The sequence below is a fragment of the Acidovorax sp. Leaf73 genome, from assembly GCF_916855635.1.
Lineage (GTDB): Bacteria > Pseudomonadota > Gammaproteobacteria > Burkholderiales > Burkholderiaceae_C > Acidovorax > Acidovorax facilis.
This window is the reverse complement of the sequence record NZ_CAKASI010000002.1, coordinates 570,838-626,915: the sequence shown is the minus strand read 5'-3', so window position 1 is coordinate 626,915 and position 56,078 is coordinate 570,838. Positions and strand designations below refer to the sequence as shown.

At 63.6% G+C, this 56,078-nt stretch carries 55 protein-coding genes and 1 tRNA gene (2 of these 56 only partly in view); 25 read left to right on the top strand and 31 right to left on the bottom strand.

From position 1 onward, the window contains the following. The 3 genes from LPA35_RS09240 to LPA35_RS09230 form a co-directional block, all read left to right on the top strand. A protein-coding gene (locus tag LPA35_RS09240; protein ID WP_228896621.1) for a di-heme oxidoredictase family protein crosses the window boundary here: on the top strand, positions 1-948 show its 3' portion. 555 nt of this gene lie to the left of the window's left edge; 948 of the gene's 1,503 nt are visible here — the last part of the coding sequence; its start codon lies off the left edge, out of view; the stop codon is at positions 946-948. A gap of 163 nt (positions 949-1,111) precedes the next feature. Continuing rightward, positions 1,112-2,218 (top strand): imelysin family protein, encoded by a 1,107-nt coding sequence (locus LPA35_RS09235; protein ID WP_228896619.1) that lies wholly within the window; start codon positions 1,112-1,114, stop codon positions 2,216-2,218. A gap of 91 nt (positions 2,219-2,309) precedes the next feature. Beyond that, a complete protein-coding gene (locus tag LPA35_RS09230; RefSeq protein WP_370641397.1) occupies positions 2,310-3,461 on the top strand; it encodes a DUF1513 domain-containing protein in 1,152 nt (383 codons plus the stop codon). A gap of 81 nt (positions 3,462-3,542) precedes the next feature. Here the strand turns inward: LPA35_RS09230 and LPA35_RS09225 are convergent, their stop codons facing one another. Continuing rightward, positions 3,543-4,457, bottom strand: a complete 915-nt coding sequence (locus LPA35_RS09225) for an AraC family transcriptional regulator (RefSeq protein WP_228896617.1) — start codon at positions 4,455-4,457, stop codon at positions 3,543-3,545. A 116-nt stretch (positions 4,458-4,573) separates the two neighbouring features. Here LPA35_RS09225 and LPA35_RS09220 point away from each other — a divergent pair, with 116 nt between their 5' ends. Then, a complete protein-coding gene (locus LPA35_RS09220) occupies positions 4,574-5,338 on the top strand; it encodes an SDR family oxidoreductase (protein ID WP_228896616.1) in 765 nt (254 codons plus the stop codon). On the opposite strand, the gene LPA35_RS09215 is transcribed toward LPA35_RS09220, so the two are convergent. Further along, positions 5,258-5,878, bottom strand: a complete 621-nt coding sequence (locus tag LPA35_RS09215; protein ID WP_228896614.1) for a hypothetical protein — start codon at positions 5,876-5,878, stop codon at positions 5,258-5,260. The genes LPA35_RS09220 and LPA35_RS09215 overlap by 81 nt on opposite strands. Positions 5,879-5,915: 37 nt before the next feature. Next, positions 5,916-8,378: a UvrD-helicase domain-containing protein gene (locus LPA35_RS09210; RefSeq protein WP_228896612.1), complete on the bottom strand. Its 2,463-nt coding sequence runs from the start codon at positions 8,376-8,378 to the stop codon at positions 5,916-5,918. A 44-nt stretch (positions 8,379-8,422) separates the two neighbouring features. Here LPA35_RS09210 and LPA35_RS09205 point away from each other — a divergent pair, with 44 nt between their 5' ends. Both LPA35_RS09205 and LPA35_RS09200 read left to right on the top strand, forming a co-directional pair. Further along, complete coding sequence (locus tag LPA35_RS09205) at positions 8,423-9,130, top strand: hypothetical protein (protein WP_228896610.1); 708 nt, start codon at positions 8,423-8,425, stop codon at positions 9,128-9,130. A gap of 225 nt (positions 9,131-9,355) precedes the next feature. Beyond that, positions 9,356-10,333, top strand: a complete 978-nt coding sequence (locus LPA35_RS09200) for a GMP reductase (protein ID WP_228896607.1) — start codon at positions 9,356-9,358, stop codon at positions 10,331-10,333. A gap of 30 nt (positions 10,334-10,363) precedes the next feature. Here the strand turns inward: LPA35_RS09200 and LPA35_RS09195 are convergent, their stop codons facing one another. Further along, a complete protein-coding gene (locus LPA35_RS09195) occupies positions 10,364-11,245 on the bottom strand; it encodes an alpha/beta hydrolase (protein ID WP_228896605.1) in 882 nt (293 codons plus the stop codon). 129 nt (positions 11,246-11,374) lie between these two features. On the opposite strand from LPA35_RS09195, the gene LPA35_RS09190 reads away from it, so the two are divergent. The 4 genes from LPA35_RS09190 to LPA35_RS09175 all read left to right on the top strand — a co-directional run bounded on the left by LPA35_RS09190 (position 11,375) and on the right by LPA35_RS09175 (position 15,136). Next, entirely contained in the window at positions 11,375-12,259 is an 885-nt protein-coding gene (locus tag LPA35_RS09190; protein WP_228896603.1) for an NAD(P)-dependent oxidoreductase, read from the top strand. An 84-nt stretch (positions 12,260-12,343) separates the two neighbouring features. Beyond that, a tRNA-Lys gene (locus LPA35_RS09185) sits at positions 12,344-12,419 on the top strand. A gap of 289 nt (positions 12,420-12,708) precedes the next feature. Further along, positions 12,709-13,821 (top strand): cellulose synthase complex periplasmic endoglucanase BcsZ, encoded by a 1,113-nt coding sequence (bcsZ, locus tag LPA35_RS09180; RefSeq protein ID WP_228896601.1) that lies wholly within the window; start codon positions 12,709-12,711, stop codon positions 13,819-13,821. 82 nt (positions 13,822-13,903) lie between these two features. Beyond that, positions 13,904-15,136: a multidrug effflux MFS transporter gene (locus LPA35_RS09175; RefSeq protein WP_228896826.1), complete on the top strand. Its 1,233-nt coding sequence runs from the start codon at positions 13,904-13,906 to the stop codon at positions 15,134-15,136. A 383-nt stretch (positions 15,137-15,519) separates the two neighbouring features. Here LPA35_RS09175 and LPA35_RS09170 read toward each other — a convergent pair whose 3' ends face one another. The 3 genes from LPA35_RS09170 to orn form a co-directional block, all read right to left on the bottom strand. After that, on the bottom strand, positions 15,520-16,947 hold the full coding sequence (locus LPA35_RS09170) for a diguanylate cyclase domain-containing protein (protein ID WP_228896824.1): 1,428 nt from the start codon (positions 16,945-16,947) through the stop codon (positions 15,520-15,522). 182 nt (positions 16,948-17,129) lie between these two features. Next, a complete protein-coding gene (locus tag LPA35_RS09165) occupies positions 17,130-19,013 on the bottom strand; it encodes a DEAD/DEAH box helicase (RefSeq protein WP_228896598.1) in 1,884 nt (627 codons plus the stop codon). A 310-nt stretch (positions 19,014-19,323) separates the two neighbouring features. Further along, complete coding sequence (gene orn / locus LPA35_RS09160) at positions 19,324-19,902, bottom strand: oligoribonuclease (protein WP_008904975.1); 579 nt, start codon at positions 19,900-19,902, stop codon at positions 19,324-19,326. 37 nt (positions 19,903-19,939) lie between these two features. On the opposite strand from orn, the gene LPA35_RS09155 reads away from it, so the two are divergent. The 3 genes from LPA35_RS09155 to rsgA are packed head-to-tail and all read left to right on the top strand — an operon-like array spanning position 19,940 to position 22,553. Next, positions 19,940-21,247, top strand: a complete 1,308-nt coding sequence (locus tag LPA35_RS09155) for a M48 family metallopeptidase (protein ID WP_228896597.1) — start codon at positions 19,940-19,942, stop codon at positions 21,245-21,247. After that, complete coding sequence (locus LPA35_RS09150; protein ID WP_121505674.1) at positions 21,244-21,579, top strand: 4a-hydroxytetrahydrobiopterin dehydratase; 336 nt, start codon at positions 21,244-21,246, stop codon at positions 21,577-21,579. Before LPA35_RS09155 ends, LPA35_RS09150 begins: the two co-directional genes overlap by 4 nt. Positions 21,580-21,608: 29 nt before the next feature. Then, positions 21,609-22,553, top strand: a complete 945-nt coding sequence (rsgA, locus tag LPA35_RS09145) for a ribosome small subunit-dependent GTPase A (RefSeq protein ID WP_121420850.1) — start codon at positions 21,609-21,611, stop codon at positions 22,551-22,553. A 121-nt stretch (positions 22,554-22,674) separates the two neighbouring features. Here rsgA and LPA35_RS09140 read toward each other — a convergent pair whose 3' ends face one another. The 6 genes from LPA35_RS09140 to rpsP form a co-directional block, all read right to left on the bottom strand. Continuing rightward, on the bottom strand, positions 22,675-23,661 hold the full coding sequence (locus tag LPA35_RS09140) for a CobD/CbiB family protein (RefSeq protein ID WP_055403047.1): 987 nt from the start codon (positions 23,659-23,661) through the stop codon (positions 22,675-22,677). A gap of 57 nt (positions 23,662-23,718) precedes the next feature. After that, entirely contained in the window at positions 23,719-24,438 is a 720-nt protein-coding gene (locus tag LPA35_RS09135) for a CoA pyrophosphatase (RefSeq protein WP_055403048.1), read from the bottom strand. An 83-nt stretch (positions 24,439-24,521) separates the two neighbouring features. Further along, entirely contained in the window at positions 24,522-24,911 is a 390-nt protein-coding gene (gene rplS / locus LPA35_RS09130) for a 50S ribosomal protein L19 (protein ID WP_055403050.1), read from the bottom strand. Between the two features lie 128 nt (positions 24,912-25,039). Beyond that, on the bottom strand, positions 25,040-25,798 hold the full coding sequence (gene trmD / locus LPA35_RS09125; RefSeq protein WP_228896596.1) for a tRNA (guanosine(37)-N1)-methyltransferase TrmD: 759 nt from the start codon (positions 25,796-25,798) through the stop codon (positions 25,040-25,042). Between the two features lie 29 nt (positions 25,799-25,827). Further along, the gene (gene rimM / locus LPA35_RS09120; protein WP_055403096.1) at positions 25,828-26,397 is read right to left on the bottom strand and encodes a ribosome maturation factor RimM; all 570 of its coding nucleotides are present in this window, start codon (positions 26,395-26,397) and stop codon (positions 25,828-25,830) included. Positions 26,398-26,472: 75 nt separating this feature from the next. Continuing rightward, positions 26,473-26,724 carry a 30S ribosomal protein S16 gene (gene rpsP / locus LPA35_RS09115; RefSeq protein ID WP_008904984.1) on the bottom strand — a complete coding sequence of 84 codons (252 nt, stop codon included), beginning with the start codon at positions 26,722-26,724 and terminating at the stop codon, positions 26,473-26,475. Positions 26,725-26,871: 147 nt separating this feature from the next. Here rpsP and LPA35_RS09110 point away from each other — a divergent pair, with 147 nt between their 5' ends. Next, positions 26,872-27,393: a GNAT family N-acetyltransferase gene (locus tag LPA35_RS09110; RefSeq protein WP_228896595.1), complete on the top strand. Its 522-nt coding sequence runs from the start codon at positions 26,872-26,874 to the stop codon at positions 27,391-27,393. A gap of 106 nt (positions 27,394-27,499) precedes the next feature. Then, positions 27,500-27,946, top strand: coding sequence for a TM2 domain-containing protein (locus tag LPA35_RS09105; protein ID WP_055403056.1), 447 nt, complete (start codon positions 27,500-27,502; stop codon positions 27,944-27,946). A gap of 113 nt (positions 27,947-28,059) precedes the next feature. Here the strand turns inward: LPA35_RS09105 and LPA35_RS09100 are convergent, their stop codons facing one another. From LPA35_RS09100 to LPA35_RS09050, 11 genes are all read right to left on the bottom strand, one after another. Then, positions 28,060-29,070, bottom strand: coding sequence for an inorganic phosphate transporter (locus LPA35_RS09100; protein WP_055403058.1), 1,011 nt, complete (start codon positions 29,068-29,070; stop codon positions 28,060-28,062). An 18-nt stretch (positions 29,071-29,088) separates the two neighbouring features. Beyond that, positions 29,089-29,736: a DUF47 domain-containing protein gene (locus LPA35_RS09095; RefSeq protein WP_055403060.1), complete on the bottom strand. Its 648-nt coding sequence runs from the start codon at positions 29,734-29,736 to the stop codon at positions 29,089-29,091. Between the two features lie 148 nt (positions 29,737-29,884). Further along, positions 29,885-30,247 (bottom strand): DMT family protein, encoded by a 363-nt coding sequence (locus LPA35_RS09090; protein ID WP_055403097.1) that lies wholly within the window; start codon positions 30,245-30,247, stop codon positions 29,885-29,887. A gap of 220 nt (positions 30,248-30,467) precedes the next feature. Continuing rightward, entirely contained in the window at positions 30,468-31,196 is a 729-nt protein-coding gene (locus tag LPA35_RS09085) for an ABC transporter ATP-binding protein (RefSeq protein WP_055403062.1), read from the bottom strand. 2 nt (positions 31,197-31,198) lie between these two features. Further along, on the bottom strand, positions 31,199-31,993 hold the full coding sequence (locus LPA35_RS09080) for an ABC transporter ATP-binding protein (RefSeq protein ID WP_055403064.1): 795 nt from the start codon (positions 31,991-31,993) through the stop codon (positions 31,199-31,201). 20 nt (positions 31,994-32,013) lie between these two features. Next, complete coding sequence (locus LPA35_RS09075) at positions 32,014-33,090, bottom strand: ABC transporter ATP-binding protein (protein ID WP_121505670.1); 1,077 nt, start codon at positions 33,088-33,090, stop codon at positions 32,014-32,016. Positions 33,091-33,103: 13 nt separating this feature from the next. Continuing rightward, on the bottom strand, positions 33,104-34,033 hold the full coding sequence (locus LPA35_RS09070) for a branched-chain amino acid ABC transporter permease (protein ID WP_055403068.1): 930 nt from the start codon (positions 34,031-34,033) through the stop codon (positions 33,104-33,106). 313 nt (positions 34,034-34,346) lie between these two features. Next, positions 34,347-35,699, bottom strand: coding sequence for a replication-associated recombination protein A (locus LPA35_RS09065; protein WP_228896594.1), 1,353 nt, complete (start codon positions 35,697-35,699; stop codon positions 34,347-34,349). A gap of 94 nt (positions 35,700-35,793) precedes the next feature. After that, on the bottom strand, positions 35,794-36,426 hold the full coding sequence (gene lolA / locus LPA35_RS09060) for an outer membrane lipoprotein chaperone LolA (protein WP_228896592.1): 633 nt from the start codon (positions 36,424-36,426) through the stop codon (positions 35,794-35,796). A gap of 46 nt (positions 36,427-36,472) precedes the next feature. Beyond that, positions 36,473-38,809, bottom strand: coding sequence for a DNA translocase FtsK (locus tag LPA35_RS09055; protein ID WP_121420853.1), 2,337 nt, complete (start codon positions 38,807-38,809; stop codon positions 36,473-36,475). A 59-nt stretch (positions 38,810-38,868) separates the two neighbouring features. Then, complete coding sequence (locus LPA35_RS09050; RefSeq protein WP_121505666.1) at positions 38,869-39,546, bottom strand: Crp/Fnr family transcriptional regulator; 678 nt, start codon at positions 39,544-39,546, stop codon at positions 38,869-38,871. A 191-nt stretch (positions 39,547-39,737) separates the two neighbouring features. On the opposite strand from LPA35_RS09050, the gene trxB reads away from it, so the two are divergent. From trxB to rpmG, 3 genes are all read left to right on the top strand, one after another. Next, positions 39,738-40,691 (top strand): thioredoxin-disulfide reductase, encoded by a 954-nt coding sequence (gene trxB, locus LPA35_RS09045; RefSeq protein WP_055403077.1) that lies wholly within the window; start codon positions 39,738-39,740, stop codon positions 40,689-40,691. Positions 40,692-40,877: 186 nt separating this feature from the next. Then, positions 40,878-41,111, top strand: a complete 234-nt coding sequence (rpmB, locus tag LPA35_RS09040) for a 50S ribosomal protein L28 (RefSeq protein ID WP_007859763.1) — start codon at positions 40,878-40,880, stop codon at positions 41,109-41,111. Positions 41,112-41,122: 11 nt separating this feature from the next. Next, the gene (rpmG, locus tag LPA35_RS09035) at positions 41,123-41,293 is read left to right on the top strand and encodes a 50S ribosomal protein L33 (protein WP_008904999.1); all 171 of its coding nucleotides are present in this window, start codon (positions 41,123-41,125) and stop codon (positions 41,291-41,293) included. Between the two features lie 84 nt (positions 41,294-41,377). Here the strand turns inward: rpmG and LPA35_RS09030 are convergent, their stop codons facing one another. Beyond that, a complete protein-coding gene (locus tag LPA35_RS09030; protein ID WP_121505665.1) occupies positions 41,378-42,883 on the bottom strand; it encodes a PLP-dependent aminotransferase family protein in 1,506 nt (501 codons plus the stop codon). Positions 42,884-43,118: 235 nt separating this feature from the next. Between LPA35_RS09030 and LPA35_RS09025 the strand changes: the two genes are divergently transcribed. Further along, positions 43,119-43,532: a hypothetical protein gene (locus LPA35_RS09025; RefSeq protein WP_228896591.1), complete on the top strand. Its 414-nt coding sequence runs from the start codon at positions 43,119-43,121 to the stop codon at positions 43,530-43,532. Positions 43,533-43,594: 62 nt separating this feature from the next. On the opposite strand, the gene LPA35_RS09020 is transcribed toward LPA35_RS09025, so the two are convergent. From LPA35_RS09020 to LPA35_RS09010, 3 genes are all read right to left on the bottom strand, one after another. Then, the gene (locus LPA35_RS09020; protein WP_228896589.1) at positions 43,595-44,809 is read right to left on the bottom strand and encodes a fatty acid desaturase; all 1,215 of its coding nucleotides are present in this window, start codon (positions 44,807-44,809) and stop codon (positions 43,595-43,597) included. Positions 44,810-44,943: 134 nt separating this feature from the next. Further along, complete coding sequence (locus LPA35_RS09015; protein WP_121420858.1) at positions 44,944-46,218, bottom strand: RsmB/NOP family class I SAM-dependent RNA methyltransferase; 1,275 nt, start codon at positions 46,216-46,218, stop codon at positions 44,944-44,946. 81 nt (positions 46,219-46,299) lie between these two features. Then, positions 46,300-48,153: a M48 family metallopeptidase gene (locus LPA35_RS09010; RefSeq protein ID WP_228896587.1), complete on the bottom strand. Its 1,854-nt coding sequence runs from the start codon at positions 48,151-48,153 to the stop codon at positions 46,300-46,302. Positions 48,154-48,221: 68 nt separating this feature from the next. Between LPA35_RS09010 and LPA35_RS09005 the strand changes: the two genes are divergently transcribed. Continuing rightward, a complete protein-coding gene (locus tag LPA35_RS09005; RefSeq protein WP_228896585.1) occupies positions 48,222-48,476 on the top strand; it encodes a DUF1653 domain-containing protein in 255 nt (84 codons plus the stop codon). An 11-nt stretch (positions 48,477-48,487) separates the two neighbouring features. On the opposite strand, the gene LPA35_RS09000 is transcribed toward LPA35_RS09005, so the two are convergent. Further along, complete coding sequence (locus LPA35_RS09000; RefSeq protein ID WP_228896583.1) at positions 48,488-49,603, bottom strand: ATP-binding protein; 1,116 nt, start codon at positions 49,601-49,603, stop codon at positions 48,488-48,490. Beyond that, complete coding sequence (locus LPA35_RS08995) at positions 49,591-50,319, bottom strand: response regulator (protein WP_228896582.1); 729 nt, start codon at positions 50,317-50,319, stop codon at positions 49,591-49,593. The genes LPA35_RS09000 and LPA35_RS08995 overlap by 13 nt, the downstream gene beginning before the upstream one ends. Positions 50,320-50,556: 237 nt before the next feature. On the opposite strand from LPA35_RS08995, the gene xopAW reads away from it, so the two are divergent. Continuing rightward, positions 50,557-51,540, top strand: a complete 984-nt coding sequence (gene xopAW / locus LPA35_RS08990) for a XopAW family type III secretion system calcium-binding effector (RefSeq protein ID WP_228896580.1) — start codon at positions 50,557-50,559, stop codon at positions 51,538-51,540. 255 nt (positions 51,541-51,795) lie between these two features. Here xopAW and purN read toward each other — a convergent pair whose 3' ends face one another. Continuing rightward, positions 51,796-52,377 (bottom strand): phosphoribosylglycinamide formyltransferase, encoded by a 582-nt coding sequence (gene purN, locus LPA35_RS08985; protein WP_228896577.1) that lies wholly within the window; start codon positions 52,375-52,377, stop codon positions 51,796-51,798. A gap of 283 nt (positions 52,378-52,660) precedes the next feature. On the opposite strand from purN, the gene LPA35_RS08980 reads away from it, so the two are divergent. The 4 genes from LPA35_RS08980 to LPA35_RS08965 form a co-directional block, all read left to right on the top strand. Beyond that, a complete protein-coding gene (locus LPA35_RS08980) occupies positions 52,661-53,371 on the top strand; it encodes a YceH family protein (protein WP_218300467.1) in 711 nt (236 codons plus the stop codon). 45 nt (positions 53,372-53,416) lie between these two features. Continuing rightward, positions 53,417-54,598, top strand: a complete 1,182-nt coding sequence (locus tag LPA35_RS08975; protein WP_142147827.1) for an acyl-CoA dehydrogenase family protein — start codon at positions 53,417-53,419, stop codon at positions 54,596-54,598. A 12-nt stretch (positions 54,599-54,610) separates the two neighbouring features. After that, entirely contained in the window at positions 54,611-55,726 is a 1,116-nt protein-coding gene (locus tag LPA35_RS08970) for an acyl-CoA dehydrogenase family protein (RefSeq protein WP_228896576.1), read from the top strand. An 88-nt stretch (positions 55,727-55,814) separates the two neighbouring features. Then, on the top strand, positions 55,815-56,078 hold the 5' portion of the coding sequence (locus LPA35_RS08965) for an alpha/beta fold hydrolase (protein ID WP_228896573.1). It continues 1,131 nt past the right edge of the window; only the first 264 of its 1,395 coding nucleotides appear in the window; the start codon lies at positions 55,815-55,817; its stop codon lies beyond the right edge, outside the window.

The following is a 56,078-nucleotide window of genomic DNA, read 5'->3' as shown; positions in this document are numbered from 1 at the left end:
ATCAAAGGCCAGTTTGCCGACGGCACGCCCTACACGCTGCAAAAGCCCGTGTATGGCTTCGCCGACCTGGGCTACGGCCCCATGCACCCGGACGTGATGAGCAGCCCGCGCATTGCGCCGCAGATCATCGGCGTGGGCCTGCTCGAAGCGATTGCCGAGGCCGACATCCTGGCCAACGCAGCCGACCAGGCTGCGGCGCCTGGCCCCATCAAAGGCCAAGCCAACAAAGTGTGGGACGCGCCCTCGGGCAGCACGATGACAGGGCGATTTGGCTGGAAGGCCAATGTGGCCACCATCGCGCACCAGACGGGTGGCGCCTTCCTGGGCGACATGGGCATCACGTCCCGCCACTTCGCGCACGAGACCTGCACCCCCGCACAAAAGGACTGCCTGGCTGCACCCAGCGGCAAAAGTGGCAAGGAAGGCGCCAGCATGCAAGGCCAGCCGGCTGTGGAGATCGACGACAAGACCCTCGCCGACGTGATCTTCTACCAGGCCACGCTGGCACCGCCCGCGCGCCGTAACGTCAACGACGTGCAGGTACAACGCGGTCAGGCCTTGTTTGCCCAGGCCCAGTGCGCCACCTGCCACCGACCCAGCTACGTGACCAAAGAGGGCCCCTTCCCCACGCTGACCAGCAAAGCCCTGAACGGCCAGCGCATCTGGCCCTACACCGACCTGCTGCTGCACGACATGGGCGAACGCCTGGCCGACAACCGGCCCGACTTTGGCGCCAACGGCCGCCAGTGGAAGACGCCCGCATTGTGGGGCACCGGCCTGATCAAGGACGTGAACGGCCACACGCGCCTGCTGCACGACGGCCGCGCGCGCGGCGTGCTGGAGGCGGTGCTGTGGCACGGCGGCGAGGCCGAAGCAGCCAAGGACCAGGTGCTGAACATGAAGAAGGCCGACCGCGATGCGCTGGTGAAATTTGTGGAGTCGCTATGAGTATTGACCCCCACGCTCCGCCGCTTCGCGGGTCGCTGCCCCCCGAGGGGACCGCGTTTTCATCTTGGGGCGGCCCGGCGATGAAAACCAGCCCCCACGCTCCGCCGCTGCGCGGGTCGCTGCCCCCCGAGGGGGCGCGTTTTCATCTTGGGGCGGCCCGGCGATGAAAACATACCTCCTTGCTACCGCCCTGCTGTTGACCGCACTGCCCCCCATAGCGACGCCGGCCCAGACAGCGGCTACCGCCCCCGCCTGGCAGCGCGAGGCCGTGCCGTTCTACGACACCATACACGCGCTGCAGGGCATCTACGGGCATTGGGCCCTGCCCCGCGCCAAAGACTTTGACCAGAGCGCCCGCGCCCTGGCGCCCGCCGTGGCCGCACTGTGCCAGGCCCAGGCCAGTGACAGCAAGACGGCTCTGGCCGCCGCGCGCACAGCTTGGCAGGCCACAGCGCGCGCATGGGAGCAGCTGACCGCTGTGTCGATAGGCCCCGTCATCGCCCGCCGCAGCCAGCGCGCCATCGACTTCACACCCACCCGCCCCGCGTTGATAGAAAAAGCCATCGTCACCCAGCCCCAGGGCGCCAAGGCCTTCGAGCGCATCGGCACCCCCGCCAAGGGCCTGCCCGCGCTGGAATGGCTGCTGTGGACCCGCCCCGTGCAGCCCGGCAGCCCTGCCTGCAGCTACGCACACGAAGTGGCGCAGGACGTGGCCGGCGAATCCGCCGCCTTGCAAGCAGCCTTCACCACCGCCGCAGGCACCGACTGGGGCGCCGAGGACGAACAGGAGCAGTCCACCCAGGCCATCAGCGAGTTTGTGAACCAATGGGTGGGCGGCATCGAACGCCTGCGCTGGGCGCAGATGGAAAAGCCCTTGCGCGCCGCTGGATCGGGATCTGGCAGCCGCACCCCCGACTACCCCCGTTCTGCCAGCGGCGACACCCTGGCCGCCTGGGCCGCCACCTGGGCAGGCCTGCGCAGCGTGACCGCCCTGCCTGCGAACGCCGCCACACCCGCGCCCGGCGAGGCGCTGGTGCCGCTGGAGATGTATTTGCGCGGCAAGGGCCTGAACCCGCTGGCTGACAAACTGCACCAGGCCACCGGCAAGGTGGATGCATCGATGGCGCAGGTGCAAAAAGCGGGTGTGCAGAACAAGGCCGCCATCCAGCAGACCGCGAAGGATCTGGCCGCACTCAAGTTTCTGGCCGAATCCGAAGTGGCACCGGCGCTGCAGGTGAGCATTGGATTCTCGGACGCCGATGGTGACTAGCTTGGAAGCGCCCCCTGAGGCGCTGCGCGCCATCCCCCCAGGGGGACGCCACCCGCAGCCCGGCCAAGCCGGTTCTGCGGTGGCCCCCGCCTTGGGCCGCCCCCCCCGCTTCCCGCAGTTCCATCGCCGCCACACGCTGCTCACTCTAGCAAGCCTTGGCGCCTGGTCCATAGCGCCCAACACGGCATGGGCCAGTACCGAAGGCCTTCCCATCCACCTGGCCGCCGCGTGGGAGCGCGAGGGCAGCTTTCACATCGGGCTGCTGTCCACGCAACCGGGCGCCGGGCAGTCGTTGCAGATCCACGCATCGCTCGAGGTCCCCACCCGCGCCCACGGCCTTTTTGTGCTGCCCGATGGCTCGGTGCTGGCCACCGCCCGCCGCCCCGGCGACTGGCTGGTGCGGTGGTGGCCCGGCCAACGCACCGAGCCGCAATGGCTGTGGCAGGACGGTGAGCGCAGCTTCAACGGCCACGTTATCGCCAGCGCAGACGGGGCCCGTTTGTTCACCACCGAAACGGATGCAGAAACCGGCGCCAGCTGGGTCGGCGTGCGCGACACCCGCACCCTGCAAAAAATCGCCGAATGGCCCACCCACGGCATCGACGCCCATGAGCTGACCTGGGACACGCGCACCACCCACCACGGCGCGCCCACCCTCATCGTTGCCAACGGCGGCGTGCCCACCGCGCCCGAAACCGGCCGGGTGAAGCGCGACCTGCCAACCATGAATTCGTCCATCGTGCGGCTGGATGGCCACACCGGCCGTCTGCTGGGCAAATGGCACCTGCAAGACCAGCGCCTGAGCCTGCGCCATCTGGCCTGGAGCCCCGATGCTCGGACCCTGGGCATCGCCCTGCAGGCCGAACACGACGACACCGCCGCCAAAGACGCCGCCCCCGTGCTGGCCCTGTTCGACGGCACCGCTCTGCGGGTGGTGCCCACGCCCGAGCACATCGCGCAAAGCATCCACGGCTACGGCGGCAGCATGGCCGCCACACCTGCGGGTTGGGCCGTGAGCTGCCCGCGCGCCAACGGTATTGCCACGTACACGCCACAGGGCGAATGGCGGGGGCTTGTGCCGCTGCCCGACGTCTGCCCGCTGGCCGTGCACGGCGGCGCGCTGTGGGCGGGCGGTTTGGGCGCCAGCCTGCAGAACGCGCAGGCCGCAGCGCCTGTGAGCCACGCGCATGGCCGCAGCCTGCGAGGCGTGCGGCTGGACAACCACTGGGTGTTGGCAGCGTAGAAAATTGAAGCAAAAAATGCCTCTAGCGCTTGTTGGTAAATCGCTAGTAGCTATAAATAACTGAGCAATCCGCCTGCGCGCCTACGGCTGGCGCGCATAGCGCCCGGGCGCCAGCCCCACATGGCGGCTGAATGCGGTGCTGAAGGTGCTGGCCGAGCTGTAGCCCACGCGCGCGGCCACTTCGTCGATGCCTATGCGGCCGTCGCTGCCGCGCAGCAGCTTCTTGGCCAGCGCCATGCGCCAGGCCAGCAGGTATTCCATGGGCGGCACCCCCACGGCGCGCAAGAAGCGCTCAAAGAATGTGGATCGCGACAACGCCGCCTCGCGCGCCAATGCATCCACTGTCCACGACTGCTCTGGCGCGCTGTGCATCAGGCGCAGGCCCACCGCCACGCGGGCGTCTGCCAGGCCGCGCAGCAGCCCGGGGGGCGCACCCGCCTCGTCGCTCGACCGCAGGGCCTCGATCAGCAGCAACTCCACCAGACGGTCCAGCACCAGGTCTCGGCCGGGCAGCATGGCCAGGCATTCCTGCCGCACCAGTTGCACCAGGGTCGGCAGCCGCGCCACCCCGCGCACATGCAGCAGGTCCGGCAGCAGCGACACCAGCAACGCGGCGTCGGGCGAATCAAACTCAAAGTAGCCGCCCAGCATGCGCATGTCCGGCGGGCCGTCGGGCGTGCCATGGCGCAGCCCGTGCTCCCCATCGGGCGCGGGCAAACGGTGGGGGTCCATGAACACCGGCTGCGCCAGTGGCTGCTCCATGCCCGACAAGGTGAACCCCGGCGTCGCGGGCATCAGCACAAAGTCGCCCGCCTCCAGCGTCACCGGCTCTTGCCCCGCCACGGCCAGCACGCACTGGCCTTCCAGCATGGTGCAAAAGCTCGGACTGCCGAACTCCCCATAACGCACGGCCCAGGCGCCCGCGCCGCTGATCACCTTGGAGAACACGGCGCGCGGCCGCAGCAGCGCAATCACTTGGGCGAGGGGATCCACCACATCCGGACTCCTGCAAACAAAAATTAGACGTTTGATTGTAGTTAATCCAGCCTTGGCCCGATATCGTTGCACCACCTTCCATCTGTTCCCATCCACCATCCCCAAGGAGTTTCACCATGAAGACCATTCTCATTACCGGCTGCTCGTCTGGCTACGGGCTGGCCACCGCCCGCCACTTTCACGCCCAGGGCTGGAACGTGATCGCCACCATGCGCACCCCGCGCGCTGACGTGTTGCCCGCATCAGACCGCGTGCGCGTTCTACCGCTGGACGTCACAGCGCCCGACAGCATCGCCCAGGCTTTACAGGCCGCTGGCCCCATCGACGTACTGGTGAACAACGCGGGCCTGGGGCTGTTCGGCGCCTTTGAGGCCACGCCCATGACCACGGTGCGTGACATCTTCGACACCAACACCTTCGGCACCATGGCGATGACCCAGGCCGTGTTGCCGCAGATGCGCGAGCGCGGTGCAGGCCTGGTGGTCAACGTCACGTCCAGCGCCACGCTGGCCCCCATGCCGCTGGTGGCAGCCTATACCGCCAGCAAGACGGCCATCGAGGGGTTCACAGCGTCGCTGGCGTTCGAGCTGGCGGCATTTGGCGTCCGCGTGAAACTCGTCGAGCCCGGCTACGCGCCCACCACCCAGTTCACCGCCAACGGCGCGGAGCGCATGCAGGGGTTGATCCCGTCCGCCTACGCTCCCTACGCCCAGTCAATCTTTGCAGCCCTGGGGCAGCCAGCCGCCGTGACGACCGAACAGGATGTGGCCGAGGGTGTGTGGGCGGCGGTGAATGATGCGTCAGACCGCCTGCGGTATGCGGCGGGGGCAGATGCGGTGGCGCTGGCGGAAGCGACGGTGGGTGAGCTTACTGTGGCTTAAGAGCACCCAGCAAACCATTGCCACGCACCGGGCACCCGGCACCTTGGTCAAGTCACTCGTAATGGCTGACCGTGACGCTGTACAACACCCCTGGGGTACCGGCTGCACCGTCACAGCAACAACCCCATCCGCCACAGACGCGTATTCGGCATAACGCACAAAGTAGCCGTTGTGCGCTTGCACAGCCTCCAGTTCCGATGGCTCCAACGCACGCTCTTGCAGGCCGTTTTGCAGCAGGTAGGCGTTGACGGCAACCACAGCCCGGCCCATATCGTTGCGAGAAACTTCAAACGACACCTCCGAGCGTGGTTGCTTGTTGCCGTCACCCACTGTTCCAAAGTACTCCGGCTCCGTCGCAACCCCCACCGCAGGAGCGCCGCGCACCAGCGAGGAAATCCCGAGGTAATAGGTGAGCGTGCCCCGCTTAGGCGTGAAGTCCTCTTGGGAGATGAGAAAGAGCCATGCACTCACCCAGAGTGCCAACGACGCGCAAGCCACCACGGTCAAGGCGATGCCGAGCACGCGCGGACGAAAATGCAAGCGCATAAACCTGCCGACAAAAACGATCGCCTTAGCGTCAATCCACCACCGTCAACTTGGCCACGCTGAGCGCCAGCCACTTGGTGCCATGGCGCGGGAAATTGACCTGCGCACGCGCGTCGTCGCCCGTGCCCTCGATGGCCAGCACCTTGCCTTCGCCGAACTTGGTGTGGAACACGTTGATGCCTGCGCGCAGGCCGTGGGACGGCGCGGTCTTCTGCACGGGCACCGGTGGGCTGGCAAAGGTCTCGGATTTAAAGCCAAATTGACCTCTAGCGCTTGATGGATAAGCGCTACCAGCTCCTGAATTAGGAGCATACGATCCAAACCCTTGCTGCTTGGGCGTAATCCACTTGAGTGCGGCCTCAGGCAGCTCGTCAAAAAAGCGGCTCTTGATGTTGTAGCGCGTCTGCCCATGCAGCATGCGCGTTTGCGAGTGGCTCAGGTACAGGCGCTTGCGGGCGCGGGTGATGGCCACATACATCAGTCGGCGCTCTTCCTCCAGACCATCGCGCTCGCTGGCGGAGTTTTCGTGGGGGAACAGGCCCTCTTCCATGCCGCCGATGAACACACCGTCAAACTCCAGGCCCTTGCTGGCGTGCACGGTCATCAACTGCACGGCGTCTTGGCCAGCCTGGGCCTGGTTGTCGCCCGCTTCGAGCGCGGCGTGGGTCAGGAAGGCGGCCAGGGGTGAGAGGGTTTCGCCGGTGTCGGCGTCCACGATGCCCGGCACGGCGGGCTTCAGGGGTTCGTCCAGCACCGGTGCGTTGGGGTCCAGCCCCTGGCTGACCGGGCTTTGGGCGCTCTGGGTGAGCGGCGTGCCATGCTCGTCCAGTGGCAGGGCCACGGCGTCGCGGCCAAAACCTTCCTGCGTGACAAAACTCTCGGCAGCGTTGACCAGTTCCTGCAAGTTCTCGATGCGGTCGGCGCCTTCCTTCTCCGTGCGGAAGTGCTCCACCAAGCCCGTGGATTCGAGCATCTGCTCGATGATGCCGCGCAGGTTCAGGCCTTGGGTCTGCTCGCGCAGCACATCGACCATGGCGACGAACGCGCCCAGGTTAGCGCCCGCCTTGCCGGGCACGGCGCTCACCGCGTCGTGCAGCGAGCAACCTGCGGCGCGGGCTGCGTCCTGCAGCACTTCGATGCTGCGCGCGCCAATGCCACGCGGCGGAAAGTTGACGACGCGGGTGAAGCTAGTGTCGTCGTGTGGGTTCTCCAGCAGGCGCAAGTAAGCCAGCGCGTGCTTGATTTCGGCACGCTCAAAAAACCGCAGTCCACCGTACACGCGGTAGGGCACACTGGCATTGAACAGCGCCGATTCGATCACCCGGCTTTGCGCATTGCTGCGGTAGAGCACGGCGATTTCCTTGCGCTCAAAGCCGTCGTTGCGCACGAGTTGCTTGATCTCATCGACCATCCACTGCGCCTCCGCCAGGTCAGAGCTGGCTTCGTACACGCGCACGGGCTCGCCCGCGCCCTGCGTGGTGCGCAGGTTCTTGCCCAGGCGGCGGCTGTTGTGGCTGATGAGGGCGTTGGCCGAATCAAGAATGTTGCTGTAGCTGCGGTAGTTCTGCTCCAGCTTGATCTGGCGCTGCACGTCGAACTCGCGCACAAAGTCGGTCATGTTGCCCACGCGCGCACCGCGAAAGGCGTAGATGCTCTGGTCGTCGTCGCCCACGGCAATCACGCTGCCGCGCGCCTCAAAGCGCCCGCCCACCTCGTTGCCCGCCAGCTGCTTGAGCCAGGCGTACTGCAGCTTGTTGGTGTCCTGAAACTCGTCCACCAGGATGTGCTGAAACCGGCGCTGGTAGTGCTCGCGGATCGGGTCGTTGTCGCGCAGCAGCTCGTAGCTGCGCAGCATCAGCTCGCCAAAGTCCACCACGCCTTCGCGCTGGCATTGGTCTTCGTACAGCTGGTAAATCTCGACCTTCTTGCGCGAGTCGCTGTCGTGCGCCTCGACGTTGGCAGGGCGCAGGCCTTCTTCCTTGCAATTGGCAATGAAATACGCCAGCTGTTTGGGCGGAAAACGCTCGTCGTCCACGTTGTGCTGCTTGCACAGGCGCTTGATGGCCGAGAGTTGGTCTTGCGTGTCCAGAATTTGAAAGGACTGCGACAGGCCCGCCGCCCTGTGGTGCGCGCGCAAAAGGCGGTTGCACAGGCCGTGGAAGGTGCCGATCCACATGCCGCGCACGTTCACCGGCAGCATGGCGGACAAACGCGCCACCATCTCTTTGGCGGCCTTGTTCGTGAAAGTGACGGCCAGAATGCCACCGGGCGTGGCATAGCCGTTTTGCAGCAGCCAGGCAATGCGGGTGGTGAGCACACGCGTCTTGCCCGAGCCTGCGCCCGCCAGTATCAGTGCGTGGCCTGCGGGCAGCGTGACGGCCGCCAGTTGCTCGTCGTTCAGATTGGCCAGGAGGGGCGATGCAGCCGAGGCCGCAGCAGCGTGTGGGGGCACCAGGGCTTCGGGTGCACCCGGGAACGGGTCTTGTGGGAACATGCGGCCATTGTAGAAAGCGCCCCGGCGCCCTCCCCCACCCGACCATGAAAAACATTGCCCGCACCCTGGCCAGCGTCCTGGTCCTTACTTACACAGCCTCAGCGCTGGCCCAGGCCAGCTGCAGCAGTGACGGCATCCCACAGCCCGTGGCCATTTTCGAGCGCTTCATCAGTGCCGACTGCGAAGTCTGCTGGAGCGATGCGGCCACCCCCGCGCCCTCTGCCACGGCGGGCGTGGCGGTGCTGGACTGGATCGTGCCGGGCAAGGCCGGTGACGAAGCGCCCTTGTCGGCCGCCGCCACCAACGACGCCCTGGCCCGCCTGCAGACCCTGGGCCGCAAGCCCCCTGTCTCCACCGATGTCCACACTGCCGCCATCGAGGCCGCCACGCCCGCCCGCCTGCGCGTGGCCCACGGCATGCCGTTTAACGACTACCTGGGCGTGGCCATCGCGTTCACGCCCCTGCAGCGCAACGTCGCAACGCCCGGAGCCATGGACTTTTACCTGCTGCTTGTCGAATCCGTGCCTGCAGGCACCGAAGGCACGAAAGTGGCACGAAATATGGTTCGAAACATGCTCCACGGCACGTGGGAAAAGCGCGAAAAGCTATCAAAAAAAGAGCAAATGAAATGGATGGAAACCCGGTCCATGCGCATCCCGGAAGGCGCACAGGCCGAGCGGCTGCGTTTGGTGGGCTGGGTGCAGGACGCCCAGGGCAGCGTCCTGGCGGCTGCGCAGTCCACCTGCCGATGACATCGGTGATAACGGTCATACCCGCACGGTTATAGGGTCTGCCAGGCAGGCGGGTAGAATCAATCACCGGGCCCAAGTTTCTTGACGCCCGGTTTTTTGTGCCCGCGCAATCTGCGGGGTTCGGAGCTGGCCACCACGCCAGTGCCCACAAAGCCGGTCCCAAGCCAAGCGCCCACGCCCGCGAAATCCTTCGCAGGCGACCTTTTCAAAGGAGCTTGGAATCTCATGGAAATCTTCGATTACGACAACGTTTTGCTGCTGCCCCGCAAATGCCGCGTGGAAAGCCGCTCGGAATGCGACGCCAGTGTGGAGTTGGGCGGCCGCTCGTTCCGCATCCCCGCGGTACCCGCCAACATGAAAACGGTGGTGGACGAAAAGATCTGTACCTGGATGGCCCAGAACGGCTACTTCTATGTCATGCACCGGTTTGACCTGGACAACCTCCAGTTCGTCAAGGACATGCACGCCAAGGGCTGCTACGCCTCGATCTCACTGGGCGTCAAACGACCCGACTACGACACCGTGGACCAGTTGGTGGCCCTGGGCCTCACGCCCGAATACATCACCATCGACATCGCCCATGGGCATGCCGACAGCGTGAAGAACATGATTGGCTACCTCAAGCAGCACCTGCCCAAGGCGTTTGTGATTGCTGGCAATGTGGCCACGCCTGAAGCCATCATCGACCTGGAAAACTGGGGTGCCGACGCGACCAAGGTAGGCGTGGGCCCGGGCAAGGTGTGCATCACCAAACTCAAGACCGGCTTTGGCACGGGCGGCTGGCAGCTATCTGCCCTCAAGTGGTGTGCCCGCGTGGCCACCAAACCCATCATTGCCGACGGTGGCATCCGCAGCCATGGCGACATCGCCAAGAGCATCCGTTTTGGCGCCAGCATGGTGATGATCGGCTCGCTGTTCGCAGGCCATGAAGAGTCCCCCGGCAAGACGGTGGAGGTGGACGGCGCTCTGTTCAAGGAGTACTACGGCTCAGCCAGCGACTTCAACAAGGGCGAGTACAAGCACGTGGAAGGCAAGCGCATCCTGGAGCCCATCAAGGGCAAGCTGGCCGAGACGCTGATCGAGATGGAGCAGGATGTGCAAAGTTCCATCAGCTACGCTGGCGGCACCAAGCTGATGGACGTGCGCAAGGTCAACTATGTGATCCTGGGCGGCGACAACGCGGGTGAGCACCTGCTGATGTAAACCAGCACCCGGGCCGAGATCAACGCGAGGTCAGGCCCGCAGCAGGTTTTGCGCCATGTGGTGCAGGTCGTGCCCCGGCTGGGCCAGGGCATCGACGATGCTGAAGTGGTGCAGTCCGGGTAATGCCACGCTACGGGGCACGAAGTGGCTGCCCCAGGCGTTCTGCATCAACTGGTTCTGCCGTAGGAACTCGGGGCTTTCATCCGCCCCCACGGCGCAATAGAGCGTACCGATGGCGGGCTCCAGCAGGCGCGCCGGGCTGCACTGCAGCACTTGCTGCTCCGTGAGGTTCAGCACCGTCTGGTACATGGGGGTGTGCATGATGGGCTCCAGATCGTGGACCCCGGAGATCGACAGCGCATTGCGCACCAGCCCATCCGGCAGACCGTCACCGATCAGCGGCCAAACACTGGTGAGCAGCAGGGCCGCCAGTTGGCCTCCCGCCGAATGCCCTGCCACGGTAATCCGCTTCGGGTCGCCCCCATGGGCGGCAACGTGGTGCCACACCCAACCCAGTGCTTTCTCCATTTGCCGCACGATGTGCGGAATGGTCACCGGCGCCTCGGGGGTGCCTGGGCACAACGCATAGTTCACCACCACCACACAAAACCCGGCCTGGGTAAAAGGCGGCGCAATGAACGAGTGATCGGATTTGTCGAGCGACCGCCAGTAGCCGCCATGGATGAACACCAGCACAGGCACCGGCCCGCCCGTGGTACGTGCAGACGGAAACACGTCCAGGGTTTCCCCTGCACCGCTGCCATAGGCCACATCCAGCACACAAGGGACGTTGGCCCGCACCTGCGCAGAATCCCGTGCCCAGCGCTGCAGGTAGTCCATGTGGTCGGGCACCAGAGCACGGTTGTTGTACATGCGCTCCAGCCAGGCGGGGTCATGCAGGGGCAAGGTCATGGGTAGGGTCTCCTGGGGCTGTGCGGCATCATCATTCCAATCTAGCCATGCTGCAAGCTCCGTGACAGGGTGATGCACCAAAAAGGCACATGATGCACACAGAGACAACGATCCCGGATGAATGACGCCATGACCACCACCCCGCTTCGCATTGCAGTCCTGGGCATTGGCATGATGGGCCGCCCCATCGCACGCCGCCTCAAGGAAGCCGGCCATCAGGTCCAGGTGTGGAACCGTACCCGAGCCAAGGCGGAGCCCCTGACAGCGTTTGGCATCACCGTCCATGCCTCGCCCACCGCAGCGGTCCAGAACGCCGATATGGTGATCAGCCTGCTGGAAAACGGCCCTGTCGTAGGACACGTCCTGTTCGAATCCGGAACGGCCAAGGCGATGCGCAAAGGCACCCTCTTCATCGACATGGCCTCCATCCAGCCCCGCGAAGCACGGGACCACGCCGCCCGCCTGGGCGAGATGGGCCTGGCCCACCTGGATGCACCTGTATCAGGTGGGACGGTGGGAGCAGAAAACGGCACGCTCGCCATCCTGGTGGGCGGGCGCCCTGAAGACTTTGCGCAGGCCCAGCCCGTGTTCACCGCCTGCGGCCGCGCCACCCATGTGGGCCCGCACGGCGCGGGCCAGCTCACCAAGTTGGCCAACCAGATGATCGTGGGCATCACCATCGGCGCGGTGGCCGAGGCATTGCTGTTTGCAGCCAAGGGCGGCGCAGACATGGCCAAGGTGCGCGAAGCCATTCAGGGAGGTTTTGCAGACAGCCGCATCCTGCAACTGCATGGCCAGCGCATGGTGGAGCGTGACTTTGCCCCACGCGGCCGCATGGCCGTGCAGCTCAAGGACATGCGCAACGCCCTGGCGACGGCCGGCGAGATCGGCTTCGACGCGCCCATCACAGCCCTGTTCGAGTCCCTCTATGCAGAAGGCGTAGATCATGGCCTGGGTGAACTGGACCACAGTGGCCTGTTTGTCGAACTCGCCAGCCGCAATGCCATGCAATAATTTTCTGGGTTGCTTGCCAAGCCACAAAAAACTAGTGCATAATTCGAGGCTCTGCAGTGATGCAGACAGATTTGTAAAAAGTTTGGGTTCTTAGCTCAGTTGGTAGAGCAGCGGACTCTTAATCCGTAGGTCGAGTGTTCGAGTCACTCAGGACCCACCAAACAAAAGCCGCAAGGCGCACAAAGCCGGTGCTACTTCAATGTAGCGTCGGCTTTTTTGTTTTTTCTGGCTACGAAAGAGGCGCAACACCCCTCTCCCTCGACTGGTTCCGTTCTCAGCAGCATGTTCAGGTTACAAAATAACCTCATCTTGCTTGCATATATGCGCTGTGCGCTGTGCGCCATAGGCTATCCCGAAGAACCCGTTCCTGTTGGTATTGCAACACGAGGATTTTTATGACTCCAATGCTCCAGAGGCGGACAGCACTTCTCACAGGACTGGGCTTGCTCGTGCCCGCCACTCTGTCACACGCGCAAGGGCAGGCGCTCGCAGTGACGGGTTTGGCGCGCGGCGGCCAATGGCCTGCCTGGGATACCTTCAAGGCCCAATTCACCAGCGAGGAAGGCCGGGTGATCTCGGACGACGGGGAGGGAGGGCGCACCTACTCGGAAGGCCAAGCTTATGGGCTTTTCTTTGCCCTGGTCGCCAATGACCGCAAGGGTTTCGACACCCTCCTGCGCTGGACCGAAAACAACCTGAGCGGCGGAGACCTGGGCGCACGCCTGCCCGCGTGGCTGTGGGGCCGTCGACCGGACGGAACCTGGGGCGTTATTGACAGCAATGCGGCCTCCGACGCTGACATCTGGATTGCCTATGTCTTGGGCGAGGCTGCACGCCTGTGGAACGCCCCGCAATATCGCGCCTTGGGGGCTCGTCTGGCCGCCCGCATCATTGCAGAGGAGACCGCAGACCTCCCTGGCCTGGGGCCGAGCCTGCTCCCTGCGCCAAGCGGCTTTGTGGAGGCCGAAGGCCGATGGAAACTCAACCCAAGCTATATGCCGTTGCAGGTCATGCAACGGCTGGCCACGCTCTACCCCCTCCCTGCCTGGAGGCAGCTCACTCGAAGTTCTGAAAAAATCATCGTGGGAGCCTCCCCCAAAGGCTACGCCCCTGACTGGACCTTGTACGACGCACGGCAAGGCTTTCTCATTGACGAAAAAGGCAAGGAAAAAGGCCAGGGCGCCTACAACGCGATTCGCGTCTACCTGTGGGCAGGCATGCTGCACCCTGCCGCACCTGGCCGCAAGCCCTTGCTTTCTGCATTGGCCCCCATGGCGAGATACGTGCGCGAACAGGGGTACCCACCTGAATCGATTGATGTACTGACAGGACAGGGCTCAGGCCCCGGTCCGGCAGGCTTTACGGCAGCGATGCTGCCCTTTTTGCAGGCGCAAGGCGATAGTGCTGCATTGAAAGCGCAGCTCAGCCGCCTCGTCGCGAATCCCGTGCGATCCACGGCGTACTATGAACAGACTCTGGCCCTGTTCGGACTGGGCTGGATGGAGGGGAGGTACCGGTTTTCATCCGGGGGCCAACTGCTGCCGCAGAGAACCAAGTCCTGACAGCGGCTCTTGCCGCAACAGCCGTCATCGGCCCTGTCCGAGCCCCCTGCCCACGCCCGATGTTCTACCCGTTGCCCACCCGATGAATCCCAACGCCCACACACTTTGGCGCGCCCCCCAATGGACCCTCGCTGCCCTCCTCGCCGTACTGGGCATGCTGGGGCCTTTCTCGATTGACACCTACATACCTGCCTTCACAGGCATTGCCAGTGCTCTGGGCGCCACCCCGGTGGAGATGCAACAGACCCTTTCGGCCTATCTCTTTGGTTTTGCGTTCATGAACCTCTTCCATGGAGCACTCGCAGACAGCTTTGGCCGGCGACCGGTGGTCCTGTGCGGGATCGCCATGTTCACGCTAGCCTCGGCTGGATGCGCGCTGTCACAAAGCATCGGCCAGCTCATAGCGTTCAGGGCATTGCAGGGCTTGTCTACGGGCGCAGGCATTGTGGTGTCGCGTGCGGTCATCCGCGACATGTTTCCCCCAGCGCGGGCGCAGCAGGTGATGAGCCAAGTGACGATCTACTTTGGCATAGCCCCAGCCATCGCTCCCATCGTGGGCGGCTGGCTCTTTGTACATGCAGGCTGGCACAGCATCTTCTGGTTTCTGACCTGCGTGGGTGTGGTGCTCTGGGTCGCAAACTTCAGGCTCCTGCCCGAAACATTGCAGGTCGAGCATCGCCAGCCGTTCAATGTGCCCCATCTGATGCGGGGGTACTGGCAGCTGGGGTCAAGCCCTCGATTTGTGCTGCTGGCGCTCGCAAGCGGCGTTCCATTCAATGGGATGTTCCTGTACGTACTGGCAGCACCTGCCTTTCTGGGCGAACACCTTGCACTAGCCCCCACGCAGTTCTTCTGGTTCTTTCTACTGACCATTTCGGGCATCATGGGCGGCGCGTGGCTGAGCGGGCGTCTGGCCGGCAAGATCGCTCCAAAACGACAGATACGGCACGGCTTTGTGATCATGTTTACCGTAGCCGTCTTCAATCTGGGAGCTAATCTGCTCTTTCCCGTGCACGCGGCCTGGTCACTGCTGCCGATTGCGGTCTTTGCGTTTGGCTGGGCACTGATGGTGCCGGTAGTGACCCTGCTGGTGCTGGACCTTCACCCCGAGCGCCGCGGCATGGCCTCGTCCATGCAAGCGTTTGTCGGCTCTACTGCGAACGGCATTGTGGCGGGCATCCTGGTCCCTTTGGTAATGCACTCAACGGTCTTGCTGGCCTTCGCATCGCTGCTCATGATGTGCGTGGGCATGATGGCTTGGATCTATCTGCACCATCGCTGGCCCGATATTGGAAGGACTGCAACGCCAGGTTGAGCCCCTGGCGTTCGTGAATTGCCCTGCGCGCTAGCAACAATGAGACCTCACTCTACGCCCCGCCAAGTCAGTGCGCACCCGCGAGAGTGGGATTCCAGGCGCCCGAGTACAAAGCCCAGCCTAACTGGAAGCTTGGCAAGTTTGTCGATGTCGAAGCGTTCAAGGCGGTAGAGGCACAGGTAATGGCACAGTAGTCACCCTGGCGAAGCCTCTGGAAAGCCGCTACGCCCGCCAGGCACTGGGGCCATCGATGCCTCGGAGCGCAACTTTCTAGCCAGGGCGCCAACCGGGTGGCTCTACGGCTACGCAGTTCACGCGGGCTGAGTTCTGAAGTACACCCCACGGCACCTGACGCCAAGCTTCCGTGCAACCCGGAAGGGGTCCTATGACAGTTGCCGCCGGTCCACCCCTTTTTCCTGGTAGTACCGGATTTTTTCGGCATACATGGCCTGGTCGGCACGATGGATGGCCGCTTCCACCATGTCGCCCGAACGGCATGAAGCGACGCCCATGGCCAGGCTGATAGGCTGACCCGGATAGAACTGGTTGTTCAAGTCCAACATGGAGAGAATGCGCTCCTGCAACGCAAAGGCGCTGCGCTCGTCCATGCCGGGCAGCAACACCGTGAATTCGTCTCCGCCAATGCGCGCGGCGCAGGCTGGCGGGTCCACCGCCTTGGCCAGTACTTCGCCCACCCTGCGCAGCATGGAATCGCCCGCAGCATGGCCCTGCTCATCGTTCACAACCTTGAGCCCGTTCAGATCAATCGCAATGATGGACAGAGGCCACGGCCCCTTGCGGGTGACACGATTGAGTTCTTCCGCATAGAAGGCCCGGTTGCGCAGCTGCGTCAGGACGTCATGCTTGCCAAGGTACTCCAGGTAGGCTTCCGCCTTTTTGCGCGCCGTGATGTCCACCAGCGACAGCAGCACCAGCCCCCAGTCCGCAAGATGGTCTGCCAACACAGAAAACTGCATGTGGATATGCACCGCATCCCCGGACAGCGCGTAGTTGACCACTTCGCGCTGCTGAAAGGTCTTGCCCTCCCACAGGTCCAGCAACTGGTCCGCGAAGGACTCATGCATCTCACCCCTAAACACCCGCCCGATGTTGTTCAGAAGCATCTCCTTGCTGGACGCACCGAACATGCGCAACGTCTGCTGGTTGACATCGATCACGCGAATCTCCTGCATGCAGCGCGCGACGAATTCAGGGTGCACCGTGATGAAGGTCTTGAAATCGTCAATGCCCTGCGAGCGAACACCGTCGAGCAGGCTTTTCACGGCACTGAAATCCTCGACCCACAACGAGACCGGGGAGTGCTCGAACAAATCCCGTGCATATTGTTCGCTGCGCCGAAGTTGGCTGGCACTCCGCACTTGGGCCGTGATGTCTTCCAGCGAAAGCAGAACGCGGCTCCAGTCCGCTTCATACCCTGGAAGGATGCGTGCGCGAATCTGAACGTCAAGACGCCGGCCATCCAGCGCATAGTTGACAGTCTGGTTCGAAAACTCCAGCTGCCCGGACCACAGCGCCGCCAGCTCATGGAAGACCGCATCGTGCATGTCATCCCTGAAGACCTGGTCCAGATTCGCTTCAAGCACCTGTTGGTTCTCGGCCGCAAACAGCTCCAGCGTGCGGCGATTGACTTTCAACACCTTGAGGGCAGCGCTGCATTGCCGCACCCTTGCGGAGTCCTGAGCAAGGTGGGCACGAAGATCGGAAACCCCCGCAGCGCGCCAGCGATCAAAAAGTTGCTTCAGGGCGCTGTAGTCCTCCAGCCAGAGAGACACAGGCGCCAGTTCGAACATGTGTTCAAAGTCTGCCTCGGAAGATAACGAAGACGACACTGCAGATTCCTCCCTGGGCAATTATTGTCGAGCTACTCTGCGTATTCTTGGTCCAGGGTCCCCACAACAACAAAAAAGGCCAGCACCTTGCGGTACCGGCCTTTGCAACAGGGGTGGCGCTAGCGCCACAGACCTGCCAGCGATCAGCGCGCGGGGCGCGCAGGGCGCTTGCGGGCATCGTGTGCCACGAACGGCTTGCCGCCACCACCAGCTGGCTTGGCAAACGCTGGCTTGCGGGGAGCGAAATCACCACGCGGTGCACCTGCATCACCACGGGGCGCAAAGTTGCCACGGCCTGCGTCACCAAAACCAGGTTTGCGGCCATAGCCTTCACCATCACGACGCGGCGCAAAACTACGGTCACCCCCACGGTCATCACGACCCGCAAAACCGCCAGCGCCTTCACCACGCGCAGGAGCACCACGGTTGTCGCGGCCAGCGAAACCACCGCCAAAGCCACCACCGAAACCACCACGGTCATTGCCACCACGTGCGGGACCACCGAAGCGGCCACGCGACTGGTTGTCACGGTTGTCGTACGAACGGCCCGGGGCGCCACGGCCACCACCAAAATCGCCACCGCGAGGTGCCTGCGGCGCGCGCTGCGAGGGCTCCATGCCGGGAATCACTTCGGCCTTGAACTGCTGGCGGCTGTACGACTCAATGTCGTAGATCTTGCGGCGATCGCGGAACTCGGCAAACGTGATGGCCAGGCCATCGCGGCCCGCACGGCCAGTACGGCCAATGCGGTGGGTGTAGTCCTCGGCCTTCATGGGCAGGCCGAAGTTGAACACATGGGTGATTGTGGGCACATCGATGCCACGTGCTGCCACATCGGTAGCCACCAGAATCTGCACCTGGCCAGCGCGCAATGCCATCAAACGGCGATTGCGCAAACCCTGGCTCAGGGCACCGTGCAATGCAACGGCCGAAAAGCCTTCTTGCTGCAGGTCGTTGGCCAGGCCATCGCACTCCACCTGGGTGCTGGCAAAAACGATGGCTTGGTTGATCGTGGTGTCACGCAGCCAGTGGTCCAGCATCTTGCGCTTGTGCTGGGCGTTGTCGGCCCAGTACAGCATTTGCTTGATGTTGGCATGCTTCTCTTGCGGAGAGTCAATGGTGACCTTCTGCACAGACGAACCTCCGTCGTGCATCACGCGCATGGCCAGCTGCTGGATGCGGGGCGCGAAGGTGGCGCTGAACATCATGGTCTGCTTGCGCTGGGCGGTCAGCTGGTTCAGTTCGGCCAGGTCGTCCGAGAAACCCAGGTCGAGCATGCGGTCGGCTTCGTCAACGACCAGGAACTGCACCTTGTCGAGCTTGATCTGCATCGAGCGCTGCAGGTCCAGCAAGCGGCCGGGGGTGGCCACCACCAGGTCGGCGTTTTGCAGCTTGGCGATCTGCAATTGGTAAGGCATGCCACCCACCACGTTAGCGACACGCAGGCCACGGCAGTGCTTGACCAGGTCGATAGCATCGTGCGCGACTTGCTGCGCCAGTTCACGCGTGGGGCACAGAATCAGGGCACCAGGGGTGGCGGCCTTGAAATTGCGCGAGCTGGTGGGGTCCTTGCGCTTGGCGCGTTTGGGGGCAGCTTCACCACGGGCGGCAGCTTCGGCCACAGCGCGCTCGAAAGCAGCGCGTTCTTCGGCTTCGGCAGCAGCCTGCTGGTTGATCAGCGTGTGCAGCACGGGCAGCAGGAAGGCGGCAGTCTTGCCGCTGCCGGTCTGGCTGGAAACCATCAAGTCGATGAACTTGGTGGAGTCGTTGCCACCGCCCATTGCCAAGGGAATGGCCTTGAGCTGCACGCTGGTGGGCTGGGTGTAGCCCAGGTCAGCCACGGCTTGCACCAGTTCAGGGGCCAAGCCCAGTTCGATAAAGCCGTTGGGTTCAGCAGTCACGGCAACGTCGGCCTCGGCGACAGCTGCTACCACGGCGTCCAGAGGGGAAGACTGCACGGAAATGTCGGCAGCAAAGGAAGTGTCGGCAGGCGCGAATTCGCCCTGCACCAAAGAGGTGTCGGTCATGATTTTTCTCTCACGAAGACGATCGCAAGCGTAGCCTGCGAGTGGCTTCGTCAATGGTTAAAAAACATCAACCATCAAACGAAACCTGCATTGCTCTGGGCGGATGCTGGTGGGCGTTGTTCGCTAGTCCTGCACTGCGTTGAAAACAGTCGGCTGGCAAGCCCGGTGTGTGAGGGGAGATGCACAATCTGCGAGGAATGGATTCCTGCGCAGCCGCTAATTATGGCATGGATAGGTATTTTCCCGCAAGCCCCTCTCAGTTCTTGCGATACAAACCCACAAGGTCTTCAGCCGCCCTCCCCGGAATCCGTCACACCGAAAGCAGGTGCTTGCGGTAGTGCGCCAGTTCGTCAATGGACTCATGCACGTCTGCCAGGGCCGTGTGCTTCTGCGCTTTCTTGAAGCTGGTGTAGGCCTCGGGCTTCCAGCGCTTGGCCAATTCCTTAAGGGTGCTCACGTCCACGTTGCGGTAATGGAAGAATCGCTCCAGCTTGGGCATATAGCGCACCAGAAAGCGCCGGTCCTGGCCGATGCTGTTGCCGCACATAGGCGCAGTCCCTTTGGGAACGTACTTGCTCAGGAAGGCAATGATCTGCTGCTCTGCCTCCTCCTCCGTCACGGTCGAGGCCTTCACCTTGTCGATGAGGCCGCTGCGGCCGTGGGTGCCCTTATTCCAGGCATCCATCTTGCCCAGCAGTTCATCGGACTGGTGGATCGCAAAAACTGGCCCCTCGATGCGCGGCTCCAGGCTCGGTCCCGTCACGATGACGGCGATTTCAAGAAGGCGGTCGGTATCGGGCTCCAGGCCAGTCATTTCGCAATCGAGCCAGACCAGGTTCTGGTCGGATTTGGCAAGTGCGTGAGGGGTGGGGTTGTTGGCTTCTGACATGGCGCGCATTGTCGCCGATGGCCTAAACTCGCCGCTCATGCCCACTTCCGACGCCTTCTCTCCCGCCCTGGCGCTGACGCTTGCGTTTGCCGCAGCTCTCACACTGGGCCTTGTGCTCAAGTTCTGGCTGGCTACGCGCCAGATCCGGCATGTGGCGCGACACCGCAGCGACGTTCCCGCACCATTTGCCGAACGCATCGCGCTGGCGGCGCACCAGAAGGCCGCGGATTACACGATCACCAAGGCGCGCCTGGGCTTGCTGGAAATGGCACTGGGTGCGGCCGTGCTGCTGGGCTGGACACTGCTGGGTGGACTGGATGTGCTGAATCAGGCCCTGCTCAGCGCCCTGGGCGGCGGGATGTGGCAGCAGTTGGCGCTGCTGACCGCCTTCGCCGCCATCAGCGGCCTGATCGACCTGCCGCTGTCGCTGTACCAGACCTTCGTCGTGGAAGAGCGCTTTGGTTTCAACAAGATGACCTGGCGCCTGTGGGTTGCCGATGCGCTCAAGGGCCTGCTGGTCGGCGCACTCATCGGCCTGCCCATCGCCGCGCTGATCCTTTGGATCATGGCGGCGACCGGTCCGCTGTGGTGGCTATGGGCCTGGTGCTTCTGGATGGGTTTCAATCTGCTGCTGATGGTGGTGTATCCCACCTTCATCGCCCCGCTGTTCAACAAGTTCCAGCCACTCGAAGATGAATCGCTCAAGGCCCGTGTCACTGCCCTCATGCAGCGCTGCGGCTTCTCGGCCAAAGGGCTGTTCGTGATGGACGGCAGCCGCCGCAGCGCGCATGCCAACGCCTACTTCACGGGCTTTGGCGCAGCAAAGCGCGTGGTGTTTTACGACACCCTCTTGCGCCAGCTGGCCCCGGGCGAGGTCGAGGCGGTGCTGGCCCATGAGCTGGGGCATTTCAAGCACCGCCACATCATCCAGCGTATCGTGACCATGTTCGCATTGAGCCTGGCAGGCTTTGCACTGCTGGGCTGGCTCTCCAACCAGGTGTGGTTCTACACCGGGCTGGGCGTGCGGCCGAGTATCTCGTTGGACCCCACCCTGGCCGCAGCCCCCAATGACGCATTGGCCCTGCTGCTTTTCATGCTTGTGGTGCCAGTCTTCACGTTTTTCATCTCGCCGCTGTTCTCGCAACTTTCGCGCCGCCACGAATTCCAGGCAGACGCCTACGCCGTCGCCCAGGCCAGCGGCGCCGACCTGTCCTCCGCCCTGCTCAAGCTCTACGAAGATAATGCCTCCACGCTCACACCCGACCCGGTGTACGTGAAGTTCTACTACTCGCACCCACCCGCCACCGAGCGGCTGGCGCGCATGCACAACCCCTCCCATCCATGACTACCATGTTGAAGAAAAAAGACTGGTCAACGCTTACACGTCGTGCGTTGACAGCTACCGAAGTTGTAGCAAACCTGGCCAAACTCGAAGGCTGGAGCCTGACGGGCGATGGCGCTGACGTCGCCATTGAGAAGACCTACCATTTCGCCAACTACTACGAGACCATCTCGTTCGTGAACGCCTTGGCCTTCATTGCCAATGCCCAGGATCACCACCCCGATCTGTCGGTGCACTACAGCCGCTGCGTGGTGCGCCTGAACACGCACGACGTGCATGGCATTTCATCCACGGATTTCGAGTGCGCAACGCAGTTCGATGCCCTGGTGGCCTGACCCCATGACCTTGCGCACCACAGGCTCCCATGGCTGAACGCAGCGCGCTCATGGACGGCACCGTGGTCGCCAGCCATGGGCGCCACTGCATGGTGGAGACGCCCGACGGCGAACGCCGCATCTGCCACCCACGCGGCAAAAAGAGCCAGGCAGTGGTGGGCGACCATGTGCTGTGGCAGGCGCCCCCGCCCGGCCAAGGCGAAGAGGGCACCATCGAAAAGGTCAAGGAACGGCGCAACCTCTTTTACCGACAGGACGAGATCCGCACCAAGTCGTTTGCCGCCAACCTCGACCAGGTGCTCATCCTGATCGCGGCAGAGCCGGTGTTTTCGGAAAGCCAGCTAGCCCGCGCCCTGATTGCCGCCGAGGCCGAGGGCATCAAGCCCATCATTGCACTCAACAAGAGCGATCTGGTCGAACCTTTCGCCCGCGCCTGGGAGCGCTTGCTGCCCTACCGGCACATGGGCGCCAGCAAGCACTATGGCGTGCTGCCGCTGTCGCTGGCGCTCTCCAGCGACGTGGACCGCGCGCTGCTGATGGAACATCTGCAGGGCAAGACCACGCTGGTGCTGGGGCCCTCAGGGTCCGGCAAGAGCACCCTCATCAATCTGCTGGTGCCAGGCGCTTCCGTGCTCACCGGTGAAATCTCGCAGGCGCTGAACTCGGGCAAACACACCACCACCAGCACGCACTGGTACTGGATGGACAAGGCCCGTACCACCGCGCTCATCGATTCACCAGGCTTTCAGGAGTTTGGGCTGCACCACATTGCCCCCATGCAACTGGCAGCCTGCATGCCCGACATTGCAGCACATGCGACAGCCTGCAAGTTCTACAACTGCACGCACCTGCACGAGCCGGGCTGTGGCGTGCTGGATGCAGTCAAACTGGGCCCCAGCGCAGGCGGTATAAGCGCAACACGCTATAAAATTTATAGCGATTTATTTGAAGAACTGCGCCACACCCGGTACTGAGCCGAGCGCGGCCTCCACCACTGCCGCGGCGGAAACCAGCGCACCCGTGGAACTAGCTTGCATGGTTGAGGGTGCGCCCCTGTCCGATGGAAGCCGCACTGCGGTTCAGGGGGCTTGCCAGCTACCCCAGCAACCGCGCCAGCGTGAGCAACGCCAGCAGCAGCATCCACACCACCACCGAGCGCCACACCAACCCCACAACGCTGCGCAGGTGGCCCACCTCGGGCTCGCGGCCGGGGGTGGAATCGCTGTCGCCCATGTCGGCGTCGATCTCCAGGCCCTGTGGCGCGTGCAATTCAGTGCGCGCCTTCAGTGCCTCGCCCCCCAGGCGTACATTGATGGCACCTGCCGTGGCGGCCAGCACCACGCCGTCGTTGTCATTGGGGAAACGCTGTGCGTGAAACCGCCAGCCCTCAATCGCCTCTTCAAAGCTGCCCACCACCGCAAAGCTCAGTGCCGTGAGCCGGGCCGGAAGCCAGTCGATGGCAGTCCACGCCTGCGCAGAGGCCTGCTGCAGGGAGGCGCTGGCAGGCTGAGCGCCCGTGCGCTGCTTGTAATGCCAATAGCGCGATACAAACTCAGCCAACCGGTACAGAACAGCCCCGGTCGGCCCCAGGCCCAGGGCAGCCAGCACGGAGAACCATGCCAACACGCCGAACACATGTCGGTGGGCCGCCAACACTGAATACTCGATCACATGGCGCACGATCTCGCTGCGCGGCAGCGCCCCCACATCCACCTGCTGCCAGTGGGCCAGGCGCTCGCGGGCAGCATCTTCATCGCCCTCCTCCAACGCGTCGCGGATGCCCGTGAAGTGGTGGCTGAACTGCCGAAACCCGAGCGTGATGTACAGCACGGCCACACTCCACAGCACTGCAAAGGGCCACCCCAGCCCCCAAAGCAACAGCCAGTGAATGGCCAGGGTCACCAGGGCCGGAACCAGCACCGCAAGGCTCCAGGCCACCCAGCCGTGGTGCGGCTTGCCCGCATCAAAATTGCGACTCACGGACAGCGCCCACGCTCTCAGACCTGCATGAATGGGATTGCTGCGTGCCAGCGGGCGGGCCTGCTCGATCAGCAGAGCGAACAGGATGGCGAAGAAACTCATGGGGGGCAATGATACTGGTGCTTTGCCCCGATGCACCCTATCGCACGCAGGCCCGGTTTACGCCTGCATGAAACGGTAGAAGTTGCGCAGCATGCCTGCTGTCGCACCCCAGATGTAATGGTTCTTGCCGCCGTCCTGGTAGGGCATCGAGAACCACTCCCGGTGTACGCCATCCCGGTCGAACACATGGCGCCGGTGGTTGGCGGGATTGAGCAGAAAATCGAGCGGCACCTCGAAAAGGTCGGCCACTTCATACGGATTGGGTTGGAGCACGCAGTCCGGCTGCACCAGCGCCACCACGGGCGTGATGATGAACGATGAGCCGGTGACATAGATTGGCAACGTGCCGAGCACTTCGACAAAATCCCGAGCAAGCCCCACCTCTTCCTGCGCCTCGCGCAAGGCCGTGTCGGCAGGCGTTGCATCTCCCGCGTCTGCCCGCCCACCGGGGAAGGCCACCTGCCCCGAATGGGTGGACAGGTGGGCCGTGCGTTCGGTCAACAGGACCATGGGCTGTTCGCGCAGCACGATGGCAATCAGCACCGACGCACGGGCGGGCTCGCGGTTCATGAACTTCTTTTCCAGCAGCACCTCAGGCTCCCACTGCGGCGGGTGCGCAAAACGCGCCCGCAGCGCTTCAGCGGTCTGCGCCTGAACCGGCACCGCAGGCAGGTGCGCATCCACCCCCACCACCGGAACAAGGCGGGGGTCAAAGTCGGGCAGGCTCGACAAAGGAGCGATCACCGACGAGACAGCAGGACTGGAAGAAGGGTCCACAAGAAGGGGGAGGTGAACAAGCCAAAAAACAAAAAGCCGCTACAGGCAGACGCTGTAGCGGCTTGTGAGGTCGAGCCTGCGCCTTATGCGGCGGTGGCGGCTGCAGCCTTGTTGACACGCGAAGGCAGCTTTTCCTTGATACGTGCCGACTTGCCGCTGCGGTCACGCAGGTAGTACAGCTTGGCACGGCGCACATCACCACGGCGCTTGACTTCAATGCTGGCGATCAGGGGGCTGTAGGTCTGGAACGTACGCTCCACGCCTTCGCCGCTGGAGATCTTGCGCACGGTGAAGCCGCTGTTCAGGCCGCGATTGCGCTTGGCAATCACCACACCTTCGTAGGCCTGCACGCGCTTACGGGTACCTTCCACCACGTTCACGCTCACGATGACGGTGTCACCAGGGGCGAATTCGGGGATGGTCTTGTTCAAGCGGGCGATTTCTTCCGCTTCCAGGGTCTGAATCAGGTTCATGTTTGATATCCAACGATCTTGTCCGCGCCAAAAATGGCTGCGTCGGGATTGACGTCTCAGTGTTTTGCGGGAGAACTCCCTGTCAAAACGGCCGGCCAGAGGATCGAAAAGCCTTTGATTATAGCAATTCAGCTGAGCTTGGCCAATACTGCTTCATCCGCAGCGGCCAGATGCCCTGCTTTGCGCGCCGCCTCGATGAGATCGGGCCTGTGCCGGGCCGTGGTGGCCAGGCGCTGGTCGCGCCGCCAGCGCTCGATCTGCGCATGGTGGCCAGACATCAGCGCGGCAGGCACCTGCTGCCCTGCCCATTCTTCAGGGCGCGTGTAGTGCGGGCAATCGAGCAGGCCGTCGAGCGCCGGGTTGAAGCTGTCGAACTGGTGGCTGCCCTCATCATTGAGCACGCCGGGCTGCAAGCGCGCCACAGCGTCCAGCAGGGCTATGGCAGCGATTTCGCCACCCGACAGCACAAAGTCGCCCAGACTCATCTGCAGATCGACATGGGTATCGATGAAGCGCTGGTCAATGCCTTCATAGCGCCCGCACAGCAGGATTGCACCCGTACTTGCAGACCAGCGCTCTACGGCAGCATGGTTCAGCGTTTCGCCAATGGGCGAAAAAAGGACCAGCGGCGCCTCACTACTCTCGGCCTCACCACGCTCCACCCGGATAGCTGCAAGACACCGGGCGAGGGGCTCAGCCATCATCACCATGCCCGGCCCGCCGCCAAAGGGCCGGTCATCGACACGGCGGTAGTTGCCATCGGCATAGTCGCGCGGGTTCCACAGGCGTACATCGACCTGGCCGCCGGCATACGCGCGGCGGGTCACGCCGCTGGCCAGGAACGGCGCAAACAGCTCGGGGAACAGGGTGATGATGTCAAAGCGCATGGTGGGCGGCGCCAGGGCGGGAGTTCCGATCAGTAGTCCGGCTGCCAGTCCACCGTGATGCGCTTTTCGGCCAGGTCCACGTTGTCAATGAAGGCCGAGACAAAAGGGATCATCCGCTCCTGTGCCTTGCCGTCCTGCTCATAAGTCAACACCAGCACCGTCTGCGGACCGGTGGACATCAATTCCTGCACCTGCCCCAGCGCCACACCTTCGCGGTTGACGACCGCAAGACCGATCAGATCGATCCAGTAGTACTCGCCCTCCGTGGTGGACGGAAAGCTGGAGCGCGGCACAAAGATGCGCGCGCCGCGCAAGGCTTCGGCGGCATCGCGGTCATCAATGCCCTGCGCCCAGGCAACCACGGTGTCCGAATGGTCCTTGGCCTGGCGGATGGACAACAACACGGTGCCCGCAAAGGTCTTGGCGCCGCGTTCGGAAGGCTGCAGGTACCAGCGTTTGGATGAAAACAGCGCCTCAGGGCTGCTGCTGTGCGACAGCACCTTGAACCAGCCCTTGACACCCCAGGCATCGGCAATGCGCCCCACTTCAACGGCGTCTGTGGGCAGCTCTGCGGGTTCGAGGGTCAGGTTGGTGGCCATGGCGGGGGATTCCAGAATAGGAAAAGGGCGGGTTTCGCCAGGCATGCCGACGAAACCCGCCCTTTTCAGGGAGCTTTAAGCAGCCTTCTTGGCGGCTTGCTTGATCAGGCGGTCCACGGTAGGCGAGGACTGGGCGCCCACGCTCTTCCAGTACGTCAGACGGTCTTGCACGATGCGCAGGCCTTCTTCGGATTCCTTGGCGGTGGGGTTGTAGAAGCCGATGCGCTCGATGAAGCGGCCATCACGGCGCACGCGCTTGTCAGCAACGACGATGTTGAAGAAAGGACGGCCCTTGGAGCCGCCGCGGGAGAGTCGAATGACGACCATGATTTATCCTTCGGGTGGTGAACTCCGGCAACATTTGCCTTGAGCCACTGTGTTCGCAACCATATTCGCAACGCTTGAGACACGCGACATGGCCACCCGGCCAGCGACACGCTGCAAAGCCCGCGATTATATCCATTTCCCTCTTCCATGCCCAAAATTCGTTCCAGCACCGACAGCGATATTCCCGTCATCACGGCCATTTACCAACACCATGTGCTTCACGGCACAGGCACCTTCGAGATCGATCCACCATCTGAAGCCGACATGGCAGGCCGCCGTGCCGACGTGCTGGCCCGAGGCCTGCCCTGGCTGGTGGCCGAAAAGGACGGCCAGGTGCTGGGCTTTGCCTATGCCAACTGGTTCAAGCCTCGCCCGGCCTACCGGTTCTCGGCCGAGGACTCGATCTACGTGGCCGACAGCGCCCGTGGCATGGGCCTGGGCCGCAAGCTGCTGACCGAGCTGGCGGCCCAGGCCGAAGCAGCAGGGGTACGCAAGCTGCTGGCCGTGATTGGCGACTCGGCCAACGCGGGCTCGATCGGTGTGCACCGGGCGCTGGGCTTCACCGACGTGGGTGTCATGCGTTCGGTGGGATGGAAGTTCGGCGCCTGGCGCGACATCGTGCTCATGGAGAAGACCCTGGGCGCGGGCGACACCACATCGCCCGAATGAAAACGGCCCCCATGCTCTCCCCGCAGCGCAGAGCGCAGCCCTCCGAAGCTGCCCCCTTGGAGACCACTTGTTCATCTTGGGGCGGCCCGACGATGAATAATGCCCCATGAAAAACAAAACTTTGGCGGCATGGCTTGCCTTCGTGGGCGGGCCGCTGGGCCTTCACCGCTTTTACCTGCACGGGATCACCGACATGCTGGGCTGGCTGCTCCCGATACCGACGGCCCTCGGTATCTACGGCATCCAGCGCGTGCAACAGCTCGGCCAGGACGACCACACCAGCTGGATGTTGATTCCTTTGCTGGGCTTCACGATTGCGGGCTGCGCCTTGCAAGCCATCCTGTTTGCACTCAAGACGCCCGAGGCGTGGAACGCGCGCTACAACCCCACGGCCGCACCCGACGCCCCGGCGGGCAGGACCCAATGGATCACCATCGGCGCCATCGTGGTCTCGCTGTTGGTGGGCACGGCGGTGCTGATGGCCAGCCTCGCGTTCAGCTTCCAACGGTACTTCGAGTACCAGATCGAGGAAGCTCGCAAGATCTCGCAGTGACCGACACCCACCAATCGAACGCCCCATTGAATTCACATTCAAATGGGGCGTTAGCGCTTTTCCATATTGCCTGATTAGCTATATATTCAATAGCAAATCAGAAATCAGGGCATTCAGAATATCTGCAGACTGATCCAGTACGCCACGGCAGCCACAAACGCACTGGCGGGGATGGTCAAGATCCACGCCCAGACGATATTGCCTGCCACGCCCCAGCGCACTGCGCTGGCGCGCTGCGTGGAGCCCACGCCCACGATGGCGCCTGTGATGGTGTGGGTAGTGGATACCGGAATACCCAGCGTTGTTGCCAGGAACAGGGTCAGCGCCCCGCCCGTCTCGGCACAGAAGCCGCCGACGGGCTTGAGCTTGGTGATCTTCTGGCCCATGGTTTTGACGATGCGCCAGCCGCCGAACATGGTTCCGAGACCGATAGCCACGTAGCAGCTGACAATCGTCCAGGTGGGTGGCGAAGCATCGCTTGCCGACGAATACCCTGTGGCAATCAGCAGCAGCCAGATGATGCCGATGGTCTTTTGCGCATCGTTGCCGCCGTGGCCCAGGCTGTAGGCCCCTGCGGACACGAGTTGCAGGCGCCGGAACCATTTGTCCACCCGGCTTGGCCGCGTTCGCCGAAAGATGTGCGCCACAGCCACCATCATGAGAGAGCCCAGCAGGAAGCCGAGCAAGGGCGAAACGAAGATGAACGCCACGGTCTTGAGGATGCCGGTGGAGATCAGCGCGCTGGCGCCCGCCTTGGCGATCACCGCCCCCACGATGCCGCCGATGAGCGCATGCGATGAGCTGCTGGGGATGCCGTAGTACCAGGTGATGACGTTCCAGGTGATGGCGCCCACCAAGGCACCAAACACCACATGGGTGTCCACGATGCCAGGCTGCACGATGCCCTTGCCCACCGTGGCGGCCACGCTCAGGTGGAAGACAAAGATCGCTACAAAGTTGAAGAACGCGGCGAACAGCACCGCCTGCGCGGGCTTGAGCACGCCGGTGGACACCACCGTGGCAATCGAATTGGCAGCATCATGAAACCCGTTCATGAAGTCGAACAGGATCGCCAGTGCCACGAGCAAGACCACAACCCAGAGGGCCGTCTGTACGGTTTCCATACTGGTCAGCCTGCCGGATCAGGAGTTTTCGAGGACGATGCCCTCGATGCAATTGGCCACGTCCTCGCACTTGTCGGTGATGGTCTCCAGCAGCTCGTAGATGGCCTTGAGCTTGATCACCTCGCGCACATCGGGCTCTTCACGGAAGAGCTTGCTCATGGCGCTGCGCATCACGCGGTCGGCGTCGGATTCGAGCTTGTCGATCTCTTCGCAGGTCTTGAGCGCGGCTTCAGCCACGGCCGGATCGGCGATCTTGTCGAGCAACTTGACGGCATCACGCAGGCGTTCGCAGCACTTGAGGCTCAGGTCGGTCAGGCGGGTGATCTCTTCCGTCATGTGGCGCACGTCGTACAGCGCCATGGTCTCGGCAGAGTCCTGAATCAGGTCGGCCACATCGTCCATGGTGTTGATCAGCGTGTGGATCTGCTCGCGGTCGATAGGGGTGATGAAGGTCTTGTGGATGGCCTTGTTCACCTCGTGCGTCACGCGGTCAGCAGCACGCTCGGCGTTGTCCACATCCTGGTTGTATTTGTCGCGCAGGTGCGGGTCGCTGTAGTTGGCCACCAGTTGCGAGAAAGCCCGGGCCGCCTCGACGATGCGGTCTGCATGCTGGTTGAACATTTCGAAAAAATTGCCTTCGCGTGGCAACAGCTTGGCAAACAGCATGGAGGCTCCTGGATGGGTATCGATTTTTTGAAAATGAGACAAAGTCATGACAAAACCATGACTTTTGAATGACAAGCGAGTTTAACCGGCCGCCCTCACCCGCAGCCACGGGCGCCCGGCGCGGATACCGGGCAACACGCACCATTCATCAGGCACTGCGGAAAATGAAATACACAGCCCCCACCAGGCACAGGCCTGCCCAGAGGTAGTCCCACTTCAGGGGCTGGCCCATGTAGAACACCGCGAACGGCACAAACACCGCCAGCGTGATTACCTCCTGCATGATCTTGAGCTGCCCCACGTTGAACTGGGTAAACCCGATCCGGTTCGCGGGCACCTGCAGCAGGTACTCGAACAGTGCAATGCCCCAACTCACCAGCGCTGCGGTGTACCAGGGTGACGTGGCCAGGTTCTTGAGGTGCCCGTACCAGGCGAAGGTCATGAAAACGTTGCTGGCAATCAGCAGCAACACGGTCTGTAGTGATACGGGCAAGGATTGCAGAGCGGACATCGACATGCGGCGACAGGTGGTGGCGGGGTGGGTGCAAATTATGAACAAAATTGGCATCTGGCGCTGGATACACATCCGCCATAAGCTATAAAAAACATAGCGATCAATCCATACAAACACCAACGCCTGCGCCAAAAAAAAGGCACCGCCGTGTGGCAGTGCCTTGTGCGACGCACCATGCACCTGCCCCACGCAGGGCGGGCCGGGCGGGGGTGTTGCCTTATTCGCCCAGGTAGGCGGCGCGCACCTTGGGATCGTTCAGGAGTTCCTGGCCGGGGCCGGCCATGGTGATCAGGCCGGACTCCATCACGTAGCCACGGTCGGCAATTGCCAGCGCCCGGCTCGCGTTCTGCTCCACCAGCAGAATGGTGACGCCCAGGGCGTACACATCGCGCACCACTTCAAAGATCTTGTCCACCATGATGGGCGACAGCCCCATGGAGGGCTCGTCCAGCAGCAGCACCTTGGGCTGGCTCATCAGCGCACGACCCATGGCCAGCATCTGCTGCTCGCCGCCCGACATGGTGCCAGCGAGCTGGTCCTTGCGTTCGCGCAGGCGCGGGAAGATGGTGAACATCTTTTCGATGTCGGCCAGGATGCCTGCCTTGTCGCGGCGCGTGTAGGCGCCCATCTGCAGGTTCTCGGTAATGGTCATGCGGGCGAACACGCCCCGGCCTTCCGGCACCATCACAAGGCCCTTCTTCACCAGATCCCAGGCGCCCTTGCCCTTGATGCTTTCACCCAGGTAATGGATGTCGCCATCGTTCATGCCCAGGGTGCCGGTGATGGCCTTCATGGTGGTGGTCTTGCCAGCGCCGTTGGAGCCAATCAGCGAAACCAATTCTCCCTCGCGCACTTCAAAGTCCACGCCCTTCACGGCCTGGATACCGCCGTAGGCCACTTTCAGGCCCTTGACCTGCAGCAGTACCTTGTTGGATTTTTCGGCCATTCTCAATGTCCTCCGGTGCCCAGATAGGCCTCAATCACTTTTTCGTTCTTCTGCACGGTGGCAGGCGTACCTTCGGCGATCTGCTTGCCGTAGTCGAGCACCGTCACGCGGTCGCACAGGCCCATCACCAGCTTCACGTCGTGCTCGATGAGCAAGATGGTGCGGTTGTCGTTGCGGATGCGGTCGATCAGCTCGCGCAGCAGCACCTTTTCGGTGGCGTTCATGCCGGCTGCGGGCTCGTCCAGCGCAATCAGTTGCGGATCGGTGGCCAGGGCGCGGGCGATCTCCAGGCGGCGTTGGTCGCCGTACGACAGCGTGCGTGCCTTGTAGTCGGCGAACTTGCCAATGCCCACGTAGTCGAGCAGTTCCTGCGCGCGCTTGGCAATGGCCAGCTCTTCTTCCTTGAAACCCTTGGTGCGCAGCACCGCGCCCAGCAGGCCGGACTTGGTGCGGATGTGGCGACCCACCATTACATTTTCCAGCGCCGTCATTTCTGCAAACAGGCGGATGTTCTGGAAGGTGCGGGCAATGCCCGCCTTGGCCACTTCATGCACGGCCGTGGGCTCGTAGGGCTTGCCGGCGAGCTCAAAGGTGCCGCTGTCGGGGGTGTACAGGCCGGTGATCACGTTGAAGAACGTGGTCTTGCCCGCGCCGTTGGGACCGATCAGGCCATAGACCTGGCCACGCTCGATGGTGATGCCCACGTCGGAGAGGGCTTGCAGGCCACCAAAACGCTTGGAAATACCTGCAACCCGCAGCACCACGTCGCTGGCTGATTTCTGAATGTTCTCTGCCATGTTCTAACTTTCTGCGGTGTTCAGGTCTTCTGCGTGAGGCTCTTGCCATGGTCGGGCGCTGGCCACAGACCACGGGGACGCATCAGCATGATGATGATCATGGCCAGTGCGATCAGCAGCTGGCGCAGGATGGCGGAGTCCAGACGGCCGTCCGTCATGGCCTGCAGCGGGCCTGCCACGTAGCGCAGCACTTCGGGCAAGGCCGACAGCAGCACGGCACCCAGGATCACGCCGGGAATGTGGCCGATACCGCCCAGCACTACCATGGCGACGATCATGACCGACTCCATCAGGCTGAACGACTCGGGCGACACAAAGCCCTGGAACGCACCGAACATCGCACCCGACACGCCGCCAAACGAAGCGCCCATGCCAAAGGCCAGCAGCTTCATGTTGCGGGTGTTGATGCCCATCGCCTTGGCGGCGATTTCGTCTTCACGGATGGCCATCCAGGCGCGGCCGATGCGTGAGTCCTGCAGGCGATAGCAAATAACGATGGAGATCACCACCAGAACCAGGAACAGGTAGTAGTACAGCGTGACGGAGCTGATATCAAAGCCGAACACCTCCAGGCGCTTGCCCAGGTCCAGGCCAAAAATCTTGACCGAGTCGATCTGGCCCAGGCCCTTGGGGCCGTTGGTCAGGTTGACGGGGTGGTCCAGGTTGTTCAGGAAGATACGGATGATTTCGCCGAAGCCCAAGGTCACGATGGCCAGGTAGTCCCCGCGCAACTTGAGCGTGGGCGCCCCCAGAAGCGCTCCGAAGAACGCCGCCAGTAACGCCGCCACCGGTATCACCAGCCACAGCGAGGTGTGCAAGCCGTTGGGGAACATGGCGGCAAACGCCGCAAAGTTGTCCGCAAGGTGCGGCGAGGCCATCAAGGCAAACAGGTAGGCACCCACGGCGTAGAACGCCACGTAGCCCAGGTCCAGCAAGCCGGCGTAGCCCACCACGATGTTCAGGCCCAGGGCCAGCAGCACATACAGCAGGGCCAGGTCGGCAATGCGCACCCAGGCGTTGCCGAAGGATTGCAGGATCAGCGGCAGCACCAGCAGCGCGACGGCGCCGATGATCCAGTTGGTTTTGGTGTTCTTCATGGTGTAAGGCTCCTCAGGCGCGATCGGCCACACGCTCACCCAGCAGGCCCGAAGGACGCAGCGTCAGGATGATGATGAGCACGATGAACGCAAAGATGTCGGTGTAGTGGCTGCCCAGCAGACCGCCCGTGAGCGTGCCGATGTAGCCCGAGCCGATGGCTTCGATGAGACCCAGCAAAATGCCGCCCACCACGGCACCGGCCAGGTTGCCAATGCCGCCGAACACCGCCGCCGTGAAGGCCTTGAGGCCCGGCAGGAAGCCCATGGTGTGCTGCGCCGTGCCGTAGTTGGAGGCATACATGATGCCGGCCACGGCGGCCAGAATGGCGCCGATGATGAAGGTGGCGGAAATCACCATGTCGGGCTTGACGCCCATCAGGGAAGCAACGCGGGGGTTCTCAGCCGTGGCGCGCATCGCGCGGCCCAGGTTGGTATGGTTCACCAGGTACACCAGCGAGGCCAGGGCAACAGCGGTCACGCCCAGGATCAGGATCTGTGTGGGGGTGATGTAAGCGCCACCCACCTCGAACGGCGCGCTGGGCAACATCGTGGGATAGGGCTTGTAGTTGGGCTTCCAGATGATCATGGCCAGCGTCTGCAGCAGGATCGACATGCCGATGGCGGTGATCAGGGGGGCGAGACGAGGACTGTTGCGCAGAGGGCGGTAGGCCACCTTCTCGATCACAAAATTGAGCGTTGCGGCAACCACGCAGGCAATGAGGGTGGCCAGCAGCAAGATGAGCCAGCCCGGGGCGCCAGGCATTGCAGCCTGCATCATTCCTATACAGCTCCAACTGGTCAGAGCCCCGATCATGAGCACTTCGCCGTGGGCGAAATTGATCAGCTGAATAATGCCGTACACCATCGTGTAGCCCAAGGCTATCAAGGCGTACATGCTGCCGAGTACCAGACCGTTGATGATCTGTTGCAGCAAAATGTCCATAAGAGAAGTCCTTCGTTTGTAACGTACCCACCGCTTTGGCACCGGAATCGGTACAGCCTTGTGGGCCCGACTGCCATCTAGCAAAAAACCCGCCAGAAGTGCAGCTGTGCGGGTTTGTGGACGGGATTGTAGCGAGTAGTCACAAGCGGCCCCCACCAAGCCGGGCGGGGTTTTCCCTCGGGTTGGCGGCACATCAGCGGGCAACGCAATCCATAAGCTCACATGATGCAAGCAGGAAAATTGATGTGCAAACTTATTACCAGCTTCATGCCAAATCAGCATGACGCGGGGTGCGCCTCCCATGGGCAGAGGTTCAGGACTTTTCGTCCGGCCCATCCTCCAGATCGGCTGAAACATTGCGCGCACGCAGCTCACGCAATTTCTGTGCAATCTTGATTTCGAGCCCGCGCTCCACCGGCGCGTAAAAACCGGGCTCCGGCATGCCCTCGGGCAGGTAGTTTTCGCCTGCGGCGAAGCCGCCCTCTTCGTCGTGCGCGTAGCGGTAGCCCTTGCCGTAGTCGAGCTGTTTCATGAGCTGTGTTGGTGCGTTGCGCAGGTGCATGGGCACGGGGCGGGTGCCGTCCTGCTTCACCCAGGCGCGGGCTGCGTTGTAGGCCTTGTAGACCGCGTTGGACTTGGGCGCCACGGCCAGGTACACCACACATTCGGCCAGGGCCAGCTCACCCTCGGGGCTGCCCAGGCGCTCGTACACCTCGGTCGCGTCCAGCGCGAGGCGCAGCGCACGCGGGTCGGCCAGGCCGATGTCCTCGCTGGCCATGCGCACCAGGCGGCGCGCCATGTAGCGCGGGTCGGCACCGCCGTCGAGCATGCGCACCAGCCAGTACAGCGCGGCATCGGGGTCGGAGCCGCGCACCGACTTGTGCAGCGCGCTGATGGTGTCGTAGAACTGCTCGCCGCCCTTGTCATAGCGGCGCATGCGCTCACCCAGCACCTTGAGCAGCCAGGTGTCGGTGATCTCGGACAGCTTCTCCTGCGTGGCCGCCATGGCCAGGGTTTCGAGTGTGTTGAGCAATCTGCGGGCATCGCCATCGGCATAGGCCACCAGGCGGTCGATTGCTACATCTTCGATAGCTGGCAGCGCTTTCTCCGCCTTCGCCAGAGCCACTATTTGCTTCAAATCCTGTTCGGACAGCGGCTGCAGCACGTACACGGCGGCGCGGGATAGCAGCGCCGAGTTCACCTCGAACGACGGGTTTTCGGTGGTCGCACCAATGAAGGTAAACAACCCGCTCTCCACATGCGGCAAGAAGGCATCTTGCTGGCTCTTGTTGAAGCGGTGCACTTCATCCACGAAGACGATCGTGCGCTGCTGCATCAGACCATCACGCGCGGCCTCGGCACGTTCGACCGCTTCGCGGATGTCCTTGACCCCGCCCAGCACGGCACTGATGCTGATGAACTGCGCGTCAAAGGCATCGGCCATGAGCCGTGCGATGGTCGTCTTGCCCACACCCGGCGGGCCCCAGAGGATGCAGCTGTGCGGGCGGCCCGATTCGAACGCGAGTCGCAGCGGCATGCCCGGGCCCAGCACATGCTGCTGCCCGATCACCTCGCCCAGCGTGCGGGGCCGCAGGCGCTCGGCCAAGGGCTGGTGGGCCGAGGGGTGGGCCTGGGAAGGTGCTGCGGAGGCACTGCGTGCTGCCATGTTCGTATCCTGTCTACATCACGCTGGTTTTTAAGCCAAATTGACCTCTAGCGCTTATCTGATAAGCGCTGGCAGCTATCTTTTTCGCAGCAACTTACTGTTTCACCACATCCGCTCCAGCGGGCGGCTTGAACTGGAAGGTGCTGGCGGGCAGCGCTGCGTTGGCCTGCATGCCATTGAAACGAATCAGGGAGCGCTGGCCAAAGCTGTCCAGAATGTCGAGGGCCGCTAGTTGCTCACCCGCAAAACCCACGCGCACGCTCTTGAGCTGACCATCCTTGGTCTTGGGGCTGGCCAGCACCCACTGCAGGCCATCCTGCTCAGGCGCTGCTTCGAGCGTGAACTCGGCCTTGAGCGCCGACAGGTCGGGGGCCGATGCGAGCAGCGCGGCGGGCGTGCTACCCAGCGCCTGTGACTGCGAACGCTGGGTGACCTGGTTCAGGTCCACGTCGTACAGCCACAGGGTCTGGCCATCGGCCACGATGGTCTGCTCGAAGGGTTTCTTGTAGACGAACTTGAAACGCCCGGGGCGCTGGAATTCAAAACTGCCGCTTGATGTCTTGGTGCGCGCGGTCCGGCCGTCCTTGGGGGGCGAAGTCACGGTCTGCGTGAAATCCGCCTTGCCCGTTTGTGCGCCCTTCATGAAAGATTCAAGGCTTTTCAAGCCATCAGCGCTTGCCAGCGTTGCGCTGGCAGCTATCAAAATTGCAGTAACGGTCTTTTTCAAAAGGAACTCCTGTGGGGCACGGGCTGGGCGCATCGCCCTGCCCTTGTCATTCGCTGCGCGCGGGAACCAGCACTTCGCGCTGGCCGCTGGTGGTCAGGCCACTCACAAGGCCCGCCTTTTCCATGTCTTCCAGCAGCCGCGCCGAGCGGTTGTAGCCAATGCGCAGCTTGCGCTGCACGTACGAGATGCTGGCCTTGCGGTCCTTGAGCACCACTTCGACGGCCTGGTCGTACATGGGGTCCTTCTCGCCCCCTTCGCCACCACCGCCCTCCCCTGACAGATCACCCTCGCCATCCACAGTTCCACCTTCGAGCACGCCTTCTATGTAGTCCGGCTCCCCTTGTTCCTTGAGATAACTGACGACACGGTGTACTTCTTCGTCCGACACAAAGGCGCCATGCACCCGGATCGGCAGGCCCGTGCCGCTGGCCATGTAGAGCATGTCGCCCATGCCCAGCAATGCCTCGGCGCCCATCTGGTCGAGGATGGTGCGGCTGTCGATCTTGGAGCCCACCGAGAACGCAATGCGGGTAGGAATGTTGGCCTTGATCAGGCCGGTGATCACATCCACACTGGGGCGCTGCGTGGCCAGGATCAGGTGGATGCCCGCCGCGCGCGCCTTCTGCGCCAGGCGGGCGATCAGCTCTTCGATCTTCTTGCCCACGACCATCATCAGGTCGGCAAGCTCGTCGATGATGACCACGATGTGCGGCAGGCGCTGCAGCGGCTCGGGCTCTTCGGGCGTCAGGCTGAAGGGGTTGTAGATGAACTCCTCGCGCGCCTTGGCTTCATCGATCTTGACGTTGTAGCCCGCGAGGTTGCGCACGCCCAGCTTGGACATGAGCTTGTAGCGCCGCTCCATCTCGGCCACGCACCAGTTCAGGCCGTGGGCGGCCTGTTTCATGTCGGTGACCACCGGGGCCAGCAGGTGCGGGATGCCTTCGTACACCGACATTTCCAGCATCTTGGGGTCGATCATCAGCAGGCGCACATCGCGCGCCTCGGCCTTGTACAGCAGCGAAAGGATCATCGCGTTGATCCCCACCGACTTGCCCGAGCCTGTGGTACCCGCCACCAGCACGTGCGGCATCTTGGCAAGGTCTGCCACCACCGGGTTGCCCACGATGTCCTTGCCCAGGCCCATGGTGAGCATGCTCTTGGCCTCGTGGTAAACCTGCGAGCCTAGGATTTCTGACAGGCGGATGGACTGCCGCTTGGCGTTGGGCAGCTCCAGCGCCATGAAATTCTTGCCGGGGATGGTCTCCACCACGCGGATCGACACCAGGCTCAGCGAACGCGCCAGGTCCTTGGCCAAGCCCACAATCTGCGAGCCCTTCACGCCCGTGGCGGGCTCGATTTCGTAGCGCGTGATCACCGGGCCGGGCATGGCCGCGACCACGCGTACTTCCACGCCAAAGTCCTTGAGCTTTTTCTCGATGAGGCGGCTGGTCATCTCCAGCGTCTCGGGCGCCACGGTTTCCTGGCGCTGCAGCGGGCCATCGAGCAGGTCCACCAGTGGCAGCTTGCTGTCGGGCATCTCGGTGAACAGCGGCTTCTGGCGCTCCTTCACCACGCGGGTGCTCTGCGGCACATCTACCAGCACGGGTTCGATGATCTGGATCGGTTGGGGGTGGTGCACCTCGCTCTCGGTGCGCTCCTCCAGCACCACCACTTCACGCTCGCGCGCGGCCTTGCGGCCCACAGCCACATCCTTGGCCACTTCGCGCTTGGCCAGGCGCGACTGCACCAATGCGTCGATGCGCCCTCCCACAATTTCCGCGACATGGCCCCAGGAGAAACGGAACACCAGCGCCGCCCCCAGCACAGCCAGCACGATCGCCAGCAGGCCCGAGCCCGTAAAACCCAGCCACTTCACACTGGCAGGCCCCGTGATGTAGCCCAGCACGCCACCAGCATGCCCCGGCAGGAACGCTTCAAACCGGTACAGGCGCGACCACTCCAGCGCAGTGCTGGCACACATCAGCACCACCAGCCCCACCCAGAACATGGCCCGCCTGCGCATCGGGCTTACCGCGCCCGGGGCCGATTCGCCGCCGCGCATCCACCGCGCCAGCGACGACAACCAGGCCCGCACACCGGCCGCCACACACCACCACACCGAAAAACCCAGTGCAAAGTAGCTGCCATCGGCCAGCCACGCACCAAACCGGCCTGCCCAGTTGGCGACCAAACGCCCACCCCGGGCGCCCGAGGTGGACCAAGCGGCATCCTGCGCGGAATAGCTCAGCAGGGCCAGCAACCAGAAAACCAGGGCCAGCAGCCCCACCATCAGGCCAATTTCGTGGCCAAAACGGGCAGCGCCCGTACGCGGCGGCGACTTCGCCGCAGCCGATGCATTCAGGGTATTGAGGGAATAGGTCATAAGCGTGCCGGGCGAGCTTACCGCAAGCCCCCGGGCATGACACCCGGGCTGAAGCGTTGCTAACTCAACGCGTTCAATCGGTCCTTGAGCACAGTGGCGCCACTGGGCAATGCCTCGATAAAGCCACGCTCTTCCAAATCTTTCATCACGCGGCTGACCATCTCGCGGGAGGCGCCCACCATCTTGGCCAGGTCCTGCCGGGAGATTTTGTCTTTGATCACCAACTGGCCCTGAGCGTCGGGCACCGCAAAGTCCAGCAGGGCATGGGCCACACGCCCATACACATCCAGCAACGCCAGTGACTCAATCTTGCGGTCGGCATGGCGCAGACGCTTGACCAGCCCCCGCATCACCACCAGCGACATGGAGGCGTTCTCTGTGAGGCAACGCGCGAACTCTGCGCGCCCGAGCATGAGCACATCGGTCTGCACCTCGGCACGCACCGTGGCCGAGTGGGGTTCGTTGTCGATGATGCTCATCTCGCCGAGGTAGTCGCCCTGCGCGAGGGTGGCCAAAATCACCTCACGCCCCCGGCTGTCCGATGTCATCACGCGGGCGCGCCCCGTGAGCAGGATGAACAGGGCGTTGGATTTTTGCCCTTGCTCCACCAGCGCCTCGCCACGCTTGAAGCGGCGCTTGATCACCGCACCACTGATCACCTCGGCCTGGGCCACCGTGAGCAGCGAGAACAAGGGCACCCGGCGCAGCAGGTCCAGGTTGGACAACATCGTCGACATGAAAACTCCTCTCTAGAGCGACCCAACCGGAGCCGCACGGGTTGTGCAAGGGGTATCAATGGGTTCTTACAATCGCCGTGATTGAAAAAGGGACCGCTCGCGTGAGCGGTGCACGGTTGATACTTGCCAGTTCAACCCCCAGCTACCCCAACAGCGCCGCATGTAGCAGGCGCAAAACACAGGCTTTTACCATGTCCACCACCCAACACGCGAAAGTTCTGATTCTCGGCTCGGGCCCTGCGGGCTACACGGCGGCCGTCTATGCGGCCCGCGCCAACCTGAACCCGGTGCTCATCACCGGCATGGCCCAGGGTGGCCAGCTGATGACCACGACCGAGGTGGACAACTGGCCGGCCGACGTGCATGGCGTGCAGGGGCCGGAGCTGATGCAGCGCTTTCTGGAGCACGCCGAGCGCTTCAAGACCCAGATCATCTTTGACCACATCAACAAGGTCGATTTCAGCCAGCGCCCCTTCACCCTCACCGGCGACAGCGGCACCTACACCTGCGATGCGCTGATTCTGGCCACTGGCGCATCGGCCAAGTACCTGGGCCTGCCTTCGGAAGAGGCCTTCATGGGCAAGGGTGTGTCGGGCTGCGCCACCTGCGACGGCTTCTTCTACCGCGAGCAGGACGTCTGCGTGGTCGGTGGCGGCAATACGGCGGTAGAAGAAGCGCTGTACCTGTCGAACATCGCCCGCAAGGTCACCCTGGTGCACCGACGCGACAAGTTCAAGGCCGAGCCCATCCTGGTGGACAAGCTCAACGAAAAAGTCGCGGCCGGCAAGATCGAGCTCAAGCTGTTTCACACGCTCGACGAAGTGCTGGGCGACAACACGGGCGTGACGGGCATCCGCATCAAGAGCACCAAGGACGGAAGCACGGAAGACATCAAGCTGCAGGGCTGCTTCATCGCCATCGGCCACGCGCCCAACACCGAAATATTCCAAGGCCAGCTGGAGATGGAGAACGGCTACATCATCACCCAGGGCGGCCTCAAGGGTTTTGCCACCCAGACCAGCGTGCCCGGCGTGTTTGCCGCAGGCGATGTGCAGGACCATGTGTACCGCCAAGCGATCACCAGCGCGGGCACGGGCTGCATGGCGGCACTGGACGCCCAGCGCTTCCTGGAACAAGAGTCTTGATTAAAAACTGGGCAGCAGGCTATAATCTGCGGCTTTGCTGAATTCGGCCCGTTTTTGCGGTCCTCCGAAACAGGCAAATCAATCGGGTTACCGCCACCCTTTCTGGCGAGGTGAGGCCGCAAGCCAACCTGGGCACGCAAGCCCAGGGCCCAGCGAACGGCCGTTAAAAAGTATCGGAGTGTCCTCATGGCACGCGTCTGCGACGTAACGGGCAAGAAGCCCATGGTCGGGAACAACGTTTCCCACGCCAACAACAAAACCAAGCGCCGGTTCCTGCCGAACCTGCAATACCGCCGTTTCTGGGTCGAGACCGAAAATCGCTGGGTTCGCCTGCGCGTTTCGAGCGCTGCCCTGCGTTTGATCGACAAGAACGGTATCGACTCGGTGCTCGCAGACCTGCGCGCACGTGGTCAGGCTTAAGGAGAAGCACCATGGCAAGCAAAGGCGGACGCGACAAGATCAAGCTGGAATCCACTGCGGGTACCGGCCACTTCTACACCACGACCAAGAACAAGAAGACCATGCCCGAGAAAATGCTGATCATGAAATTTGATCCAAAAGCTCGCAAGCATGTGGAATACAAGGAAATGAAGCTGAAGTAATTCGGTCCGTTCCCCAAAAAAAACCGCCCGTCCAGGGCGGTTTTTTTATGCCTGCTGCGCAGACCTTTCACCCAGACTCTTTGCTCAAGCAACCTTGCGCGGCACGGGCAACTCGGCCATCTGCGCAGCCAGCAAGGCGCCCAGCGTGCGGTAGCCCGCCTCCACTTCGGCCGTGAACGGCATCCCACAGCTCAGCCGCAAGAAGTGCTCATACCGCCCGGTGTTTGAGAACATGGGGCCCGGGGCCACACGGATACCGTTTTGCAGCGCCTCGTCGTACAGGCGCGTGGAAGAGATGCCGACCGGCAGCTCCAGCCACAGGCTCAGGCCACCCGGCGGCAGGCTCAGGCGTGTGCCCATGGGAAAGTAGCGCGCTACGGCCCTCGCCGCCTGTTCTCGCTGGATGCGCAGCTGCGCCCGCATGCGGCGCATGTGGCGCTCGTAGGCCGGAGAGTCCACACTGCGCGCCGCTAGCAGCTGCGACCAGGTCTGCATGTTGCGCGTGCGAGCGAACTTGATCATCTGCACACGGGCCTGCCAGCGCCCCGCGCTCATCCAGCCCTGGCGCAAGCCGGGTGCAAAGCTCTTGCTGAGCGATGCGCAATAGATCACCTGCCCGGCATCGCCCTGCCGGTCCCAGGCCTTGGCGGGCCGCAGCACGTGCGGCGACTCCACGAACTCCCGGTAGATGTCGTCCTCGATGAGGGCTAAGCCATGCTCCACGCACAGAGCCACCAGTCGCTCCTTGTGCGCATCGGGCATCACGCTTCCCTGCGGCATCTGCAGGTGGGGCACCACCACGACACCCTTGAGCCGTGGCTCGTTGCGCGCAGCCAGTTCCAGGGCTTCAAGCGACATGCCGGTGTGCGGGCTGCAGGGGATCTCCAGCGCGCGCAGCCCGCGCACCTCGATGGCCTGCAGGATGCCAAAGAAGGTGGGCGATTCGACGGCGATCACGTCGCCCGGCTCGGCGACGGCGTCCAGCGCCAGGTTCACCGCTTCGGAGTTGCCAAGCGTTGCGCCAATATCGGCCGGCGCGACACACACGCCGAAGGTGAGCGCATGCCGGGCCATGGCCTGCTGGAATTCGGGGTGGGTGGTGGGCGCGGATGGGCCGTACACCAGGACGTCGGGTTGCTCGCGCAACAGGCCATGGGCCAGGCGGTTGAGCGCTGCCGCATCAAACAGGCTTGGCGCGGGCATGGCGCTGCCCAAGTCCAGCGGCAGCGGGCCTGCGCGGCGGGCTTTTTCGAGAAAACCGGAAATGCGCTCGTTGATGCCCGCAAACACCCGCGGGTCGTGGGCCAGCGGCTCGTGCAACTCGGGCTCGCGCGCCCGGGGCAACGCCACATCGCCCGGCTCCCGCACAAAGTAGCCCACCCGCTCGCGCGCCTCCACGCAGCCCAGGGATTCGAGATGCCGCAACACCTGCAGCGCGGTAGTCAGGCTCACTTGGTGCCGCTGGCACAGCTCCCTCACCGACGGCATGCGCATGCCAGGCGTCAGGCTGCCAGCGGCTATGGCCTGTTCGTACAAAGCTGCCAGTTGGCGGTAGAGCGGGGCATCCCGCGAATCGGAAGAATGTGACATGGCGGGTATGGGGTACTGCTGCCGAGCCGTGGCGCAGGCTCAGAAGCCTAGAGGCGCATCGTGCCAGAGCCCTCTCTGCGGGTACAGATACAGGAACGCACAGATCGGACCATAACAGCACGCCAGTAATCTGCGCTGTTCTACCCGTTCCTGCACCGCCGTGTACCTGCCGGGGCAACGCTGCTTTTTTTACGCTACAGCCTCACAGCAGCCCTTCCTTCAGGAGCCCCGCACCATGCCACAGCGCAATCCAACCACCATCCCGCCCACAACCCCATCGGCCGCAGTCACCTTGGGCCTCACACCCGGCCAGAGCCTATGGCTGTGCCTGCCGCCCGGCAGCGCAGTGCACACCACTCAGGGAGAGGTGTCACTTCGCTTTGCTCCACGAGACTTCGGGCACGCGTTGCACACTCTGCCGCAAATGCGGCTTGGGGCGGGCGAACATCTGCCCGAGGGCTGGAACACCAAGGCCGCCTGGGTGCAGGTGGGCAACGCCCTGCACTGCCGCTCTGAGATCCAGGTGATCGAAGGCACTCCCAGGCCGGGGCTTTGGCACCAAGTACGGCACCTGCTGCGCTCGGCCTTCGCAGGCCGGGACAGAACCGCAAAGAACCGCACTTTTGGCAAGGTGCCCGCAATGCGGTAACCGATGCACCAAAGAAAAAGGCCTTGCCAGAGGGCAAGGCCTTGGACAATGCGCGGCCCGCTTCAGGCCTGCGCCGCACGCAGCCGCAGCGAGAACTCACGCAGGGCGGCTATACCGCTTTCTTCCGCGCGGCGGCACCAGGCTTGCAGGTCCGCGGTAAGCTGCTCGCGCGATTGCGAGGTGTTGAGCCACAGCTGGCGCAGCTCTTCGCGCATGGTGACCATCTTGTCGAGCGCGGGGTGCGCGGCACGGGCCTGGGCCAGTTGCGGCAATGCGATGGCCGGCACCTTCTCGGCATCACGGTGCAGCCAGCGCTTGGCGGCCTGGAGCACCGAGGCATCGGCATTGCGTGCCTTGAGCGCTGCGATTTCGTCCTTGCAGGCCTGGCGCACGCCACGCGCATAGCCAGCCATCACCTCATAGCGGTTGGCAATCAGGGCCTCCAGCGTCTTTTCATCGGCTACAGGCTTGACGTCACCCAACTGCAGCTTGGGCGGCACCTTCTTGACCGTGGCCCAGCCAATCTTCTTCATCAGCGTGATGTAGACCCAGCCGATGTCGAACTCATACGGCTTGACCGAGAACTTGGCCGACGTGGGATAGGTGTGATGGTTGTTATGCAGCTCTTCGCCGCCAATGATGATGCCCCAGGGCGAGAGGTTGGTGCTGGCATCCTGCGCCTCAAAGTTGCGGTAGCCCCAGTAGTGGCCCACACCGTTGACCACCCCCGCCGCCCAGAACGGAATCCAGAGCATCTGCACCGCCCACACTGCGGCGCCCAGAGCGCCGAACAGTGCAAGGTTCAGGATCAGCATGAGGCCCACACCCTGCCAGCCGTAACGGGTGTAGACGTTGCGCTCCATCCAGTCATCGGGCGTGCCGTGGCCGAACTTCTTCATCGTCTCCTGGTTCTTGGACTCGGCGCGGTACAGCTCGGCGCCACGCCACATCACGGTGTCCAGCCCACGGGTCTGGGGGCTGTGGGGGTCGTCCACGGTTTCGCACTTGGCGTGGTGTTTGCGGTGGATGGCGACCCATTCCTTGGTGACCATGCCCGTACCGATCCACAGCCAGAAGCGGAAAAAGTGCGAAGGGATGGCGTGCAAGTCCAGCGCGCGGTGCGCCTGCGCGCGGTGCAGGAAAATCGTGACCGCCGCAATGGTGATGTGGGTCGTCGCCAGGGTGTACAGAATGATCTGCCACCAGGCCAGGTTCCACAACCCATGGCCCAGCCAGTCAATGGCAGCGTTCAGTACAGCCCAATCGGGTAACAGCATATTCAGAAAGCCTTACTTCTACAGAGAAACCGTTCGCCAACGGACCGGTTACCTGATTTTAGAGTGGTACCCGCGAAATAGGTTCGGGGGTATCCATGGTATTTACGCTGATTTAGCGCCTTTAGAAGGCCAAGTCAGGCCTTTTTGGACCAGATTGCGGCAAAGAACCCATCCGTTTGGTGCACATGGGGCCACAGGCGCAAATAACCACTGCCCGACTCACCACCGCTGCACAGCGCCTTGGCCCCCTCCACCTTGAGCTGCTCCAGCAGTTCGCCCGCGTCGAGCAGTTCAAAGTCCGGGTGCGATGCGCTGAATGCCTCTGCGATGGCCTCGTTTTCCTGCGGCAGGATGCTGCAGGTGGCATACACCAGACGGCCGCCGGACTTGAGCAGGCGCGCTGCGCTGTCCAGAATGGCGGTCTGTTTGGCCACCAGCTCTTCGATGGCTTTGGGCGACTGGCGCCATTTGAGGTCCGGGTTCCGCCGCAGAGTCCCCAGGCCCGAGCACGGAGCATCGACCAGCACGCGGTCTATCTTGCCCGCCAGCCGCTTGACGCGGTCATCGCGCTCGTGGGCAATGGCGGCGGGGTGCACGTTCGACAGGCCGCTGCGGGCCAGGCGCGGTTTCAGAGCATCCAGGCGGTGCGCCGAGACATCAAACGCATACAGGCGCCCGGTGCTGCGCATGCCCGCGCCGATGGCCAGGGTCTTTCCACCTGCACCTGCGCAAAAATCCACCACCATCTCGCCGCGCTTGGCGTCAAGCAGCAGGGCCAGCAACTGCGAGCCTTCATCCTGCACCTCGATGGCACCGCGCGTGAACGCATCCAGCTTGGTCAGCGCAGGCTTGTCGTCAATGCGCAGGCCCCAGGGCGAATACGGCGTGGGGCTGGCCTTGATACCGGCCTTGGCGAGCTCCTTTTGTACGTCGGCACGCTTGTCTTTGAGGGCATTGACGCGCAAATCCAGCGGGGCGCTCTGCGCCAGGCTTTCCACCAGCGGCCAGAAGCCGTCGCCCAGCTGGTCCTTGAGGGGCTTCACCAGCCATTCGGGCAGGTTGTGACGGTGGCGCTCCATCAGGTCATCGACCGTGACCGCATCGCACTGGTCCAGCCAGTTCTTTTCCTGGTCGGTCAGTGCGCTCTTGAGGAAGTCGCGCGGGCCGTAAAACCCCAGGATGGCCAGACGGCGCTCCTTGGGTCCCGAGCCCGAGGGCGCCATGTGGTCGAACAGGAGCTTCTTGCGCAGCACGGTGTAGACCGTTTCGGCCAGGGTGGCCCGCTCGCGGGGGCCCAGGCCCCGGTTATCGCGGAAGAATCGTGACACCACCGCATCGGCGGGGTGTTCAAACGTGAGGGTGAGCCTGACCAATTCGGCACAGGCGTCGAGAAGAACTTTGGGATGCATCCCCCGATTGTCCCACTGTGGTCTGATCCACAGCCAACCACAAGGCTCCTTCAAACGATCCGCATCGATCCGTTCGGTTTGTCAACGCGTGTAGACCGGATCAAACGCATAGCGCTGAATCTCCTTCAGGCTGGGCGATTCACCCGCCCACAGCGCCAGCGCGGGGCCGGGAAGGCTCAGATTGCGCTCCAGGGCGCGGCACAGGTGGTAACGGCTTTCATCGTCCATCCCCGGCAGCTCGACAAAGATCAGGTACGCACGGCGCTGCGGATGCTCGCGCAGGTTCTTGCGCACTAGCCAGCAGCGGGCAAGGGGCGCACAGCGGGCCAGTTCCGATTGCAGCTCGGCCAGTTCGAAGGGGCTCAGGTCGTGACGCGTGATCTGGCTGAAGAAGGAGGTGCCCGACAGCTCTTCCCAGGCGCGCTCTTCGGATTCCTGCGCGCGCTCCAGCCGCTTGCGCCACTGTTTGAAGGCCGCCGCATCATGCTCCATGCCCATGCGGGGAGTTTCCAGCTCGGCCAGCGCGGTGCGCGCGGCCCAGTAGCGGTCGTTGCTGCCCGCTTCCCACACCCGGTGCAGCAGCAGAAGCTTGCCTTCGCGATCGTCCTCGGGCAGGCAAGGCACCAGTCCACACAGGGCGGGCGCGTACTCGGGGCTGCACTCCAGCGCCAGCTCATACAAGGCACGCACATCGGCACGGGGGTCCAGATGGCGCTTGAGGCGGGCCAGCTCCACCAGCTCAGCCGCACTGTTCTGAGCGATGGAAGCCTGCAGCGCCTGGGCGCGTGCGCGCACACGTTCCAGCCACGCGTGGTGCTGCTTCCACTCCGTAGCGTTGTCGCGGCACCATTGTTTGTCGAAGTGTTTGACCCACCGTTTGGCCTCATCGCCCAGCAGGGTCAAGGCATTGCCACGCGACCAGTCGGGCAGTGTGGGCGTGGCATCCAGCGCTTCGATGCGGTCCCGCAAGCCGGGGTGGGTGTCGTCCACACTGCTCAGGCGCTTGAGCGCTTGGCGCAGTGCGTCGTTGGCAAAAGCGGCATCCGGGGCCTCGGCCAGGAAACGGCGCATGCTGCGATATGGCCCCACCGGCAGCGGATTGCCAGCGGCACCGCACCAGTGGTTGCCCCAGAACTCTGCCTGCAACGCTGCGCCCCGGATCTCGATCTCGGCCAGGGCGGCGGCGGTCACATCACGGCCCAGCAGCTTGCCCGCAATGCGGTCGGCCTCGTATTCGTCCTGGCGGGCAAGCGCAAACGTCTTGGCCGAAAAGCGCGGAAAGTACCAGCGCATGAACGCCTGCGTGGCCGCGGCCACCGGGCCTTCGTCGTCGGCCAGACTGTGGTTCAGGCGCATCCACGACAGGCGGGTGCGATAGATCCAGGCCGCAAACCGGCCATGGTCGCCGCGCAAGTGGCCGTACTCGTGTGCCAGCACGGCGAGAAAACGCGGCCGGTCCAACGCCATCAGCAAAGGCAGCCCGATGCTCAGGTGGTTAACGGCGCCACCCAGCAGGCCGTACTTGGGCAGCTGCTGGATGCTCGCATTGAACTCGTCGTTCAACGTGACCTTGTGGATGGGCGGGCCCTTGATCTTGCGGCGGATGCGCTCCAGCGCCTCAAAAAGCTCCGGTGCCTCCAGCGCCGTGATCTCCACGCCCTCAGGCGCGTCAAAACGCACCCACAGCGCCCGCAGGCTGACCCACAGCAGGCCCGCAGCCCCCAGCAGCAGCCACACCATGGCAAAGCGAAACTTCCCCTGCAACATCTGCGGCACCACCCACAGCACAATGCCTGCGGCAAGTCCCAGGCACCCCAGCACCCAGGCATAGCCCAGCGCCGCAAACACGGCCACACTGCGGCGGTATGCGCGGCTGTTGTCAGCACTGGCATGCTCGCTCATGCGCACCAGATGCACAAAATCTGCCTGATCCACGGGCTTCCCTCACTCTTGGGTTGTTTTCAACCGCCATCCTAACCACTCACGACCCCACACCCACCACCATGACCGACGACGACCTGCCAGCACTCATTCGCACACCGCCCGGCCTGTACCGCCACTACAAGGGCATGCTCTACGAGGTGATTGATACCGTGCGCCACAGCGAAACGCTGGAGCCCATGACGCTGTACCGCGCGCTCTATGGCCAGCGTGGGCTGTGGGTGCGACCCGCCGCCATGTTTGAAGAGCAGGTGCTCATCGACGGCGTGATGCGGCCACGGTTCGAGAAATGCGGGGATGAAACCCCAGCGGGCTGAGCCCGGTGGGCTCACGCCGCAGTGCGCGGAAAAATGGCTGCTGCCACCAAACCACCGCCCGCAGCATTGCGCAAGGCCAGCCTCCCTCCGTGCCGCCGCACGATATCGCTGGCAATGGTGAGCCCCAGCCCGGCCCCGCCACTCTGGCGGTTGCGCGAGGCCTCGATGCGGTAGAACGGCTCCATGACCCGCTCCAGCTCTTCGGCAGGCAAACCGGGGCCATGATCGCGCACCTCGATGGTCAGCGCATCAACCGCATCGTGCAGCGTGACCTCGGCACTGCCGCCATAGCGAATCGCGTTGCCCACCAGGTTATCCAGACAGCGCCGCAGCGCCACGGCCTGCACCAGCAGCGGGGCCGCCTGCCCCGCCACCGTGACCCGATGGCCCATGGCGAGTTGGTCGTCGGCCATGCTGTCCACCAGGGCCTGCACATCCAGCAGCACCCAGGCCTCGGCGCCGGCCACGCCGCGCAGGTAGTCCAGCGTGGAGGCGATCATGGCGTCCATCTCTGCAATGTCGCGGCGAAACAGCTGCTGCGCGTGGCTATCGTCCAGGCATTCGGTGCGCAGGCGCAGCCGGGTCAGCGGCGTGCGCAGGTCATGCGACACCGCCGCCACAAACCGGTCGCGCTCGGCCAACTGCTGGCGGATGCGCGCCTGCATCTGGTTGAATACACGGCTGGCGTCGCGGCATTCCAGCGTGCCGTCCTCGGGCAGCGGGGGGCGGTCGATATCGCGGCCCAACTCTTGCGCCGCCGTGGCCAGCCGGTGCATGGGGCGCGACAGCCAGCGTGCCGCCCACCAGGCCACGGCCACCAGCGCCGCCAGCCGCACGCTGATGTCGAGCAGCAGCCCCAGTTGCAGCGATAGCGGGGCATTCCACAAGCCCTGCTCCGGCCCCGGCGGCGGCAACCGCAAAGAGTGCCCATCGGCTGCCACCCCGGGGGGCTGCGGGCCAGGCGGGTGCCCGGGGTGCGCGGGGCGCAGTTCAAACATCAAAGTCAGCGCCAGCACATGGCTCACGATGACGGCCACGATAAGCAGCAGCGCGAGCCGGCCAAAAAGGGTGTCAGGCAGCCTGCGCTGCAGCGCCGCAGGCCAGCGCGCAACCATCAATGCGGCCATCCCACCTGCCCCTGCAGCGACTGCACGTTGAACACGTAACCAGCGCCCCGCACAGTGCGGATCATTGAGGGCGAGCGCGGGTCGTCCGAGAGCTTGCTGCGCAGGCGCGAGACCAGCAGATCGATGCTGCGCTCGAATGCGTCCATGGCCCGGCCTCGCGCCTGCTCCATGAGCTGGTCGCGGCTGAAAACGCGGCGCGGCATGCGCAAGAAGGTGCAGAGCAGGCGAAATTCGGCGTTCGACAGCGGCACCACCACACCCTGTGGGGATACCAGGTGCCGCTCGATGCTGTGCAGGGTCCAGCCATCAAAGCGCACCAGCCCGTCGGGCTCCTGGCGGGCCGGGGCGCTCTCGCCGCGCGTGCGGCGCAGCACGGTCTGGATGCGGGCCACCAGCTCGCGCGGCTCGAAGGGTTTGCCCATGTAGTCGTCAGCCCCCATCTCCAGCCCCAGCACGCAGTCGTAGGGGTTTGCGCGGGCGGTGAGCATGATGATCGGCACCCGGGATCGTTCACGCAGCTCCCGCGCGAGGGTGATGCCGTCGGTGCCGGGCAGCATCACATCCAGCACCACCAAGCCGATGGGGTGCGCGAGCATCTGCGCGCGCATCGACGCCGCATCACACGCCGCGTGGGCGGCGTGGCCAAAGCGGGCGAGGTATTCGGTGAGCAGTGTGGTGATCTCCACATCGTCGTCCACCACCAGGATGTGTTGCATGGGCTCTGTCGTGCAAAAGAACACCCAAGTTTAGGCAGCTACAAACCACCGCTGGCGACGATCTGGCGGGCATTTCCGCCATTGTTCGGTCCTTGTGGACGCCCTTTGTATCGACCTTGGTACAAAGCAGACAAACCCCGGAGACACGCACAACCAAGAATGGTTACGGGCCATGGCTGAGGGCTTCCGTTTTGGGGGACCAGGCACCGACCCACCCTTGGAGCGAAAGGAACGACGATGACGACCATTAGTAGCGTCAGCAGTGCCTGGTCCAGTGCAAGTGTGCAGAGGGCATCACGCCCGGCGCCCACGCCGGAGCGGCTGCTGTCCAAAATCGATACCGACGGCAACGGCGGCGTGAGTGACACCGAACTGCAGGGCCTTCTGGACGATGTGGCCAAAAAATCCGGCGTCAGCAGCCAGACCAGCGCTGCAGACCTGGTCAAGCGGTACGACAGCAATGGGGACGGCAACCTGAACGCTGACGAGCTGGGCAAGACGATGCAAAGCGTGTTGCCCCCGCCACCGTCCACCATGGCTTTTGCCCAGTCGCGGGGCGACAGCGACACCGCCACCGGCCAGGCGGGCGACGACCTCTTTGGCAAGGTGGACAGCGACGGCGATGGCGCCGTGAGCAAGACCGAGCTGCAGGCCCTGCTGGAGGCGATGTCGGGCGGCACGGCGAGCCAAGCGGGCGTCAGCAGTGACGACGTGTTCAGTCAACTGGATGCAGACGGCGACGGCAGCCTGACCCAAGCCGAATTCGACGCGGGCCGCCCTTCCGGCGCGGCGGGTGAAGCAGGCGGCGGCATGCAGGCCATGGGCGGCATGCCACCACCACCCGGAGGCCCAGGTGGTGCAAGTGCTTCCGCCGACAGCACCACCACCTACGACGCCCTGGACACCAACAAGGATGGTGAGGTCTCGCTGACAGAACGGCTGGCTGGCAGCACCAGCAGCGTGGAGCAGGACGCGATCACCGCGCTGTTCAACGCCATCGACACCGATGGCGACGCCAGCATCAGCGCCAGCGAATCCAAGACTTTCATCGACCAGTTGACCAGCCAGCTCCAGCAGCCCCCCAGCCAGGCATCGACATCGGACACCAGCCAACGCAACGACCTGGCGCGGCTGGCCGACTTTGCGCGCCAGCAGTACGCAATGGCCGCCAATGACTGGAATTCGCCCGCTAGCACCGGTAGCCTGAGCGCAATGGCCTGATCAAAAGGAAGGGGCTGGCTTGCCACCAGCCGCAGGTTTTCTGGCCACGCAGTGCGATTCGCCCGTCAGTTGACGAACTGCGTGCGCCGGGATCTCGGAGCCATCCGGCAGCAGAAAATACGAATAAAAACAGGCTCTATCGCTTCATGGACAAGCGCAGTTAGCTACTAATTTAATAGCAAAAATATACCCCCTGAGCTCACCAAGGCCTGTGGGGGCGAAAGCCGGACGCTCCCAAACCGATCAGCCTGTGGGCTACAAGGCCTGAATCAGCGCCCGCACGGCCCGGGGGTAGATCACGTGCTCCTGCGTCAGCACCCGGGCCGCGAGCGTCTCGGCCGTGTCGCCCGGCAGCACCGGCACCACGGCCTGGTCCAGGATGGGGCCCACATCCAGCTCGGCCGTCACCTGGTGCACCGTTACGCCCGCAAACTTGCAGCCTGCATCGATGGCGCGCTGGTGCGTGTGCAGCCCGGTAAAAGCGGGGAGCAGCGAGGGGTGGATATTGATAAGCCGCCCCGCGTAGTGCGCCACAAAACCCGGGGTGAGGATGCGCATGAACCCGGCCAGCACGACCAGGGCGGGCTGGTGGCGGTCAATGGTGGCGGCCAATTCAGTGTCAAACGCGTCGCGGCTGGCAAAGGCCTTGTGGTCCAGCGCCTCGGCGGTGATGCCCTGCTCCCGCGCAAACACCAGCCCGGCGGCATCGGGCTTGTTGCTGATGACGGCCGCGACGCGGGCGCCGTAGCGCTCCTCCCAGTGCTCCTGTTGTGCGGTACGCACGATGGTGGCCATGTTGGAGCCGCCGCCAGAGATCAGAATGACGATGTTCTTCATAAATTGCCACGGATTATCTAGGAGGCTGTCGAGCATGGGGTTGGCTCTGCGCCACCGCCTGGGGGTGCCAGGCAAGGCGCGGGTGAGGCCGTGTGGCCCAGCCACACAACGAACCCGCAACGCAGCATGGCGGCCCCAGGCGGCGGCCCGAAGGGTTGTGCGACAGAGCACGCAGGCGGCGTTGCCCATGCTCGCTGCACAGCCAGGGCAGCTTGCGCTGGGCGCCTAGCCTGCATACTCTGTCGCACAACGCAGCGCCAACCCCAAGCCCGACAGCCTCCTCATGCCCTTCGATCCCGCCACCCGCCCCCTCACCCCCCACGAAGCCCGCGTGCTCGCCACGCTGATGGAGAAGGCCCGCACCGTGCCCGACAGCTACCCCATGTCGCTCAACGGCCTGGTCACCGGCTGCAACCAGAAAACCAGCCGCGACCCGGTGATGAACCTGAGTGACGCCGAGGCGCAGGAAGCGCTGGATTCGCTCAAGCTGCTGACGCTGGCGTTTGAGAGCAGCGGCAACCGCACCACACGCTGGGAACACAACTTTCAGCGCGGCGTGGGCGTGCCCGAGCAGTCGGCCGTGCTGCTCGGCCTGCTCATGCTGCGCGGCCCGCAGACGGCGGGTGAACTGCGCATCAACGCCGAGCGCTGGTACCGCTTTGCCGACATTTCGTCGGTCGAGGCATTTCTGGACGAACTCCAGGAGCGCAGCGCCGAAAAGGGCGGCCCGCTGGTCGTGCAGTTGCCCCGCGCGCCGGGTGCCCGCGAGCAGCGTTGGGCGCATCTGATGTGTGGCCCTGTAGACACCAGCGCCGGTGTTTCAGCCCCCAGCAGTGGCGGCGGTGGCAGCACCGGCACGTCTGCCGCACTGCAAGCGCGGGTGGACGCACTGGAGACAGAGGTGGCCAACCTGCGCACCACGGTGCAGCGGCTGTGTTCTGAACTGGGCATTTCCCCAGACTCCGCGCCGATGTCGCCACCCGGACAGGACTAAAACGAACGACCGTGCTACAAATGCGGATCACTTGGAGACAAACCGATGGATCTCGCATTCACCCCCGAAGAACAGGCGTTCCGCGAAGAAATTCGCGCCTGGGTTCAAGCTAATCTACCGAAAGAAATTTCGCACAAGGTCCACAACGCCCTGCGCCTGACCCGCGACGATCTGCAGGGCTGGGCCAAGATCCTGGGCAAGAAAGGCTGGCTGGGCTTCGGCTGGCCCAAGGAGTTTGGCGGCCCCGGCTGGACGGCCGTGCAAAAGCACCTGTTTGAAGAAGAATGCGCCCTGGCCGGTGCGCCCCGTATCGTGCCGTTTGGCCCGGTGATGGTGGCCCCGGTGATCATGGCGTTTGGCAACGCCGAGCAGCAAAAGCGCTTTTTGCCTGGCATCGCCAGCGGCGAAGTCTGGTGGAGCCAGGGCTACAGCGAACCCGGATCGGGTTCTGACCTGGCCAGCGTCAAGACCCGCGCCGAACGCGTGGGCGACAAATACATCGTCAACGGCCAAAAGACCTGGACCACCCTGGGCCAGCATGGCGACTGGATGTTCAACCTGGTGCGCACCAGCACCGAGGGCAAGCCCCAGACCGGCATCTCCTTCCTGCTGCTCGACATGAAGTCCAAGGGCGTCACCGTACGCCCCATCAAGCTGCTGGACGGCGAATGCGAGGTGAACGAAGTGTTCTTCGACAACGTCGAAGTGCCCGCCGAAAACCTGATCGGCGAAGAGAACAAGGGCTGGACCTACGCCAAGCACCTGCTGAGCCACGAACGTACCAACATCGCCGACGTGAACCGCAGCAAGCGCGAGCTGGAGCGCTTGAAGCGCATCGCCAAGACCGAAGGCGTGTGGGATGACCTGCGCTTCCGCGACCAGATCGCACTGCTCGAAGTGGACATCGTCGCGCTGGAAATGCTGGTGCTGCGCGTGCTGTCGGCCGAGAAGTCGGGCAAGAACTCGCTCGACATCGCGGGTCTGCTCAAGATCAAGGGCAGCGAGATCCAGCAGCGCTACGCCGAGCTGATGATGCTGGCCGCCGGCCCCTTTGCCATGCCCTTCATCGAAGAGGCCATGGAGGCGGGCTGGCAGGGCAACTTCCCCGGCGGCGTCGCTGCCAACGCGCCGCTGGCGTCCACCTACTTCAACCTGCGCAAAACCACCATCTACGGTGGCAGCAATGAAGTTCAACGCAACATCGTCGCGCAGACGGTTCTGGGCTAAGGAGACAAGAACATGGATTTCGATTTTTCTGACGACCAGGAGCAACTGCGCGACGCCGTGCGCAAGTGGGTGGACAAGGGCTACACGTTCGAGCGCCGCCGCGCCGCCGTGGCTGCCGGCGGCTTCGACCGCGCCGCCTGGGGCGAACTGGCCGAGCTGGGCCTGACCGCCCTCACCGTGCCCGAAGCGCACGACGGCATGGGCCAGGGCGCCATCGATGCCATGGTGGTGGCCGAGGAACTGGGCCGTGGCATCGTTCTGGAGCCCATCGCCCAGGCCTTCATGACCAGCAGCGTGCTGTCGCACTACGCACCGGCCAACGTGCAATCGGCTTGGCTGCCCCGCGTGGCCAGTGGTGAAGCCCTGGTGGTACTGGCCCAGCAGGAGCGCAAGGCGCGATACCGCCTGGATGCTTGCGAGGCAAAAGCGGCCCCAGCGCAAGATGGATATGCACTGACAGCTATCAAAAGCGTAGTAGCTGCCGGCGACAAGGCCGATGCGTTCATCGTGCCTGCCCAACTGGACGGCAAGATCGCCCTCTTCCTGGTCGAGCGCACCGCCACTGGCGTGACCACCCAAGGCTACGTCACACAAGACGGCAGCCGCGCCGCCGAGGTGAAGTTCACCAACGCCCCCGCCACGCTCATCACCACCGACGGCCTCGCCGCGCTGGAACTGGCGGTGGACACCGGCATCGCCGCCACCTGCGCCGAAGCCGTGGGCGTGATGGACAAGACCGTGGCCATCACCGTCGAATACATGAACCAGCGCAAGCAGTTTGGCGTGTTCATCGCCAGCTTCCAGGCGCTGCGCCACCGCGTGGCCGACATGAAGATGCAGCTGGAACTGGCCCGCTCGATGAGCTACTACGCCAGCCTCAAGCTGGGCGCCCCTGCCGCCGAGCGCCGCGCCGCCATGGCGCGCGCCAAGGTGCAACTGGGCCAATCGATGCGTTTTGTGGGCCAGCAGGCCGTGCAACTGCATGGCGGCATCGGCGTGACGGACGAGTACATCGTGAGCCACTATTTCAAGAAGCTCACCCAGCTGGAAGTGGCCTTTGGCGACACGCTGCACCATCTGGGCGAAGTGTCCGCCCGCATGCAAGACACCGCAGGCGTGTTTGCCTGATGCGAACTGACGCAGCCATGTAACGCTCGCATGCCATGCTCGTGGATTCACCGATCCACGGGCATTTTTTCTTGTCGGAGACACCTTCATGAACAACAAATTCTGGCTGCAACGCCGATCTCTTCTGCTGGCAACCGCTGCAGCAGCTACCGTGGCCCTGGCCGGTTGCGCCACCAAGGGTCCCAGCCTGTCCGAAGCGCCGCCCATCGTCTTTGTGCACGGCAACGGCGACACCGCCGCACTGTGGCAAACCACCGTGTGGCGGTTTGAATCGAACGGCTGGCCGCGCGAACGCCTGCACGCCATTGACGTGCCCTACCCCCTGTCGCGTGATGAGGACGCCAAACCCCAG

What these genes read in the sequence shown, in the direction of transcription:
- rsgA (WP_121420850.1), top strand. Translation starts at nt 21,609, where the DNA reads ATGGCTGAACGCAGCGCGCTCATGGACGGCACCGTGGTCGCCAGCCAT.
- rpsP (WP_008904984.1), bottom strand. Translation starts at nt 26,724, where the DNA reads ATGGTCGTCATTCGACTCTCCCGCGGCGGCTCCAAGGGCCGTCCTTTC.
- LPA35_RS09065 (WP_228896594.1), bottom strand. Translation starts at nt 35,699, where the DNA reads ATGGCAGCACGCAGTGCCTCCGCAGCACCTTCCCAGGCCCACCCCTCG.
- trxB (WP_055403077.1), top strand. Translation starts at nt 39,738, where the DNA reads ATGTCCACCACCCAACACGCGAAAGTTCTGATTCTCGGCTCGGGCCCT.
- LPA35_RS09090 (WP_055403097.1), bottom strand. Translation starts at nt 30,247, where the DNA reads ATGTCCGCTCTGCAATCCTTGCCCGTATCACTACAGACCGTGTTGCTG.
- LPA35_RS09210 (WP_228896612.1), bottom strand. Translation starts at nt 8,378, where the DNA reads ATGTTCCCACAAGACCCGTTCCCGGGTGCACCCGAAGCCCTGGTGCCC.
- LPA35_RS09050 (WP_121505666.1), bottom strand. Translation starts at nt 39,546, where the DNA reads ATGTCGACGATGTTGTCCAACCTGGACCTGCTGCGCCGGGTGCCCTTG.
- LPA35_RS09005 (WP_228896585.1), top strand. Translation starts at nt 48,222, where the DNA reads ATGACCGACGACGACCTGCCAGCACTCATTCGCACACCGCCCGGCCTG.
- LPA35_RS09105 (WP_055403056.1), top strand. Translation starts at nt 27,500, where the DNA reads ATGAAAAACAAAACTTTGGCGGCATGGCTTGCCTTCGTGGGCGGGCCG.
- LPA35_RS09140 (WP_055403047.1), bottom strand. Translation starts at nt 23,661, where the DNA reads ATGAGTTTCTTCGCCATCCTGTTCGCTCTGCTGATCGAGCAGGCCCGC.
- trmD (WP_228896596.1), bottom strand. Translation starts at nt 25,798, where the DNA reads ATGCGCTTTGACATCATCACCCTGTTCCCCGAGCTGTTTGCGCCGTTC.
- xopAW (WP_228896580.1), top strand. Translation starts at nt 50,557, where the DNA reads ATGACGACCATTAGTAGCGTCAGCAGTGCCTGGTCCAGTGCAAGTGTG.
- LPA35_RS09025 (WP_228896591.1), top strand. Translation starts at nt 43,119, where the DNA reads ATGCCACAGCGCAATCCAACCACCATCCCGCCCACAACCCCATCGGCC.
- LPA35_RS09170 (WP_228896824.1), bottom strand. Translation starts at nt 16,947, where the DNA reads ATGTTCGAACTGGCGCCTGTGTCTCTCTGGCTGGAGGACTACAGCGCC.
- rplS (WP_055403050.1), bottom strand. Translation starts at nt 24,911, where the DNA reads ATGAACCTGATTCAGACCCTGGAAGCGGAAGAAATCGCCCGCTTGAAC.
- rpmB (WP_007859763.1), top strand. Translation starts at nt 40,878, where the DNA reads ATGGCACGCGTCTGCGACGTAACGGGCAAGAAGCCCATGGTCGGGAAC.
- LPA35_RS09080 (WP_055403064.1), bottom strand. Translation starts at nt 31,993, where the DNA reads ATGGCAGAGAACATTCAGAAATCAGCCAGCGACGTGGTGCTGCGGGTT.
- LPA35_RS08970 (WP_228896576.1), top strand. Translation starts at nt 54,611, where the DNA reads ATGGATTTCGATTTTTCTGACGACCAGGAGCAACTGCGCGACGCCGTG.
- LPA35_RS09150 (WP_121505674.1), top strand. Translation starts at nt 21,244, where the DNA reads ATGACTACCATGTTGAAGAAAAAAGACTGGTCAACGCTTACACGTCGT.
- LPA35_RS09235 (WP_228896619.1), top strand. Translation starts at nt 1,112, where the DNA reads ATGAAAACATACCTCCTTGCTACCGCCCTGCTGTTGACCGCACTGCCC.
- LPA35_RS09195 (WP_228896605.1), bottom strand. Translation starts at nt 11,245, where the DNA reads ATGACCTTGCCCCTGCATGACCCCGCCTGGCTGGAGCGCATGTACAAC.
- LPA35_RS09110 (WP_228896595.1), top strand. Translation starts at nt 26,872, where the DNA reads ATGCCCAAAATTCGTTCCAGCACCGACAGCGATATTCCCGTCATCACG.
- LPA35_RS08995 (WP_228896582.1), bottom strand. Translation starts at nt 50,319, where the DNA reads ATGCAACACATCCTGGTGGTGGACGACGATGTGGAGATCACCACACTG.
- LPA35_RS09165 (WP_228896598.1), bottom strand. Translation starts at nt 19,013, where the DNA reads ATGACCGACACCTCTTTGGTGCAGGGCGAATTCGCGCCTGCCGACACT.
- rimM (WP_055403096.1), bottom strand. Translation starts at nt 26,397, where the DNA reads ATGGCCACCAACCTGACCCTCGAACCCGCAGAGCTGCCCACAGACGCC.
- purN (WP_228896577.1), bottom strand. Translation starts at nt 52,377, where the DNA reads ATGAAGAACATCGTCATTCTGATCTCTGGCGGCGGCTCCAACATGGCC.
- LPA35_RS09030 (WP_121505665.1), bottom strand. Translation starts at nt 42,883, where the DNA reads ATGTCACATTCTTCCGATTCGCGGGATGCCCCGCTCTACCGCCAACTG.
- LPA35_RS08980 (WP_218300467.1), top strand. Translation starts at nt 52,661, where the DNA reads ATGCCCTTCGATCCCGCCACCCGCCCCCTCACCCCCCACGAAGCCCGC.
- LPA35_RS09220 (WP_228896616.1), top strand. Translation starts at nt 4,574, where the DNA reads ATGAAGACCATTCTCATTACCGGCTGCTCGTCTGGCTACGGGCTGGCC.
- orn (WP_008904975.1), bottom strand. Translation starts at nt 19,902, where the DNA reads ATGTCAGAAGCCAACAACCCCACCCCTCACGCACTTGCCAAATCCGAC.
- LPA35_RS09015 (WP_121420858.1), bottom strand. Translation starts at nt 46,218, where the DNA reads ATGCATCCCAAAGTTCTTCTCGACGCCTGTGCCGAATTGGTCAGGCTC.
- LPA35_RS09095 (WP_055403060.1), bottom strand. Translation starts at nt 29,736, where the DNA reads ATGCTGTTTGCCAAGCTGTTGCCACGCGAAGGCAATTTTTTCGAAATG.
- LPA35_RS09175 (WP_228896826.1), top strand. Translation starts at nt 13,904, where the DNA reads ATGAATCCCAACGCCCACACACTTTGGCGCGCCCCCCAATGGACCCTC.
- rpmG (WP_008904999.1), top strand. Translation starts at nt 41,123, where the DNA reads ATGGCAAGCAAAGGCGGACGCGACAAGATCAAGCTGGAATCCACTGCG.
- LPA35_RS09075 (WP_121505670.1), bottom strand. Translation starts at nt 33,090, where the DNA reads ATGAAGAACACCAAAACCAACTGGATCATCGGCGCCGTCGCGCTGCTG.
- LPA35_RS09000 (WP_228896583.1), bottom strand. Translation starts at nt 49,603, where the DNA reads ATGGCCGCATTGATGGTTGCGCGCTGGCCTGCGGCGCTGCAGCGCAGG.
- LPA35_RS08975 (WP_142147827.1), top strand. Translation starts at nt 53,417, where the DNA reads ATGGATCTCGCATTCACCCCCGAAGAACAGGCGTTCCGCGAAGAAATT.
- LPA35_RS09200 (WP_228896607.1), top strand. Translation starts at nt 9,356, where the DNA reads ATGGAAATCTTCGATTACGACAACGTTTTGCTGCTGCCCCGCAAATGC.
- LPA35_RS09085 (WP_055403062.1), bottom strand. Translation starts at nt 31,196, where the DNA reads ATGGCCGAAAAATCCAACAAGGTACTGCTGCAGGTCAAGGGCCTGAAA.
- LPA35_RS09205 (WP_228896610.1), top strand. Translation starts at nt 8,423, where the DNA reads ATGAAAAACATTGCCCGCACCCTGGCCAGCGTCCTGGTCCTTACTTAC.
- LPA35_RS09190 (WP_228896603.1), top strand. Translation starts at nt 11,375, where the DNA reads ATGACCACCACCCCGCTTCGCATTGCAGTCCTGGGCATTGGCATGATG.
- LPA35_RS09055 (WP_121420853.1), bottom strand. Translation starts at nt 38,809, where the DNA reads ATGACCTATTCCCTCAATACCCTGAATGCATCGGCTGCGGCGAAGTCG.
- LPA35_RS09020 (WP_228896589.1), bottom strand. Translation starts at nt 44,809, where the DNA reads ATGCTGTTACCCGATTGGGCTGTACTGAACGCTGCCATTGACTGGCTG.
- LPA35_RS09100 (WP_055403058.1), bottom strand. Translation starts at nt 29,070, where the DNA reads ATGGAAACCGTACAGACGGCCCTCTGGGTTGTGGTCTTGCTCGTGGCA.
- LPA35_RS09070 (WP_055403068.1), bottom strand. Translation starts at nt 34,033, where the DNA reads ATGGACATTTTGCTGCAACAGATCATCAACGGTCTGGTACTCGGCAGC.
- LPA35_RS09155 (WP_228896597.1), top strand. Translation starts at nt 19,940, where the DNA reads ATGCCCACTTCCGACGCCTTCTCTCCCGCCCTGGCGCTGACGCTTGCG.